Here is a 56,235-nt window from a genome sequence, read left to right on the forward strand (position 1 = left end):
CCTGTCGCGTTCCACCGGCTCGGGTCCGGCTGCGCGGTCGGGGCCCGGAACCCGGGCCCCCGGCATCACCCTGTGCGGGCTCACCAGTAGACGACGACCTTGTCGCCGACCTGCACGTCGTCGAACAGCTTCGACAGCTTGCCCTTGTCGCGCACGTTCACGCAGCCGTGCGAGGCGCCGTTGTAGCCGCGGGCGGCGAAGTCGGCCGAGTAGTGGACCGCCTGGCCGCCGCTGAAGAACATCGCGTACGGCATCGGCGTGTGGTAGATCGTCGACGTCCAGTCCTTGGCCTTCCAGCCCACGTTGAAGACGCCCTCGCGGGTCGGGGTGTTCTCCGAGCCGAAGCGGACGTCCATCGTCGAGACGACCTTGCCGTCGATCATCCAGGCGAGGGTGCGGCTCTCCTTGCTGATGCACATGACGCGGCCGGTCATGCAGCGCGGGTCGGGAGCCGCGACCTCGTTGGTGGTCGGCGGGCGCAGCTCGTCGGCCGTGGGCTTCTTGCTGGAGCTCTGGATCTTCTTCCAGGTCTTCTCGTCGACCCCGCCGGTCGCGTCCAGGCCGTTCTTCGACTGGAAGGACTTCACCGCCGCCGTCGTCTTCGAGCCGTAGAAACCGGTCGGCGCGACCGTCATCAGCTTGAGCTGCTTCAGGCGGGCCTGGAGCTCGCGCACCTGCTCGCTCTCGTCGCCGTTGGCCATGATCTGCTTCACCGAGGGCGAAGGCGAGGCCGACGCGGAGGCGGAGGCGGACGCCGAGGCCGACGGCGAGGGCTCGCCGGGCTTGTTGTCGGTGGACGGGGAGGCTTCGGGGGTGGCGCCCGCCGTGGGCGAGGACGGTGCCGCGGAGGAGGAGCCAGCGGACTCCGTCTTCTGCGGACCGCAGGCGGTCGCGGCGAGCGCGACGGCGGTGGCCACCCCGATCGTGCGGATTATGACTCTCTGGCGCTGCATTGCAGTCCCCCGGTTTCTACGTCGTGTATCTAGGTGATGCCTGGCGCGCGTGGAGAGTTGCACAGGGTTCCGGGATGTTGCGCCATTGTGACCAGCAACCGTCCGGGGCCTTGGGAAGCGACGCGCGGGCAAGGTTGTATCAGCCCCGGGCACGGTTGCTCTACGGAGGACTTCGTCACATGGCCAGCACGGAGAGCGGAATCCCGGTCGAACCGGTCTACGGACCGGGCGATCTGACGGAATGGGACCCCGAGGTCCAATTGGGTGCACCTGGTGACTTCCCCTACACCCGGGGGATTTATCCGACCATGTACACCGGCCGGCCCTGGACCATGCGGCAGTACGCCGGCTTCGGCACGGCCACCGAGTCCAACGCCCGCTACCGGCAGCTCATCGCGGGCGGCGGCACCGGGCTGTCCGTCGCCTTCGACCTGCCCACCCAGATGGGCCACGACTCCGACGCGCCCCTCTCCCACGGCGAGGTCGGCAAGGTCGGGGTGGCCGTCGACTCGCTCGACGACATGCGGACCCTGTTCGACGGCATCCCCCTCGACCGCGTCTCCACCTCGATGACGATCAACGCGCCCGCCGCGCTGCTCCTGCTGCTCTACCAGCTGGTCGCGGAGGAACAGGGCATCGCGGGCACGCAGCTGACGGGGACGATCCAGAACGACGTCCTGAAGGAGTACATCGCCCGGGGGACGTACATCTTCCCGCCCGAGCCGTCGCTGCGGCTGACCGCCGACACCTTCCGCTACTGCCGGGCCGAGATCCCCCGGTGGAACACCATCTCCATCTCCGGCTACCACATGGCCGAAGCCGGCGCCTCGCCCGCGCAGGAGGTGGCCTTCACCCTCGCCGACGGCATCGCCTACGTCCGTACCGCCCTCGCGGCCGGGATGGCCGTCGACGAGTTCGCGCCGCGGCTCTCCTTCTTCTTCGTCGCCCGCACCACCCTGCTGGAGGAGGTCGCGAAGTTCCGCGCGGCCCGGCGGATCTGGGCCCGCGTCATGCGGGAGGAGTTCGGGGCGCGGGACCCCAAGTCGATGATGCTGCGCTTCCACACCCAGACCGCCGGCGTCCAGCTCACCGCGCAGCAGCCCGAGCTGAACCTCGTACGCGTCGCCGTGCAGGCCCTGGCCGCGGTGCTGGGCGGCACCCAGTCGCTGCACACCAACTCCTTCGACGAGGCGATCGCCCTGCCCACGGAGAAGTCGGCCCGCCTCGCCCTGCGCACCCAGCAGGTCCTCGCGCACGAAACGGACGTCACCCACACCGTGGACCCCTTCGCCGGTTCGTACGCGATGGAGCGGATGACCGACGAGCTGGAGGCGGCCGCCCTCGACCTGATGCGCCGGGTCGAGGAGCAGGGCGGGGCGGTGGCCGCCATCGGGGCCGGCTTCCAGAAGGCGGAGATCGAGCGGAACGCCTACCGCATCGCACGGGAGACCGACAGCGGCGAACGGGTGGTGGTCGGGGTCAACCGCTTCGCGCTGGAGCGCGAGGAGCCGTACGAGCCGCTGCGCGTGGACCCCGCGATCGAGGAGCGGCAGTGCGCGGCGCTGGCGCGGCTGCGCGCGGAGCGCGACGGGGCGGCGGTGGCGGCGGCGCTCGGGGCGCTGCGGGAGGCGGCGGCGGGCACGGCGAACGTGCTGTACCCGATGAAGGAGGCGCTGCGCGCGCGGGCCACGGTGGGCGAGGTGTGCGGGGCGCTGCGGGAGGTGTGGGGGACGTACGAGCCCGCCGGTTCCACATGGTGAAACCGACTGGACTGTCAGGTGTGTCCTCATGGGACACTCCTGCACATGCTGGGTGTCATCGATCTGCCGACGTACCTCGCCGGCCTCGTCCTGATCATTCTCCTGCCGGGACCGAACTCGCTCTACGTGCTGTCCGTCGCCGCCCGCCGCGGTGTGCGCACGGGGTACAAGGCCGCCGCCGGGGTGTTCACCGGCGACGCCGTCCTGATGGCGCTGACCGCCGTGGGCGCCGGGGCGCTGCTCCAGGCGAGCCCGCCCGCCTTCACCGTGGTGAAGTTCCTCGGCGCCGGATACCTGGCCTGGCTGGCCGTCGGGATGATGCGGGGCGCCTGGGCGCTGTGGCGCACGCGCCGGGAGCGGGACGAGGCGGGCGCCGAGGCCCCCGCCGACCCGGCCGGGAACGAGCGGCCCTACCGGCGGGCTCTGCTGATCAGCCTCCTCAACCCGAAGGCCATCCTCTTCCTGATGTCCTTCTTCGTGCAGTTCGTGGACCCGTCCTACGCCTACCCGGCGCTGTCCTTCCTGCTCCTGGGCGGCCTGCTGCAGACCGGCAGCTTCCTCTACCTGACGCTGCTGATATTCGGCGGCACCCGCCTCTCGGAGGCCTTCCGCCGCCGCAAGCGGCTGTCGGCCGGGGCGACCTCGGCGGCGGGCGTGCTGTTCCTGGGCTTCGCGGCCAAGCTCGCCGTCGGCTGACGACCGCCGGGCGGGAGCCGCCCGCCGTCAGCCGAGGACGCGGCGCAGCGTCCGGGCCACGCGCCGCACGGTCCGGCTGCGCGGCAGGAACGACAGCTGGGCGGGGATGCCGCCGGGCAGCCCGAGCGCGGTCAGCCGGCGCCGCGTGAAGTACCGCCAGGTGTCCGGGGTCAGGTGCGCGGCCAGGTACGCCTCGGCCGCGGCCCGCCGCGCGGACAGGATCTGCGGCTGCATCGTGTACCCGACCGCGGTCAGCAGCCCGGCCCGCTGCGCTCCGGCCAGCCCCACCGACGCGGGCGTCCACGCCCGGACCCCCTCGGGGTCCGCCAGGTCCGGCAGCAGCGAGTCCACCAGCGCCAGCGGCACCCGGTTGCTGTTCTGGTACGGGGCCAGGCGGGCCAGCACGGCCCCGGTGCCGGTGCGCGCGACGGGCAGCCCGTACAGCGTGGCGGCGGTCAGCAGCCCCGTGGAGAAGCAGCCGGCCACCAGCGCGGGGCGCAGCCGCTGGTAGAGGGTCTCGGCCAGGACCGGGCTGCCCGCCACGGTGAGCCGGGCGCCGAGCCGTTCGGCCTCCGCCGCGGCCCGGCGGGCGTACTCGGCCGGGGCGCTGGGATGGGGCTTGAAGACCAGCTCCCGGTGGCCGAGCGCGAAGGCGCCCCGGACCATCGAGGCGTGCAGCTCCTCCTCCTCGTCCGGGCCCATCAGGTCGAGCGCCGACAGGTACTGGCCCAGCAGCAGGGCCGGGGAGTCCCCGACGCCCTCCAGGTCCGGGCCGTCCGCGGGGAGCTCGGCGAGCACCTTCAGGAAGGACTCCGCGGGCACCAGCTCCGGCCGGGCCCCGAACTCCGACAGCAGCAGCGGCTGCAGGCCGGGCACCAGGTCCAGGTGGAGCACCCGGCGCACCCGCATCCCGAGCTGCGGGTCGAGGCGGAAGCGGGTGGGGCCGTAGCTCATCAGCCCGTCGGCGTAGACGTCGACCGCGGCCCCCGGGAAGAGCCGGCACAGCGACTGGGCCGGCGGGACCTGGAGGGACTCCACGATGAGCTCGACCCGGTCCTCGCCGAGCCCCCACAGCGCGCGCAGGTGCCGCTCCCAGATCGGGACGTCCTCGGCGCGCGGGGCCCAGGTGCTCGGGTGCTGCGGCTCGATCACCGCGTTCCAGTCGAGCACCTCGTCGAAGCGGGTGCGCAGCGCGGCGAAACCCGGCATGCCGGCCACCCCCGGGGTCACCTCGGCGGTGACGGCGTGGTTGCTGGTCAGCAGGATGCGGCGGTCCGCGGGCGGGAAGGAGCCCGCGTCGACGCCCGCCGCGAGGGTGGCGGCACCGTAGAGGGTGGAGGCCAGGAAGATCTGCGTGAGCATCAGACGGTCGCCCCCGACCGGGTGCGGCGGCCGCCGCGCAGCCGGCGCAGCAGCGCGGAGCGCTCGGCGTCCATCGAGTCCAGGACCTGGTCCAGGACGTCCTGGGGCATGCGGCCGAGCGCCGCCGTGCTCATGAGGCGGAGTTTCCGGGCCACGGCCGGTTCGTACCTTTCGATGGATCCGAAATGGTGCGCGATAATTGCGCAGTACGTTCGTACGGCTTTTGGGAGGAGGAGCTCGGATTCCCGGTCCGCGGCGACGCCGGCGAGAACCTCGTCGAATGCCCGGATGAAATCGAGCTGCCGTTCGTCCTTGATCTGCGTCAACGACGTGGAAACACCGCGCCGGTAGAAGATTCCGGGCAGTGACACCGCGGCGAAGGATTCGGCCTCGCGGTGCAGCCGCCAGATCCACGGCCGGTCCTCGGCGGTGCGCAGCCCGTCGGTGAAGTGCAGCAGGCCGCGGTCCAGCAGCCGCCGGTGGTACATCCCGGCCCAGGCGTACGGGTAGTCCACCGAGGTCGCCCGGTCGGCGGGCAGGATCGCGCCCCGCGGATCGGCGACGACGGACTGCGGGCCGAAGGGGACCCGCTGCACGCTCCGCGTCCGGCCCGTGCACCGCACATGGTCGGTGCGGATGAAGTCGCAGTCCAGCGCCTCCATGGCGGCCAGCATCCGGGCCAGGTGGCCGGGCGCCAGCCAGTCGTCGCCGTCCAGGAAGGCGAGGTACTCGCCGCGGGCCGCGTCCAGCCCGGTGTTCCGTGCGGTCGCCAGGCCGCCGTTGCTTCCGTGTCTGAGGTGCACCGCCCCGGGCAGCGCGCCCGCGGCCCGTTCCAGGAGGTCGGGCGTCCTGTCCGTCGAGCAGTCGTCGACGAGCAGGAACTCGAAATCCTCCCGGGCGTTCAGTTCGAGACTCCTCAGGGCGTCCGGTGCGTACGTCTGCACGTTGTAGAACGGCACGACAACAGAGAGCTTGGGCACCCGCGAGACATTAGGGCGCCGCCCGACATTCACTGTGGCCCGGATGCGGATTTCATGTGAACGGCGCGGGGCGGACGGGTTAACCCGTGCGCTTTCGCATTCAGTAGACGTTTTGTTAACCCGCTGTTGTGCGCTCGTTGGGCCGATCACCGAAATCGCCGCATAGCTTCTGCGGCGTGCCAGAACGCAAACGCGTCGCCGTACTCGCCGATTCCGACACGAGATGGAAATGGGGCGTCACCACCGCCCGCCGCCTCGTCCCCGACCACCGGCTCGCCGGATACCTGCTGCGCGGCCGTGCCACGCCCACCGCGCGGCAGCTCGGCGAGGTGGGGGTGCGGACCGACCGGCCGGCCGAGGTGACCTGCGCCGAGTTCCTCGCCGAGATCGAACGCGAGCGCTACGACGTGGTCGTCCTCGCACTCGTCGGCGGAGCCGTCCAGGCCGTCCTGCACGGGGCCCGAGCCCTGTGGCCGGCCCCCGCCAGGCGGCCCGTACTCGTCACCGGATACGTCGGAGTCGTCTACGAGAAGCTCGCCGACGGGCTGCTGCTGCGGCACGGCGCCGATGTCGTCCTCGCCAACTCCCGGTACGACGCCGAGCGCTTCCGCGCCGTGTACGAAGGGGTCGGCGCGGACGCCGGCGCCGTCACCCAGACCGCGCTGCCCTTCCTCGGCGGAGCGCCGTACGAACCGGCCGGGAGCCGCGCCCACACCGTGGTCTTCGCCGTGCAGCCCTCCGTGCCCGACAGCCGCGCCGACCGCGCCTACCTGCTGGAACGGGCCGCCGGCCACGCCCGCAAGCACCCCGACCGGGAGGTGTTGATCAAGCTGCGCAGCAAGCCCGGGGAGCACACCACGCACCTGGAGGAACAGCCCTACCAGCGGCTCGCGCAGAAGATCCCCGGCGGACTGCCCGCCAACTGCCGCCTGGTGTACGGAAACATGGGCGAGGTGCTGGACGGCGCCGACCTGCTGGTCACCGTCTCCTCCACGGCCGCCCTGGAATCCCTGCACCGCGCCATCCCCACGGCGGTCCTCACCGACCTCGGCATCCGCGAGGCCCTCGGCAACCACCACTTCCTCGGCTCCGGCTGCCTGGCCTCCTGGGACCAGCTCGACGCGGGGCTCCTCCCGGAGGGCGACCCGGTCTGGCTGGCCGCCCAGGGCGTGCGCCCCGCCGGCGCCCCGGGGCCGGCGGACACGGGCCCGGCGGACGCGGGCAAGGCGGACACGGGCCCGGCGCATACGGGCCCGGCCGGCGGTCCCGCGCAGACCGGACCCCGCAGCGCCGAGGGCCAGGACGCCTACGCCGTCGCCCGGGCCAGGGTCGCCGGGCTGCTCGCCGCGGCCCGGCTGCCCTCGCCCGCGCCCTACTACACGCTCACCACCGCCCCCGGCTACCTGCCGGGCATCCTCGCCCGGCACCGCCTCGCACCCGACGGGACCCCGCTGCCCGGCGCCGCACGGCAGGAGGCGGGGGAGTCCCGGCTGCGCCGCCGGCTCCGCGCGCACCTGCGGGAGGCCGCCCGCGGGGCGTACCGGCACGGGGTGCAGCGCGTCGCCCCGGTGATCCGCAGGCTGGGGGAGCTGTGAGGGTCCTCGCCGTCATCCCCGCCCGCGGCGGCTCCAAAGGGGTCCCCGGAAAGAACCTCGCCGAGGTCGCCGGCACCCCGCTCGTCGCCCGCGCGGTGCTGGCCTGCCGGGCCGCGCCGACCGTCACCGACGTGGTGGTCTCCACCGACTCCGAGGCAGTGGCCCGGGCCGCCCGCGCCGCCGGCGCCGACGTGATCGCCCGCCCCGCCGCGATCTCCGGGGACACCGCGAGCAGCGAGGCCGCCCTCCTGCACGCCCTCTCCGCCTTCGAGGAACTGCACTCGCTCACCGTGGACGTGGTCCTCCTCGTCCAGTGCACCAGCCCCTTCCTCGCGACCTCCGACGTCGAGTCGGTCGCCGTGGCCGTCGCCTCCGGGGCGGCCGACTCGGCCCTGACCGTCGCCCCCTTCCACGGCTTCCTCTGGCGGGACGGCCCCGACGGCTCCGGGAGCGGGGTCAACCACGACCCCGCGTACCGGCCCCGCCGCCAGGACCGGCCGCAGGACCTGCTGGAGACCGGCGCCGCCTACGCCATGGACGCCGCCGGCTTCCGCACCGCCCGCCACCGCTTCTTCGGCCGCACCCTGCCCGTCCCCACCGACCCCGCCCGGGTCCTGGAGATCGACGACCCGCACGACCTGGCCCGAGCCCGACTGCTCGCCCCGCTGCTCGACCCGCGCCCCGGCGGCGCACACGCGGACCCGCAGGCCGACACGGAGCCGGCCCGGCAGCCCGAACCGCACCCCGGACCGCAGCCCACACCCCGAACGCCCCGAACTCCCCCGCACCGAAGGACGCCCCCTGCCATGACCTCCCTGCCCGACCCCCGCCTGCGTACCTTCGGCGCCCGCACCGCGGGCCCCGGCCGCCCCGTCTACGTCGTCGGCGAGATCGGCATCAACCACAACGGCGACCTCGGCAACGCCTTCGCCCTCATCGACGCCGCCGCCGAAGCCGGCTGCGACGCCGTGAAGTTCCAAAAGCGCACCCCGGAGATCTGCACCCCGCGCGACCAGTGGGACATCGAACGCGACACCCCCTGGGGCCGCATGACCTACATCGACTACCGCCACCGGGTGGAGTTCGGCGAGGACGAGTACCGCGCCATCGACGAGCACTGCGCCAAGCGCGGCATCGACTGGTTCGCCTCCCCGTGGGACACCGAGGCCGTCGCCTTCCTGGAGAAGTTCGACGTCCCCGCCCACAAGGTGGCCTCCGCCTCCCTCACGGACGACGAACTCCTGCGCACCCTGCGCGCCACCGGCCGCACCGTCGTCCTGTCCACCGGCATGTCCACCCCGCAGCAGATCCGCCACGCGGTCGAGGTGCTCGGCAGCGCCAACATCCTCCTCTGCCACGCCACGTCGACCTACCCGGCCAAGGCCGAGGAGCTCAACCTGCGGGTCATCGACACCCTGCGCGAGGAGTACCCCAACGTCCCGATCGGCTACTCCGGCCACGAGACGGGCCTGCAGACCACCCTCGCCGCCGTCGCCCTCGGCGCCACCTTCGTCGAGCGCCACATCACCCTCGACCGCGCGATGTGGGGCTCCGACCAGGCCGCCTCCGTCGAGCCCGGCGGCCTGGCCCGCCTGGTCCGCGACATCCGCACCATCGAGACCGCCCTCGGCGACGGAATCAAGCGGGTCTACGAATCCGAGCTGGGGCCCATGAAGAAGCTCCGCCGCGTCCGCGGCGAACTGGCTGCCGTCTAGTGCTGTGACCTGCAAGGTTCACAGCACCGGGCGGCCCCGGCGCACGACAGGTCCCGCCCCCCGAGAAGGAGTACGTGTGAGCACCTCCGCCTCCACCCTGGCGTTCGTCGAGAGCCCGGTCCAACTCCTCAACGTGCTGGAGTGGGCCCACGCGCGCGCCGCCGCGGCCGGCAGACCGCTGGACGGCGTCCCCAGCCAGCGCGGGCGCCGCGCCGCCGGACCCGGGGCGGAGCCCGGACCGAGCCCGGCGGACACGCCCGCACCGGTGCCGGTGCGGATCGTCGTCCTGCCGCCCACCGACCCCATGTCCCGCGGCCAGCTCCGCCGGATGGCGGAGCTGGCCCGGGACGAGGGGTGCGAGGTGCAGTGGCAGGAGGCGCGCGGCAGCCGGCTCGCGCCGCTGAAGGCGCTCGCCGCGCTGGCGCGCGACGTCCGCGCGGCGCGCACCGTCGTCGTCGGCGACCCCTTCTCGCGCTACGTCCAGCTCCTGCTCACCCTGGTGCGCGCCGAGGAACTCGTCGTGGTCGACGACGGCACCGCCACCATGGAGTTCGTCGCGCAGACCGCCCGCGGCGAACGCCTCGTCCGCTGGCACCGCGTCGGCGGCGGAACACTGCCCGGGCGCGTCCGCGAGCTGGCGTACGCGCCCGTGTCGTCGGCCGCCCGGCGCCGCTTCGCCCCCGACCGGGGCGCCGGCGCGGGGAAGGCCCGCCGCGTCGAGGTGTTCACCTCGATGCCGGTCGTCCCGCACGGCGGGATGACGCTGCGGACCAACGAGTTCGCCTGGACCCGCGCCCGCTTCGGCCCGCCCCGCCTGACCAAGGGCACCGACCTGGTCGGCACCTCGCTGGTGGAGACCGGCATCGTCGACCCCGACCGCTACCTCGACGCGGTCCGCTCCCTCACCCTGGAGCACGGCGCCACCCGCTACTTCGCGCACCGCCGCGAGTCCCCGGAGAAGCTGCGCGCGCTGAGCCGGGAGACCGGGCTGGAGATCGTACGGCCGGACCTGCCGCTGGAGCTGACCGCCCGTCGGGGTCCCGTCGGCCGGACGATCCTCAGCTTTCCGTCCACGGTCGTCCACACCCTGCCGTACGCCCTGACCGGTACCGGGGTCACCGTCGCCGTATGCGATGTGGACCCGGCCTGGCTCACCGGGTCCGCGTCCCCGCGTGCCAGGAGCTTCCTCGCGGGGGTCACCGACACCGCTCGTGATGTGCACAGACTGCCTGCCCAGGTGGCGCCCACGGCCGGATGAGCGCGCGAGTCTACCCCCGGGCTCACCCGGTCATGCGTCCAGAGGCTGGGTTTCTTTCCCCTAACGGCATGAACTTTTCGTGATCCCCGGTCAGTTGGGCCATCCGTGCGCCTACCCTTCAACGGGTGAACCAGTTGATGTCCCGCGAGTCCCAGACCCTCCAGCCCGTCGCGTCCGACCGGCCCGAGCTGCCCGGCAAACTTCCGGACCACCTGCGCACCGAACTGATCGCCTTCCGCCGGGACTTGCACATGCACCCGGAGCTCGGACACCAGGAATTCCGCACCACAGCGGCGATCAAGGCCAGGCTTGAGAAAGCCGGCCTGCGACCACGGGTCCTGAAGTCCGGCACGGGCCTGATCTGTGACGTAGGCACCTGGGACGGGGGCCGGCCGATGCTGGCCCTGCGCGCGGACATCGACGCCCTGCCCATTCCCGACGCCAAGACGCACGTCTCGTACCGCTCGACCTTCCCGGACCGCGCCCACGCCTGCGGCCACGACGTGCACACGGCCGTCGTCCTCGGAGCCGGCCTCGTCCTCGCCGAGCTCGACCGGCAGGGACTCCTGCCCCGTCCCGTGCGGCTGCTCTTCCAGCCGGCCGAGGAGGTACTCCCCGGCGGGGCCACCGACGCCATCGAGTCCGGGGTGCTGGACGGCGTGGGCCGGATCGTCGCCGTGCACTGCGACCCCCGGGTCGACGCCGGCCGGATCGGACTGCGGCCCGGCCCCATCACCTCCGCCTGCGACCGGCTGGAGGTCAGCCTCACCGGATCCGGCGGGCACACGGCACGGCCGCACCTGACCACCGACCTGGTGACCGCCGCCGCCCGGGTGGCCGTCGACGCCCCCGCCCTGCTCGCCCGCCGGATGGACGCCCGCTCGGGCATGTCGGTCACCTGGGGCCGGATCGAGGCCGGGCACGCCTGCAACGTGATCCCGATGCACGCCGAGCTGTCCGGCACCGTGCGGTGCCTGGACCTGGCCGCCTGGCACGAGGCGCCGGACATGATCCACGCGGCGATCGACGAGATCGCGACCATGCACGGGGCCAAGTTCGAGATCAACCACGTGCGCGGGGTGCCGCCGGTGGTCAACGACCCGGTGATCACCGAGCTGCTGCGCGAGGCGATGGCGGCCCGCTGCGGCGCCGAGTCGGTCGAGGACACCGAGCAGAGCCTGGGCGGGGAGGACTTCTCCTGGTACCTGGAGCACGTCCCGGGCGCCATGGCCCGCCTCGGGGTGCGCGCTCCCGGCGACACCGCCAAGCGGGATCTGCACCGCGGGGACTTCGACGTGGACGAGGACGCGATCGCCGTCGGCGTCGAGTTCTTCACCGCCGCGGCCTTGATCGACGGCCGCCGTACGCCGCCTTCCAGGTAGCGATCCGGCCACGCTCCTTACCGCACCGGCGAGCCTCCCGTCGGACGTGTCCGGCCCTTGGTACACAAGGGCCGGACGCGTTGGCAGTTACCGATCGGTCACTGTCCGGTTCGCGACGATCCGATAACGACTCATGAACGGGCCTTTAACTGACATCTACGCGCGTTACGATCGCCGCGAAACCAGCGCCGGTCGTGGCGCTTCGGTCAGGTTTTGAAGGAGCCTCCCCTTGCGCCGGATCACCAGGATCGCCACCGTGGGCATCGCGTCCGCGGCGCTGGCCCTCTCGGCCACCGCCTGTGGCGGTAAGAAGTCCTCTGACGCTGCCGCCTCCCCCTCGGAGTCGGGCGGCCAGAAGTCCGCAGCCATCGCGTACGACATCGGTGGCCGCGGCGACCAGTCGTTCAACGATGCCGCATACGCCGGTCTGAAGAAGGCCGAGACGGAGCTGAAGATCAAGGGCGCCGAGGCGGAGCCCACCGACGGCGAGGGCGAGGCCGACAAGGTCCAGCGCCTCACCGAGCTGGCCCGCAAGGGCAACAACCCGGTCATCGGCGTCGGCTTCGCCTACGCCCCGGCCATCAAGAAGGTCGCGCCGAAGTTCCCGAACACCACGTTCGGCATCATCGACGACACCTCGGTGACCGGCCCGAACGTCGCCAACATGGTCTTCAACGAGGAGCAGGGCTCCTACCTGGCCGGCGTCGCCGCCGCCAAGGCGTCCAAGACCGGCACGGTCGGCTTCATCGGCGGTGTCGAGGTCCCGCTGATCAAGAAGTTCGAGGCGGGCTTCACCCAGGGCGTCAAGGACACCAACCCCAACGCCAAGGTGCTCTCCACGTACCTGACCCAGCCGCCGAACTTCGACGGCTTCGCCAAGCCCGACCTGGGCAAGGCCGCCGCGCAGGGCCAGCTCGACGCCGGTGGCGCCGACGTGATCTACGCCGCCGCCGGTCTGGCCGGTTCCGGTGCCATCGAGGCCGCGTCCGCCAAGGGCAAGTGGGCCATCGGTGTCGACTCCGACCAGTACAACCAGGCCGGTCTGGCGAAGTACAAGGACTCCATCCTGACCTCGGTCACCAAGGACGTCTCGGACTCCGTCTTCAACCTGATCAAGTCGGTCGAGGACGGCAAGCCCACCACCGGTGAGATCCGCTACGGCCTGGACAAGGACGGCGTCGGCCTGGCCGACTCCAACCCGAAGTACAAGGAGATGACCGACCTCGTCGCCGCGGTGGAGAAGGCCAAGGCCGACATCATCGCCAAGAAGATCACCGTCAAGACCGCTCCGTAAGGTCGTCTTGGACGTGTAGTCCTGGCCTCCGGGGTCCGGGAAGCGGTCGACATCGCTCCCGGGCCCCGAGCCTCATTCTGTGATCACTAGTCTGTGACCAAGCAGCTTCGTGGCTGCGAGTTTTCACTTCCGACAGTGCTACGCGCGTAGAAGCATCGTGGACGCGATACTTTCACTCCCCGCCCTGTCCCCCCTGCCTTCCGCTCCTTTCGCGCCAAGGAGAGTGCGTCATCAACGCGTCCAGCCCGCCCCTCGCCGTAGAACTGCACGGCATCACAAAGCGCTTCCCCGGCGTCGTCGCCAACAAGGACATCGCGATCACCGTCCGCAAGGGCACGGTCCATGCCCTCATCGGTGAGAACGGCGCCGGCAAGTCGACTCTGATGAAGATCCTCTACGGCATGCAGAAGCCGGACGAGGGCACCATCGCCATCGACGGGGAGCAGGTCGCCTTCAACAGCCCGGGCGAAGCCATCGCCCGCGGCATCGGCATGGTGCACCAGCACTTCATGCTCGCCGACAACCTCACCGTCCTGGAGAACGTGGTTCTCGGCGGCGAGAAGCTCTACGGCATCGGCGCCAAGGCCCGTAAGAAGATCATGGAGATCTCGGACGCGTACGGCCTCGGCGTGCGTCCCGACGCCCTCGTCGAGGACCTCGGCGTCGCCGACCGCCAGCGCGTGGAGATCCTCAAGGTCCTCTACCGCGGTGCGAAGATCCTCATCCTCGACGAGCCGACCGCAGTGCTCGTGCCGCAGGAGGTGGACGCACTCTTCGACAACCTGCGCGAGCTCAAGTCCGAGGGCCTGACCGTCATCTTCATCTCGCACAAGCTGGGCGAGGTCCTGAAGGTCGCCGACGACATCACCGTCATCCGGCGCGGCACCACGGTCGGCACCGCCGACCCGAAGACCGCCACCCCCAAGCAGCTCGCCGAGCTGATGGTCGGTGCGGAGCTGCCCTCGCCGGAGACCCGCGAGTCGACCGTGACCACGACGCCGATGCTCCAGGTGACGGGCCTGACCATCGCCGCGGACGAGGCCGTCGTCGCCGAGCCGGAGGTCCTGGTCCCCGCGGGCGCCCCGGACTCCGCGACCCGGGAGAAGGCCGAGGCCGGCCGTCTGCTGCTGGACGACATCAACCTCACCATCCACAAGGGCGAGATCCTCGGCATCGCCGGTGTCGAGGGCAACGGCCAGACGGAGCTGATCGAGGCCCTCATGGGCATGATGGCCCCCGACGCGGGCGTCATCACCCTCGACGGCGCGGACATCACCAAGCTCCCGGTGCGCAAGCGCCGCGAGGGCGGCATCGGCTACATCCCCGAGGACCGCCACCGCCACGGCCTGCTGCTGGAGTCCCCGCTCTGGGAGAACCGCATCCTCGGCCACGTCACCGAGGCGCCCAACTCCAAGAAGGGCATCCTCGACCCGAAGGCGGCCCGCAAGGACACCGAGCGGATCGTGCGCGAGTACGACGTGCGCACCCCCGGCATCGACGTCACCGCGGCCTCGCTCTCCGGCGGCAACCAGCAGAAGCTGATCGTCGGCCGCGAGATGAGCCACAACCCGAAGTTCCTCATCGCCGCCCACCCCACCCGCGGTGTGGACGTCGGCGCGCAGGCGCAGATCTGGGACGCGATCCGCGAGGCCCGCCGCGAGGGACTGGCCGTGCTGCTGATCTCCGCCGACCTGGACGAGCTCATCGGCCTGTCCGACACCCTGCGCGTGATCTACCGCGGTCGTCTGGTGGCGGACGCCGACCCCGCGACCGTGACCCCCGAGGAGCTCGGCACCGCCATGACGGGCGCCGCTTCGGGACACCTGGAAGCAACCGACAACCACTCCGCCGCTGCCGACGGTGACACGACGGAGGACGAGGCCCGATGAAGACATTCGACAAGGACCGGCTGATGCTCGCCATCGCCGGGCCCCTGCTCGCGCTGGTCAGCGCCTTCGTACTGACCATGATCGTGCTGGCCGCGACGGGTATCAACCCGATCGAGCCGCTGCGCATCATGGTCGAGAACGGCGGCTACGAGGACATCCAGGTCCTCATCGTGAACCAGGCCGGCACGTACTACCTGGCAGCCCTGGCCGTCGCCATCGGCTTCCGGATGAACCTCTTCAACATCGGCGTCGACGGCCAGTACCGCCTCGCCGCGATGATCTCCGCCGTGGTCGGTGGCGCCATCGCGCTGCCCGGGCCGCTGCACATCCTGCTGATCGTCCTCGTCGCGATGCTGACCGGTGCCTTCTGGGCCGGTATCGCCGGTGTCCTGAAGGCCAAGCGCGGCGTGAGCGAGGTCGTCTCGACGATCATGCTGAACGCCATCGCGACCAGCCTGATCGCCTGGCTGATCCTGCCGAAGAACCTGGGTGTCCAGGTCGAGGGCTCCAACGACCTCACCACCGGTGAGATCGCGGAGTCCGGCTGGTTCCCGGCCCTCTCCCTGGGCGACTCGGGCGAGATCTACGGCTTCACCTTCATCGCCTTCGCGCTCGGCATCGTCTACTGGTTCGTGCTCAACCGCACCCGCTTCGGCTTCGACCTGCGCGCCAGCGGCGCGAGCGAGACCGCCGCCGCGGCCTCCGGTGTCGACTCCAAGAAGATGATCATCACCGCGATGCTCATCTCCGGTGCCGTCGCCGGCCTGTCCGGCATGCCGGTCCTGCTCGGCGAGAGCCACACCTACACCCTGGTCTTCCCCGTGGGTGTCGGCTTCACCGGCATCACCATCGCCCTGCTCGGCCGCAACAGCCCCGTCGGCATCTTCTTCGCCGCCCTCCTGATGGCCTTCATCGACAAGGCGTCCGCCGGCCTCGACACGGCCGGCTACGCCAAGGAGATCGGCACGATCATGAAGGGCCTGATCGTGATCGCGGTCGTCGTCTCCTACGAGCTGATCCGCCGCTACGGCATCCGCCGCCAGCAGCAGAAGGTCGGCGAGGAGCTGGCCGCGGGCCACGCCATGAAGACCGAGAAGGAGGTCGCGGCGTGAGCGCCAGCACCGTTTCCACGAAGAAGGCGGCACCCGCCCCGGGCGGCCGCAAGAAGCTCACCCTGCCCTGGATCCTGCTGATCGTCGCGGGCGGCCTCGCGCTCGTCTCGCTGGTCCGTGTGATCTCCGGGGCCGACGACCTGACGTCCATCGGCCAGGTCTCCGGCGCCCTCTCCCTCGCCGTGCCGATCGGCCTGGCCGGTCTCGGCGGTCTGTGGGCCGAGCGCGCGGGCGTCGTCAACATCGGCCTCGAAGGCATGATGATCCTCGGCACCTGGTTCGGTGCCTGGGCCGGCTACCAGTGGGGCCCCTGGACCGGTGTGCTCGTCGGCATCGCCGGCGGCGCCGTCGGCGGCCTCCTGCACGCGATCATCACGGTCACCTTCAACGTCAACCACATCGTCTCCGGTGTGGCCATCAACATCCTGGCGCTGGGCTTCACCCAATACCTGTCGAACTTCACGTTCGCCGAGGCGCCGGGCGGCTCCTCCAAGCAGTCCCCGCAGGTCGAGCCGATCACCAAGATCACCATTCCGGGGCTCTCGGACTGGATGGCCGACCTCCAGGGCAAGCACTGGTTCTTCGTCTCGGACCTCGCGGGCGTCATCGGCGGCCTGATCACCGAGATCTCGCTGCTGACCATCGTGGCCCTGCTGCTGATCCCCGCCACCTGGTGGGCGCTGTGGCGGACCTCCTTCGGTCTGCGCCTGCGCTCCTGCGGTGAGAACCCGATCGCCGCCGAGTCCCTCGGCGTCAACGTCTACAAGTACAAGTACATCGCCGTGATCGTCTCCGGCGCCCTCGCGGGCCTGGGCGGCGTGTACCTGTCCGAGGTCGCCAGCCCCATCTACCAGGAGGGCCAGACCGGCGGCCGCGGCTACATCGGCCTCGCCGCGATGATCTTCGGTAACTGGATGCCGGGCGGCATGGCGCTGGGTGCGGGCCTGTTCGGCTTCATCGACAGCCTCAAGCTGCGCGGTGGCGCCGAGAACGTCCACGCGATGCTGCTGCTGATCGCGATCCTGCTGGTCATCGTCTGCGTCTGGCAGCTCTACAAGAAGAAGTACATCCAGGCCGGCATCTCGGCGGCCTTCGCCGCGCTGCTGTTCGTCTGGTACGCGGTGACCGACGCCGTGCCGAGCCAGTTCGTCGACGCGGCCCCGTACCTGACCACCCTGCTCGTGCTCGCCCTGTCGGCGCAGCGCCTGCGGATGCCCAAGGCGGACGGCATGCCGTACCGCAAGGGCCAGGGCAAGTGACCGCGGAGCACGCGGTGGACTGGGAAGCACTGCGGACGCACGCCCGGGAGGCGATGACCCGGGCGTACGCCCCCTACTCGGGCTTCCCGGTCGGGGTCGCCGCCCTCGTGGACGACGGCCGCATCGTGACCGGCTGCAACGTCGAGAACGCGAGCTACGGGCTGGGCCTGTGCGCCGAGTGCGGCCTGGTCTCCTCCCTCCAGGCGACGGGCGGCGGCCGCCTCACGCACTTCACGTGCGTGGACGGCAAGGGCGAGATCCTCGTCCCGTGCGGACGCTGCCGACAGCTGCTGTACGAGTTCGGCGGCGACGAGCTGCTGGTGGAGACCCCCGACGGGGTCCTGCCGCTCGCGGCGATGCTGCCGCAGGCCTTCGGGCCCGGTCACCTGAGATAGCCGTGCCGACGGCCCTTCGCCCCTGCCGGGCGGAGGGCCGTCGCACTTGGCGTTTCCCGAACCCCTCTCTCCCCCTCTCTATGCGCGTAGAAGGAAGCACTTCATGGACGTCATCTCCGTCATCCGGACCAAGCGGGACCGCGGTGAGCTGAGCCCCGAGCAGATCGACTGGGTCATCGACGCCTACACCCGCGGCGTCGTGGCCGACGAGCAGATGTCCGCCCTGGCCATGGCCATCCTGCTCAACGGCATGAACCGGACCGAGATCGCCCGCTGGACCGCGGCGATGATCGCCTCCGGCGAGCGCATGAACTTCGACGCCCTGTCCCGCCCGACGGCCGACAAGCACTCCACGGGCGGCGTCGGCGACAAGATCACCCTGCCGCTGGCCCCGCTCGTCGCCGCGTGCGGTGCGGCCGTGCCGCAGCTGTCGGGCCGGGGCCTGGGCCACACCGGCGGCACCCTCGACAAGCTGGAGTCCATCCCCGGCTGGCGCGCGCTGCTCTCCAACGAGGAGATGATGCACGTCCTCGACACCACCGGCGCCGTCATCTGCGCGGCCGGCGACGGGCTGGCCCCGGCCGACAAGAAGCTCTACGCGCTGCGCGACGTCACCGGCACGGTCGAGGCGATCCCGCTGATCGCCTCCTCGATCATGTCGAAGAAGATCGCAGAGGGCACGGGCTCGCTCGTCCTGGACGTCAAGGTCGGCACCGGCGCCTTCATGAAGAACATCGAGGACGCGCGCGAGCTCGCCCGCACCATGGTCGGCCTCGGCACCGACTCGGGCGTCAAGACCGTCGCGCTCCTCACCGACATGTCCACCCCGCTCGGCCTGACCGCCGGCAACGCCCTCGAAGTCCGCGAGTCGGTCGAGGTCCTCGCGGGCGGCGGCCCCGCCGACGTCGTCGAGCTGACCATCGCGCTGGCCAAGGAGATGCTGGACGCGGCGGGCATCAAGGACGCCGACCCGGCGAAGGCCCTGGCCGACGGCTCCGCGATGGACCACTGGCGCCGGATGATCGCGGCCCAGGGCGGCGACCCGGACGCGGCCCTCCCGGTCGCCCGCGAGCAGCACGTCGTCACCGCCCCGGAGTCGGGCGTCCTGACCCGCCTGGACGCGTACGGCGTCGGTGTCGGCGCCTGGCGCCTCGGCGCGGGCCGCGCCCGCAAGGAGGACCCGGTGCAGGCGGGCGCCGGCATCGAGCTGCACGCGAAGCCGGGCGACACCGTCACGGCCGGCCAGCCGCTGATGACGCTGCACACGGACACCCCGGAGAAGTTCGAGTACGCCCTGGGCGCGCTGGAGGGCACCTACGACATCGCCCCGGCGGGCACGGCCTTCTCCGCCACGCCGATCGTCCTGGACCGCATCGCCTGACCTGCGGCTTCCCTTTCGGGTGAACGGGACCGGTGGACCCCCGCCGGTCCCGTTCGGCATGCTGGGATCGGTGACGAACCGATTGAGGAGCACACCATGAGCGCACTCGCGGTCGAGCACCCGCCCTTGAGCGGCGGTGACGACTGGGATTCGGCGGTCGGCCTCTGGAAGGGGACGGGCGCGCCGAAGGGCTGCAAGGTGGAGATCATCGAGGGGATCGTCACCGTGGCACCACCGCCCGTCAACGACCACAACCTGATCGCGGAGCTGGTGCAGCAACGGCTGTACTCAGTGATCCCGGACGGCTGGGGTGTCTTCCAGACCCTCAACGTCGCAATTCCGAGCCGCAGCGGCCTGTACATCCCGGATCTCGCGGTCGTCCCCAGGAAGGCAGTGCCTCGCGGGGAGAACTTCACTCCCGCGGATGCCGCCGAGCTCGTCGTGGAGATCACTTCCCGGTCGAACGCCGTCCACGACCGCGTCGCCAAGCTCAACGGCTACGCCGCAGCCGGCATCCCGCTCTACCTGCTCATCGACCCGCACGCGACCGGCAGTCCCACGATCCACCTCTACGGCGAGTCAAGCGACGGCAAGTACCGCGTCCTGTGGGCGGGCAAGTTCGGCGAAACCGTCCCCCTCCCGGCGCCGTTCGACCTGGCCCTCGATACCTTCGGCTTCCCCCGCCCCTGACCTCACCACCGCGGCGGGGCGCGCGCCGATGAGTTCCGGCGGGTCCGGGAGTCATCCCCTCGTGGAGATCACCCGACTCGTGCTGCCCGGACCCGCCCCGACCGTGCGTGATGCCGCAGCGCTGTGTGCGCGCCTGGCCCGCCTGTACGCGGACGGGGCCCGCGCGGTGGAGTGCGACGCGCGGGCCGTCACCGCGCCGGGCCTGGGCGCCGTGGAGGTGCTGGCCCGGTTGCGGCTGACCGCGCGGGGCCGGCCGCTGCGGGTGACCGGGGCCGCGCCCGCCCTACGCGCCCTGCTGGACCTCGTAGGACTCGTCGAGCTGCTCGGGGAGGCCGAACAGCGGGAACCAGCGGGCCGTGTCGAGGAAGGCGTTGAGGCCGACGATCCGGCCGTCTGAGACCTCCAGCACCTGCAGCGCCCACGGGGTGTGCCCGGGCCGGCCGTCCTCGCGCGGCCGGTACTGCCCGAAGGCCGGCATGCCGTTCGCGGTCGTCGGGATCAGGCGGGAGCCCTTGCAGCCGATGCCCTGGCCCAGGTGCCACGCCGCGATGTCGGCCTTGCCCTGCAACCACAGGTCGAACGGCGGCATGGACAGGACGGCGTCCTCGTGCAGCAGTGTCGTGAGGCGCGCGATGTCGTAGGACTCGAAGGCGGCGAGGTACTGCTCCAGCAGCTTCACCTGCTCCGCGTCCAGCGGGTCGGCGGACTCGCTCTCGCGCACCCGCTGCCCGGCCAGCGTGGCCCGGGCCCGCTGGAGTGCGCTGTTCACCGACGCCACCGTGGTGTCCAGCAACTGCGCGACCTCGTCCGCCTTCCAGGCCAGCACCTCGCGCAGGATGAGCACCGCGCGCTGCTTGGCCGGCAGGTGCTGTAGGGCGGCGACGAAGGCCAGCCGCACGGACTCCTTCGCGAGCGCCATCTCGGCCGGATCCGCGGTCTGCGGCAGCACCCGGCCGTCCGGCACGGGCTCCAGCCAGGTCACCTCGGGCCGCTGGTTGAGCACGGCGGAGGACTGGTGCTGCGGGGCGGTCAGGTCCATCGGACGCGCCCGCTTGTTCCCGGCGTTCAGCAGGTCCAGGCAGACGTTGGTGGCGATCCGGTAGAGCCACGACCGCAGCGAGGAGCGGCCCTCGAACTTCTCATGGCTGCGCCAGGCGCGGATGTAGGTGTCCTGCACCGCGTCCTCGGCGTCGAAGGCGGAACCGAGCATCCGGTAGCAGTAGCCCGTGAGCTCGACCCGGTACCGGTCCATCGCCGCATCGAGGTCGCTGCTGGTGGTGGCGAGGTCGCTCATGTCGGTCCGTCCCCCTGACGTTCGTGGCTTCTTCGGAACCTACCCGAGGGGTCCGACAACGGCAGCCGGAAGCGGGCAACCGCCCCGATATGTCGATGTCGAGTATCTTGACGTCAAGATTAATCTCCGGCAGGCTTCCCCTGTATCTCGATGTCGAGATACGTGGCTCGGCGGGCGGGGAGGCCTGGGATGCGGCGCGGCAGGGAGATGGGGAAGACGCGGACGGGGGAGCGGGAACCCGGCCTGTTGACGCAGCTACGGCGGCCCCCCGGCGGCCGCGACGCGCGGATCATGCTCCTCGCCCAGGCACTGGACCGCGCCGGCACCGGCGTCTGGTCCGCGGCCTGCGTCCTCTACTTCACCTTCGTCGTCGGTCTCGACGCCGGACAGCTCGGCCTCCTGCTGGGGGCGTCCGGGGTGGCGGGCATCGCCGGCTCGCCCCTGGCGGGCCATCTCGCCGACCGCTTCCCGGTGCGCTCCCTGCTGATCGGCACCCACCTGCTGCGCCTGGGCGCCCTCTGCCTGCTGCTCGTCGTCACCGACTTCGCACTGCTGCTGGCCGTGGTGGCCGTCACCCACCTCGGGGACCGCGCGGCCAAGACCCTGGAGATGCTCTTCGCCACCCGGGTCGCGGGCGATCGGCGCGCCACCTACCAGGCGCTGTCGCGCAGTTCGGCGAACGCCGGCTACGCGCTCGGCGCCGGCCTCGCCGCCATCGGCCTCGCCGTCGGCACCCGCGGTGCCTACCAGGTGCTCATCCTGGCCGACGCGCTGTCGTTCCTCGCGGCCGCCGCCCTGGTGTGGCGCACCCGGGAACCGCGCGGCCGCGGTCGCGTGACCGCATCCGCATCGGCATCCGCATCCGCATCCGACGAGGCTCCGAAAGCCCCCGGTACGGCCCCGGCCGGACCGAGTCCCTGGCGGGACCGCGGCTACCTCCGGTTCGTCCTGCTGGACATCCCGATGAACCTCGACGACTCGATCCTGGCCATCGGCATCCCGCTGTGGCTGGTGAACCACACCACCGCACCGCACGAACTGGTCCCGGCCTTCCTGGTCATCAACACCGTGCTCGTCGTCGTCCTCCAACTGCGCGTCTCGGCGAAGGTCCGTGGACCGCGCCAGGCCGCCGGAGCGGTCGCCCTGTACGGGCTGACCACGCTCCTGTGCTGCGCCCTCCTGGCCGCCGCGACCGGAGGTGGGGCCTGGGCCGCCTCGGCCGCCCTGCTCGCCGCGGCGGTGCTGGTCACCGCGGCCGAGCTGATGCGCTCGGTCAGCTCCTGGGAGCTCGCCGTCTGCCTCGCGCCGCGGGAGGCGCGCGCCTCGTACCTCGGCGTGGCCGGCATGGCGCAGTCCGTGCAGAAGTCCGCCGGTCCGCTGCTGCTGACGGGCGTGGTGATGGCCGCGGGCCCGGCCGGCTGGCTGGCCCTCGGCGCGGGGGTGGCGGGCCTGTCGCTCGTCCAGCGCCGCTGCAGCCTGCGGCGGCTGGACCGGCTGGCGGCGGCGGAATCCGCCGCCCCCGCGACCGCGGCCGCCTGAGGCCCTACGTCCCCGGCTTGCGGCCGTACACGTAGACGTCCTCGCCCTTCCCGAGCAGGTTCCAGTACGCCTTGGCGTCGGCGGACCGCATGTTCACGCAGCCCCCCGAACCGGGCGGGTTCCACATGCTCTTGGCGGTCGAGTGGAAGGCGATGCCGCCGTCGAAGAACTGGGCGTACGGCATGGACACGTTGTAGACCGTCGACCAGTGGTCGATGCTGCGGTGGTAGATCCTCTTCAGGCCGGTCCGGGTCTCGGTGCCGTCCTTGCCCGTGCGTACCGGCACGGGGCCGTACTTCAGGGCGGCGCCGTCCTGGATCCAGCTGAGCTGCCGCGTCAGGTCCACGCAGGCGATCCGCCCCCGGTTCACCGGGCAGGCACCCGCCCGGTTCGGGGTACTGCCCGCCGCCCGCTGGGCCAGCATCGTGCTCATCGCCCGCCAGGTCAGCGGCCCGGCGTAGCCCTGGGCCGGGCTGATCGCGTGGCTCCTCTGGAACGCCCGGACGGCCGCGCAGTCGGCAGCCGACTGCCTGCCGTCCACGGGCCGTCCCAGGAACTTCTCCACCTGGCGCTGGTACGGCCCGGTGGACAGGTTGCACGAGGCGGCCTCTGCCGTACCGCCCCACGCGACCACCGCCAACGGCAGTGCCAGCGCCGCCGCCCCGCCCCACACGGCCGCGCGCCCTCCCGCCCGCCGCGCCTTCCGCGCCGTCCCTGTCGTCCCCGTCCCCATCCGGTCCTCCCCTGCTCACCGCACTTCGTCCTCCGTGTTCAATGCCCGGAAAACGAGCAGGGGTTGCCTGCGATGGAAGCGAAGTCCCGTCAGCGCGCGCCCGCCGCGCAAGCCGGCATGCGCCGCTGCGCGCGGGCCGCGTGCGTCCCGTACAGGGTGATCGAGACGACCCCGAGCACCGCGAGCAGCGCGATGCCGACCGTGGCCGCCCAGCCGGCCTCGTGGTAGGCGAGGGCGCCGAGGGTGCCGCCCACGCTGGAACCGAGGTAGTACGCCGACTGGTAGAGCGCGGAGGCCTGCGCACGGCCCGTCTTCGCGGTCCGGCTCACCGCGGCCGAGGCCACCGCGTGCCCGGCGAAGAAGCCCGCCGTGATCAGGACCAGGCCGAGCACCACCGCCACCAGGGTGTCCGACAGCGACAGCAGCAGCCCCAGCGCCGTGGTGGTGACGGCCAGGTACAGCGCGCCGCGCCGCCCCGTACGGGCCACCAGCTTGCCGGCGGCGGCCGAGGAGACCGTACCGACCAGGTAGATCAGGAAGACCGACCCGACCACGCCCTGGCCGAGCGAGAACGGCTCGTCCACCAGGCGGTAGCCGATGACCGTGTAGACCGCGCCGAAGACCGTCATGAACAGCGCGCCGATCCCGTACAGCCGCAGCAGCAGCGGATCGCGCAGATGACCGGCGACGGTACGGCCCACCGCGCGCGGGTTCAGCGACGCCGGGCGGAAGAACCGCGCCCGGGGCAGCAGCACCAGGAAGACCACCGCGCAGGCCAGCGCCATCACGGCGACGGCGGCCAGACCCGCCCGCCAGCCTCCCAGCTGCGCCGCCCAGCCGGTGACGAGGCGGCCGCTCATGCCGCCGATGGAGTTGCCCGCCACGAACAGGCCGATCGCGGCCACCAGCGCCCGGGGCCCGACCTCCTCCGCCAGGTACGCCATCGCGGACGCCGGGATGCCGGCGATCGCCGCACCCTGGACGGCCCGCAGCACCACCAGCCACTCCAGGTTCGGGGCGAAGGGGACGAGGAGCGCGACGCCGACGGCGACCGCCATCGACCAGGTCATCATCCGGGTGCGGCCGAACCGCTCGGAGAGCGCGCTGAGCGGCAGGACGAACAGGGCGAGGGCGCCGGTGGCCGCGGACACCGTCCAGCTGGCCTGACCCGCCGTCACCCCGAGGTCCTCGGAGATCGCGGGCAGCAGCGCCTGGGTGGAGTAGAGGAGGGCGAAGGTCGCCAGTCCGGCGGCGAAGAGCGCGAGGCTCATCCGGCGGTAGCCGGGGCGGCCGGGGGTGTGGGGTTCCGGTACGGGGGACGACGCGGTGGAGGCACCCGCGATGGCGGGTGCCCCGGTATGAACGGGAGGCATGCTTCGAAGGTAGGCCGCCGTTTTTCATGCGTCCAATGCACAGAATCGCAATAATCGATCCACTGCTGCATCAGCAAAGGTCAGGAGCGTGCATGTCGACGAACCGTTACGTAGAAGACATGGCGGTGACAACCTCGCTGGCGCCCAGGCTGGCGTATTTCGTCGCGGTCGCCCGACACGAGCACGTCACCCGCGCCGCCCAGGAGCTGGGCGTGCCGCAGTCCACCCTGTCCCGGGCCATGGTCCGCCTCGAACAGGACCTGGGCGTCAGCCTGTTCGCCCGCAAGGGCCGCACCGTCGCCCTCACCACGGCGGGCCGCACCTTCCTCGCCTCCGCCGAACAGGCCCTCGACGGCATCGCCCACGCCGCCGAGTCCGTCCAGCAGGACGCCGACGCGGCCTACGGAAAGGTCGCCTTCGGCTTCCTGCACACCCTCGGACCCGAGACCGTGCCCGGCCTCATCCGCGCCTTCCGCGCCGACCACCCGCGCGTGCGCTTCTCCCTGGTCCAGAACTACGGCGAGGCCATGCTGGAGAAGCTGCGCGCCGGCGAACTCGACCTCTGCCTCACCTCACCGCTCCCGGACGCCCCCGACCTCGTCGCCCGCCGCCTCGACGAACAGCGGCTGCGCCTGGTCGTCCCCGACGACCACCGCCTCGCGGGCCGCAAGCGCATCCGCCTCGCCGAGGCCGCGGAGGAAACCTTCGTCACCCTCGAAGCCGGCTACGGCCTGCGCCGCATCACCGACGACCTGTGCGCGGAAGCCGGGTTCAGCCCCCGCGTCGCCTTCGAGGGCGAGGAGGCCGAGACCCTGCGCGGCCTGGTCGCCGCCGGCCTCGGCGTGGCCCTGCTGCCGCCGCCGGCCGTGGCCCGCCCCGGGGTGGTCGAGCTGAACGTCACCGCTCCGCGCGCCGTCCGCGAGATCGGCGTCGCCTGGCTCGACGGCCACCCCGACACCCCGCCGGTCGCCGAGTTCAAGCGCTTCCTCCTCTCCCGCCGCGGCCGCCTCATCCCGGAACTGGAACATCCCGCGGCGCAGGAGGGCCGGCAGGGCGAAAACTGATGGCCCTCGGCGGCCGCGGCGAGCAGAATCGGCAGGGTTGCCGAAGCCCGGGGGGATTGCTGTTTGGACGTGTTCGTGTGCGCCGGGTGCGGTACGGAGCTGACGGCCCCCGTCTCCCGGGTGGCCCTCCCCGTCCACGCCCACTACGGAGCGTGGGAGGAACTGCATCCTCCGCTGATGGACCCGGGGACGTACGCCCTCGACCCCCGGCCCACCGGACCGCCCTGGCGGCTGTGGGACGACGTGGGTGAGGACCTGGCGGCCGAACAGGGCGTGTACCTGCCGCGGTACTCCGTCTCCTTCGGGTCGCGGGACCGGGCCGTCATCGCGCCCGGCGACTCCCGGGCCATGACCCTGATCCTCGAGAAGTGCGAGGGCTACTGCCAGGGCATCGACGGCCGTGACGGGCCCAACCTGGCGTGCGAGGGCTGCGGACGCGCCGTGGCGACGCGCATGGACGACTGCGGGCTGTGGCAGGCGGTGTGGCTGGAGCCCGACGAGGTCCGGCGCATCCCCTCCGGCGCACCCGCCGTCCCCGTCCCCGGCTGGGACGAGCTGGACCTGGCGTCGTACGCCGTGCCGCCCGTCGAGCTCGACGGCTCCTGGAGCCGCCGCTGGGAGGCCGCCGTCCCGGTGGCCCTCGCACACCTGGTGGTGGCCTGCGAAGGCCGCCCGGTGGCGCTGCCCGGCCCCCTCGCCGACCTGGTCGGCGAGGCCGTCGCCGGCTACCTGCCCCCCGGACCCCCGGTCCGCACCGCGCGTCTCGCCGGGCCGGGCAGGCCGGTGCCCCGGTCCGGGGACGACATCCTCGTCGTCCCGCGCCATCCGGTGACGGGGGAGCCGTGGCCGCCCCCGCACGGCACCGCGCCCGTGGTACCCCTGGACATCGGCGTCTGGGCCCACCTCGTCCTCCCGGGCGAGACCTCGCCGCTGCCGGCGTCCGGCACCCTGCCCGAAGGGGTCCTGCGCGACGACTACATCCAGCCGCTGCGCACGTGGCGCGGCTTCTTCCCCCACTCCCGGGCCTTCGGCGACAGCCTGGCCCGCCTCCCCGGCATCCGCCGCCCCGAACTGCGCGCCTACTACGACCGGTACAGCGGACCAGGACCGCACTAGTCCGGCGGGGCGGGGGCCGGCGCGGGGTGCGGCGACAGCAAATAGCCGGCCTGGAAGCGGGACTTGGCGCCCACCGCCCGCATGATCTCGGCGATGTGGCGCTGGCACGTCCGCTCCGACATGCCGAGGCGGCGCGCGATCACCTTGTCCTCCAGCCCCTCCGACAGCAGCCGCACGATCGTCTGCCGCAGCTCGTCCGAGATCGACCGGGCCGCCTCGGGACCGACCGACGTCGGGAAGGGCTCCGCCCCCAGCCACGACCGCTCGAAGGCCGAGATCATGAAGTGCACGACACTGGGCTCCCGCACCACCAGCGCCGCCCCGCTGCGCTCCGGCACCGCCATCAGCCCCGTACGCCCGTCGAACACGAGCATCCGCATCAGCCCGTCGCCCAGCGTCCGCACCTGCGCGCCCAGCGCCGTCACCCGCTCCACGTACGCGGCCGTGGGCCGCGAGTACCGGGCCGTGTGCTGGTAGATCGTCCGCATCCGGACCCCGCGGGCCAGCAGCGACTCGTCCCGCCCGATCGACTCCTCCAGGGACTCCGGCGGACGGCCGCCCCCCGGCTGTGAAGTCAGCAGCTCCTGCTCGCACGCCGCGGCCAGCTCCGCGATCAGCCCCCGTACGGCGCCGAGGTCCGTGACCAGCTCCAGGTGCCCCGCCCCGCTCGTGTCCCGGTGCGCGGTCCCCGCCTCGTACGCGGGCACGAGCGCCTCCAGCCGCCCCCGCAGCCGGTCCATCTCGTCGTGGGTCTCCCGTACGAGCAGGGCCAGCGGCGCCAGGGCCCGGGCCGCCGCCGCCCGCGGCGCCACCGCGCTCCACCGCTGCGGCCCGCCGCCCGGCGCCCGCTGGAGCAGGTGCGCGGCGGCCAGCTCCGTGATCGCGGCGGCCGCGCGCACGCCGAGGGCCCGCGTGGCCTCCTCCGCGTCGAAGGCGTGCCGTTCGACGGCGTACGCGTACAGGCGTCGGGCGGCGGGGGTCAGCTCCCCGGACGCACCGGCCGCCCTGGCCGCCGCGCCGGACGCTCCGGTTCCCTCGGCTCGCATGTGCGTATTCGTCCCGGTCTGGACTTGTTTGTAAACCCCTCGTGTTCCCGCAAGGCGGCAAGACGACGCCTGAGAAGACCCATTCGGCATATGTCGAGGAGGCACAGTGGTCACACGGCGTGAAGGGGGAAACGCAGTCGCGCCGGTCCATCCGTGCCATCCGACCGAGAGGGGGCGGAACGGCGGGCACGGACGGACCGGCGCGGAACACCGGCCCTGACCGGGGCCGTCAGCCGGAGGGCTTGGCGTAGTCGGCGAAACCGGTCCAGTCCAGCGTCACGCAGGGCTCGTCACCCACCACCCAGGCGTTGTGCCCGGGGTGCACCCGCATGTAGTCGCCGGGGCCGAACTCGGCGCTCTCCCCGTTGTCCATCACGACCTTCATGCGGCCGCTCACCACGTACCCGGTGTGGTCGGCCCGGCAACTGTCCGTCCCGGCCAGCGGCTGGACGTGCTCCGACCACTTCCAGCCCGGCAGGAAGACGGCGCGCCCGACGGCCCCGTCCCCCGTGTCCACCAGGTCCAGCCGGCCCATGCCGCCGACGAACGGCCTGGTCTCGTCGGGTGCGTCGAAGTTCCTGCAGTCGATTGCGGCCATCGCCGATCGCCTCCGGGAGAGGAGCGGGCACCCCGAGTCCACTTCTCACGGTACGCCGGGCGCGGCCCGCTCGCGGTGCGCGTCCCGACCGGGCCCTCACCCCCGCAGCGACCTCCCGAAGCCGGAGGCCAGCGGCATCCGCAGGCCCAGCGGCGGCGGCGCGGCCAGGGCGTCGGTGACGGGACGGGAGTACCGGCCCGAGAAGACCGCGCCGAGGACGAAGTCCACGCCCAGCGCCACCACTTCCGCCTGGTGCTCGCGCAGCCCGTGCCCGTCGGAGTGCACCTCGAACCGGCACGTCGCGCGGTTCGCCTTCTTCGCCCGCTCCGCCAGTCTGAAGGAGGCCTCCGGGTCGCTGCGGGCGTCGTTGGTGCCGTGCACGATCAACACCTGCCGGCCCGACAGCTGTTTCACCGGTTCCGGGGAGTCGGCGGGCGCCCCCTCCCCCAGGCAGGGGGCCAGGGCCAGAACCGAGTTGACGGCCCCGTGCCCCGCCGCCCGCAGCGCGGCCAGGGCGCCGGCGTCGTAGCCGGCCAGGCACACCGGAACGTCCCCGTACCGCCGCACCGCCTCGTCCGCCGCCCACCGCGCCTGCTCCTCCCGGGCGGACTCCCCGCCGTGGATCACGGTGTGCGCGACCAGGCCGTCCCCACCGCCCGCCCGGGCCAGCGCCCGCGCGAGCGGACGCAGGGGACCGGGGGAGAGTCTGGACGCCCCGGGAAGCAGGAGCACCACCCCGTTGACCGGGCTTTCCGTCGGACCCGAGCCGGTTCTCGCGCCGGCCGCCCGCCCCAGGCGGGCCCCGCGCGCCGGCGGCGCATGCTGTGCCATGGCGGAACAGTCTCAGACCTCCGGGTGTACGCCATCCGTCCGCGCGGTCTCTGTTACATATCGACGCCCGTCGGGGACACGACGCTCTACGCGCGTAGGAGTAGAGTGCGCAGATGACGAGCGAGACCCCCAACCTGCCGACCCCGGACCAGATCCGTCGTTCCCCGAAGGTGCTCCTGCACGATCACCTCGACGGTGGACTGCGTCCCGGGACCATCATCGAGCTGGCCCGCGAGGTCGGCTACGAGAACCTCCCCGAGACCGACGCCGACAAGCTCGGCATCTGGTTCCGCGAGGCCGCCGACTCCGGCTCCCTGCCGCGATACCTGGAGACCTTCGCGCACACCTGCGCGGTCATGCAGACGAAGGCGGCCCTCTACCGCGTCGCCGCCGAGTGCGCCGAGGACCTGGCCGAGGACGGCGTCGTGTACGCCGAGATCCGCTACGCCCCCGAGCAGCACCTGGAAGCCGGCCTCACCCTCGAAGAGGTCGTCGAGGCCGTCAACGACGGCTTCCGCGAGGGCGAGCGCCGTGCCAAGGCCAACGGCCACCGCATCCGCGTCGGCGCCCTGCTGACCGCGATGCGCCACGCGGCCCGCGCGCTGGAGATCGCCGAGCTGGCCAACCGCTACCGCGACAACGGCGTGGTCGGCTTCGACATCGCCGGCGCCGAGGCGGGCTTCCCTCCCACCCGCCACCTCGACGCCTTCGAGTACCTCAAGCGCGAGAACAACCACTTCACGATCCACGCGGGCGAGGCCTTCGGCCTGCCGTCGATCTGGCAGGCCCTGCAGTGGTGCGGCGCCGACCGCCTCGGCCACGGTGTGAAGATCATCGACGACATCGAGGTCGCCGAGGACGGCTCGGTCAAGCTCGGCCGCCTGGCCAGCTACGTCCGGGACAAGCGCATCCCCCTGGAGATGTGCCCGACCTCGAACCTGCAGACGGCCGCGGCTGCCTCGTACGCCGAGCACCCGATCGGCCTGCTGCGCAAGCTGCACTTCAGGCTCACGGTCAACACCGACAACCGCCTGATGAGCGGCACCAGCATGAGCCGCGAGTTCGAGCACCTCGTGGACACCTTCGGCTACACCCTCGACGACATGCAGTGGTTCACCGTCAATGCGATGAAGTCCGCGTTCATTCCTTTCGATGAACGACTGGCCATGATCAATGAGGTCATCAAGCCGGGCTATGCGGAGCTGAAGTCGGAGTGGCTGTTCCGTCAGACCGCCTCCACCAGCGGTTCTGTCTCGGCCTAGGCCATGGCATGACGTACTGAAAGCGCCCGGGAGAGGCAATTTCCGGGCGCTTTCTCGTATTAACGGATGTTTGCGGGCGGGGGTTTGAAGTGACTAGTTTGCGGAGCCGCTCAATTCCCCGTCGCAAGGAATATCTTCCATGAAGCAGTCAGCTGCCAAGTTCCTCGGTGCCGCCGCCGTCGGTGCCGCCCTCGCCGCCGTCGCCGCCGGTACCGCCTCCGCCGCCGTTCCCGCCATCGGCATCACCGACGCGCTCGGCACCGCCACCGGCGCGCTCGAGGGCGTCACCAGCCAGCAGCAGATGAAGGGCGAAGAGGGGCAGCCGAGCGACCCCACCGCCGCGGTCACCGGCCTGCTGGGTCCGGTCACCGGCGCCCTCAACGGCTGACGCCCACGCGAGACGGACGAACGCACGCGCGGCGGTCGCACTCCCCTTCGACGAGGTGTGTGTGCCGCCGTGCGGTGTGCCACGATCACCACCAACTGCCCGCCGACGCACGGGGTATGAGGTTCTCGGTCATGCGCATGAAGGCACGAGCGACGCTGGTCGCGCTGGTCCCCGCCCTGCTCTTCGCCGCGGTCGGGTGCAGCAGTACGGACGCCCCCGCGACCGGCAGGTCCCCCGACCCCAAGGGGTCCGAGGTCGGCGCCGGCGGCGCGCCCGGCGCCTCCGCGGCGTCCCCGGACCCGACCGGATCGGCCCCGCCGAAGACCGGCGGCACCAAGCTGGAGCGGTCCGCGCTCGCCCAGGGCGACCTGGCCGGCTATCAGATCTCCGCCCAGGGCAAGAACCCGAACGCCCCGGACGGCCAGCCGCAGGCCGACAAGAAGGCCTGCCAGCCGCTGGCCGACATCATGGGCGACAAGCCCGACCCCGCCGCGCGCGAGACCGTCAACCGGGGCATCGGATCGCAGAAGCAGATGGGGCTCGCGGTCTCCGCCTCCGTCAGCTCCTACTCCGAGAGCGACGCGAAGGCGCTGGTCGCCCGGCTCAAGGCCGCCGTCGCCGCCTGCGGCACGGGCTTCTCCGCCACGGTCGACAAGCAGACCGGCAGCTACCGCGACGTCCGCACCGCCGACTACCGCACGAGCGGCGACGAGAGCGTCAGCTGGACCACGACCGCGACCGGCCAGGGCGTCTCGGCGCAGGTCCACCTGGTCGTCGTACGCGAGGGCGACACCGTCGTACGCCTGATGGCCCTCAACGTGGCGGGCGGCGGGCAGAAGGTCCTGGTGCCGCAGGAAGTGACCGACAAGCAGGTGGAGAAGGTCCGGAAGGCCGGCTGAGCGTCCGGCCCCCTACCAGGCGGTCGAGGCGGACTTCTCGTTCGGCAGCAGCACCCACAGTGCGATGTAGATCAGGAACTGCGGGCCGGGCAGCAGACACGAGACGGCGAAGATGGCGCGCATCGTGTTCGCGGACATTCCGAAACGCCGTGCGAGTCCGGCGCAGACTCCGCCGATCCAACGGCCGTCACGGGGGCGGACCAGGGCGCTCATGGGGTTCTCCTTCGTCGGGATCGCCTTCTTGCGATGCCTCAATACTCCCGCTGGACCGCCGACAGAACGTCGGTCCAGGGACCGAGCCCGACCCTGGAAATCTTCGGGGTGTCCCCCTGATAAACGGCATGTGAGCGGCGCAGCCGCGCCCGCAGCGCCGGTACGACGGCCGCATGCGCCAGCAGCACGCCGAGGGTGTTGAGCAGCACCGAGTCCACGTCGACGACCCGGCCCGGGACCCCGCTCTGGAGCATCTCGATGCTGAGCGAGACCAGCGCGCCCGCCGCGGCGGTCCGCACCAGGGACGACCACTCGGCCAGCCGCGACAGCCAGAGCCGACCGCTGACGAGCGGCACCAGCACCCCGAGCGGGGCCAGCAGCGCTACTCCCTCCCCGATCCGCCGGGCGGCCTCCAGCGGCCCGAGGGCGAGGTCCGCCCTGATCCCCTCCAGCGGGGTCAGATTGCCGGCGGCGGCCCAGGGAACGTCGAGGGGCCGCAGGGTCAGCCAGCCGACGACCAGGAGATGGGCGGCGAGAAGGACCCCGGCCAGGAGTCGGAGACGGAGGGGGATCGCGGGGGCGCCGGCGGGAGCGCCGTCGGCCTCAATACGCTGCACACCTGCGAGGACGCATCACCTGACAGCCCCGGTTCCGCCTCGGACGTGTGGCGGTCGGCACGCTCCGTGTCTGCCGGCTGTGCGTCGGTCTTCTGCCGCCGGCCCCGGTCAGCGGGTGGCGACCAGGACGATCAGCAGCAGCGCGCCGACCACGGCGGGCGCGATGATCTCGTACGACCAGTGCACCCGCACGCTGCCCTGGGCGCCGGGCCGCTCGGCCCCGCGCTCGGCCAGCCTCTGGAGCTCGTCGACGATCCGGTCCGCACTGGCCCGCATCGGCTCGGCCGGGACCTTCGCCTTCTCGCCCGGGGAGCGGCCCTCCCGGTCGCGGAGCCCTTCGTAGCGCAGGCGCTGCCGGTTGGCCTTCTTCCGCTCGCGCAGCGAGACGGGCACCGACCACAGCTGGTACTTCGACCCCTCGGCCAGCACCTCCGCCGAGTAGCCGGAGCGCACGGCGTCCACGGCGGCCCAGGGCAGCTCGATGATCCGGAAGGGGTTCCGTACGCGCATCCGGTCGTCGTTGGCGAAGACGGCCGGGCGGATCGTGAACGCCACGATCAGCGGCACCGCGCACAGCGCTGCCGCCAGCGCGATCCACGGGGTGTTCCCCGAGCCGCGCACCACGGCGTCCCCGCAGAGCCATGCCGTCAGCGCGAGCAGCAGCACCCCCGAGACGACGCCCATGGAGGAGCGGTAGACCCGGTCGTCGTAGACCGGTTCATCGGTCGGCTGCTGGCTGCTCATGGGGTCGATTCTGCCCCACCGCGCCGGCCGGCTGTATCGGCGCACGGGATCGGCGTACGGGATGAGGTGGTCGGGCCGGCCACGGTGCCGGTGGCCCGCCGGACGGAGGGAGCGGGATCAGCGCTGCGTGCGGCCGCGGCGGCGGGCGAGGAAGGCGGCGCCCAGGCCCGCGACGACGGCGGCGAGGCCGGCGCCCGCGGAGGCGGCCACCGGGGCGCCGGCGTCCTCGGCGGCCTCCTCCCCGGCTCCGGCGGCGACCCCGCCCTGGGGTGCGACGGCGGTCCGGCCGGCGGTCCGGGCCTTCGGGGCGGCCGGGGCGGCCGGGCCGGTGGAGGGCGAGGGCGCCGACTGCGCGGCCGGCGTTGCCTCCCGCTCGGGGGCGGGGGCCGCCTCCTCCTCGAAGGGGTAGGTGCGCGCGCAGCCCGCGGGCAGCTCCGGGAAGAGCGCCGTCCCGAGGGGGCTCTCCCCGCCGGGGGTCGCGTACGTGAAGGAGGGCCGGGCCCCGCTCGCGTTCACGATGCGGGCAGCGGTCCGGTCGTCCTTCGCCGGGGCGGGGGCGGTGCGGGTCAGCTTCTCGCGGGGCTCCTTGGTGATCCCGTCCACCAACTGCACCTGCGGCCCGTCGGGGGTCGTCGTCAGGTCGGCGACCAGCGTCCCGTGCAGGCCGAGCCGCTTCGTGGCGGAGACGCACCGGGCACCGTGGGTGCGGGCCGCCTCGGACAGCGGCAGCGGGAAGGACTCGGTGGCGCCGGCCTTCGTGACGGTGAGGACGGGGGCGGCCGAGTCCACCCCGGTGATCTCCAGGTCCAGGCCGTTCACGGTGTCGGCGGTGTTCGCCCGGTCCAGCACGGTCAGCACCCGGAACATGTAGTGGTCGCCGGGCTTCCAGTCCGGTCCGACGGCGCGGATCCAGGCCTCCGGGCCCTCCGCCTCGTGGCGCAGCACCGCGACGAGGCCCCCGCCGATGGAGGCCGGGGTGCCCGAGAACCGGTCCGCGGGGCTCTGCGAGGTGACCGCGGCAGCCTGCCGGACGGTCGTCGCGGCGTGCGCGGCGCCCGCGGCGGGGGCGAGGAGCGCGCCGGCGAGGGCGGCGGTGGCGAGGGAGGCACGCAGGGCGGTACGCATAACGACTCCTTGAAGCGTTGTCCGGGGTGGAGGAGAGCCGCATGCCGCGTCTTTCTCTGTCGGGTTTCGTCCGGTGAGCTCTGGCGGGCTGCTGGAAGGAAATCTATTGATCTTGTGCGCGTGGACGATCGCCTGCGTGTCATGGCCGGGTAACAGGAGGCGGAGGTGTCGATTCCGTAGCGGATCGCCCGGAATCGAGGGAGGGGGGTGACAGGTCGCTACGCGCGTAGATATGCTCATCTGGTGACCATGCCCACCACCCTCACCGCATTCGCTGACGTGACGACGTCCGACAGTGCGCTGCGCCGCTTCCTGCACGGGCTGCCCGGCGTCGACGCTGTCGGTCTGGAGGCCCGCGCGGCCTCCCTCGGCACCCGCTCGATCAAGACGACGGCCAAGGCGTACGCCATCGACCTGGCCATCTCGATGATCGACCTGACGACGCTGGAAGGCGCGGACACCCCGGGCAAGGTCCGGGCGCTCTCCGCCAAGGCCGTCCACCCCGATCCGACCGACCGCACCACCCCGATGACGGCCGCCGTCTGCGTCTACCCCGACATGGTGGCCACCGCCAAGGCCGCGCTGAACGGCGCCGACGTCAAGGTCGCCTCCGTCGCCACCGCCTTCCCGGCGGGCCGCGCCGCGCTGCCCGTCAAGCTCGCGGACACCCGTGACGCCGTCGCCGCCGGCGCCGACGAGATCGACATGGTCATCGACCGTGGCGCCTTCCTCGCCGGCCGCTACCTCGAGACGTACGAGCTGATCAAGGCCGTCAAGGAGGCCTGCGCCCGCCCCGACGGCAGCGCCGCCCGCCTGAAGGTCATCTTCGAGACCGGCGAGCTGTCGACCTACGACAACATCCGCCGCGCCTCCTGGATCGGCATGCTCGCGGGCGCCGACTTCATCAAGACGTCGACGGGCAAGGTGGGCGTCAACGCCACCCCCGCGAACACCCTGCTCATGCTCGAAGCCGTCCGCGACTTCAAGGCGCAGACTGGAATCCAGATCGGCGTGAAGCCGGCCGGCGGCATCCGCACCACCAAGGACGCCATCAAGTTCCTGGTCCTGGTCAACGAGACCGTGGGCGAGGACTGGCTGAGCAACACCTGGTTCCGCTTCGGCGCCTCCAGCCTGCTCAACGACCTGCTGATGCAGCGCCAGAAGCTGAGCACCGGCCGTTACTCCGGTCCCGACTACGTGACGGTGGACTGATCACCATGGCATCCCTCTTCGAGTACGCACCGGCTCCCGAGTCCCGCTCGGTCGTCGACATCGCCCCCTCCTACGGGCTCTTCATCGACGGCGAGTTCACCGACGCCGCCGACGGCAAGGTCTTCAAGACCGTCTCGCCCAGCAGCGAGGAGGTCCTCTCCGAGGTCGCCCAGGCCGGCGCCGCCGACGTGGACCGTGCCGTGAAGGCCGCCCGCAAGGCCTTCGAGAAGTGGTCCGCGCTGCCCGGCTCCGAGCGCGCCAAGTACCTCTTCCGCATCGCCCGGATCATCCAGGAGCGCAGCCGCGAGCTCGCCGTCCTGGAAACCCTGGACAACGGCAAGCCGATCAAGGAGACCCGCGACGCGGACCTCCCGCTGGTCGCCGCGCACTTCTTCTACTACGCGGGCTGGGCCGACAAGCTCGACCACGCGGGCTACGGCGCGAACCCGCGCCCGCTCGGCGTCGCCGGCCAGGTCATCCCGTGGAACTTCCCGCTGCTGATGCTCGCGTGGAAGATCGCCCCGGCGCTCGCCACCGGCAACACCGTCGTCCTGAAGCCCGCCGAGACCACCCCGCTCTCCGCGCTCTTCTTCGCGGACATCTGCCGCCAGGCCGGCCTGCCCAAGGGCGTCGTCAACATCCTCACCGGCTACGGCGACGCGGGCGCTGCCCTCGTCGAGCACCCGGACGTCAACAAGGTCGCCTTCACCGGCTCGACCGCCGTCGGCAAGGCCATCGCCCGCTCGATCGCCGGCACCGACAAGAAGGTCACCCTGGAACTGGGCGGCAAGGGCGCCAACATCGTCTTCGACGACGCCCCCATCGACCAGGCCGTCGAGGGCATCGTCAACGGCATCTTCTTCAACCAGGGCCAGGTCTGCTGCGCGGGCTCCCGCCTCCTGGTCCAGGAGTCCATCCACGACGAGCTGCTGGACTCCCTCAAGCGCCGCCTCTCCACCCTGCGCCTGGGCGACCCGCTCGACAAGAACACCGACATCGGCGCGATCAACTCCGCCGAGCAGCTCGCCCGGATCACCGCGCTCGCGGACACCGGCGAGGCCGAGGGCGCCGAGCGCTGGTCCCCGGCGTGCGAGCTGCCGTCCGCCGGCTACTGGTTCGCCCCGACGCTCTTCAGCAACGTCACCCAGGCGCACACCGTCGCCCGCGACGAGATCTTCGGCCCGGTGCTGTCCGTGCTGACCTTCCGCACGCCCGACGAGGCCGTCGCCAAGGCCAACAACAGCCAGTACGGCCTCTCCGCCGGCATCTGGACCGAGAAGGGCTCGCGCATCCTCGCGGTCGCCAACCAGCTCCGCGCCGGTGTGGTGTGGGCCAACACGTTCAACAAGTTCGACCCGACCTCGCCCTTCGGCGGCTACAAGGAATCGGGCTTCGGCCGCGAAGGCGGCCGCCACGGTCTGGAGGCCTACCTCGATGTCTGAGTCCTCTGTACGTCTGAACGTCTTCAAGACCTACAAGCTGTACGTCGGGGGCAAGTTCCCCCGCTCCGAGAGCGGCCGGGTGTACGAGGTGTCCGACTCCAAGGGCAAGTGGCTGGCCAACGCACCCCTGTCCTCCCGCAAGGACGCGCGTGACGCGGTCGTCGCCGCACGCAAGGCCTTCGGCGGCTGGGCGGCCGCCACCGCCTACAACCGCGGCCAGATCCTCTACCGCATCGCCGAGATGCTGGAGGGCCGCCGCGAACAGTTCGTCCGCGAGGTCGGCGACGCCGAGGGCCTGTCCAAGTCGAAGGCCGCCGCCGTCGTCGACGCGGCCATCGACCGCTGGGTCTGGTACGCCGGCTGGACCGACAAGATCGGCCAGATCGCGGGCGGAGCCAACCCGGTCGCGGGCCCGTTCTTCAACCTCTCCACCCCCGAGCCGACCGGTGTCGTCACCGTCGTCGCCCCGCAGGACTCGTCCTTCCTGGGCCTGGTATCCGTGATCGCCCCGGTGATCGCCACCGGCAACACGGTAGTCGTCATCGCCTCGGAGAAGGCGCCGCTCCCGGCCCTCTCCCTGGGCGAGGTCCTCGCCACCTCCGACCTGCCCGGCGGCGTCGTCAACATCCTGTCCGGCAAGGCCGCCGAAATGGGCCCGCACCTGGCCTCCCACCAGGACGTCAACGCCATCGACCTGGCCGGCGCCGACCCCGCCCTGGCCAAGGAGCTGGAGATCGCGGCCGCCGACAACCTCAAGCGCGTCCTGCGTCCACAGCCTGTGGACGACTGGAGCGCCGACCCGGGCACCTCCCGCATGACGGCGTTCCTGGAGACCAAGACCGTCTGGCACCCCACCGGGTCGCTGGGCGCGGGCGGCTCGTCCTACTAGAACCGCCCCAGCAAGACCGGCCCCGGCAGCGTCCCCCGCGCTGCCGGGGCCTCTCCCTGTCCCGGGCTCGGTTCGCCTCCGGCGGCGCTCCTGCCGGCTCCAGGCAGGCGTACGTCCTCGAAACCGCTCCCCCCTGTTCCGGGCTCGGTTCGCCTCCGGCGGCGCTCCTGCCGGCTCCAGGCAGGCGTACGTCCTCGAAACCGCTCGTTCCTCGCGGTTTCTCCGGGCGCTCGCCCGCCTTCGCCGGCGCGCCGCCTTCGGCTCACTCGCCGGGGAGCCGGGGAGCCGGGGAGCCGGGGGCAGGGGTTGGTCAGCGGGGGGCCAGGGGGCCCAGGAGGGACGAGACCGCCGCCGCGGGGAGTTCACCCACCGACGGGCCCTGGGTGAGGATTCCCGTGACCGCCGTCGTGCCCACCGCGGGGAAGTCCGCGACCTTGGTGGCGACCCCGTTGTCCAGCGGATCCACCCCCGTGTGGGCCAGCGGGTTCACCTTGAGGTTCGCGATCGGATCCGTCACCCCGGCCACGGCCGCCGGAACGTCCAGCTCACCGGCCTGCGCCCCGCCCGCGGCCATCGCCAGCGCGGCGCCGGCCATCGAGAGGGTCAGGCCCGCGCTGCGGAGCCGGTTCGGTGCCGAAGGGGCTGCGTGACGTGCCATGGGGATCCCGCCTGTGGTCGTAGTCGCGTGCGCACGCAGCGTAGTGGAGGTGTGTTCCTGGACACCAACCGGTCACCGGGAGGATCCCCTACCCGGGGGAATGGTTCAGACTGGTGTCCCGTGAGCTCTTCCTCTCCTTCGCCGACCCGAGTCGTCCTGCTGACCGGTCCGTCGGGCTCCGGAAAATCCTCGCTGGCCGCCCGCTCCGGGCTGCCCGTGCTGCGCCTCGACGACTTCTACAAGGAAGCCGACGACCCCTCCCTTCCGCTGGTGGAGGGCAGCTCCGACATCGACTGGGACTCCCCGCTCTCGTGGGACGCCGACACCGCCGTCGCCGCGATCGCCGAGCTGTGCGCGTCAGGACGGACGGACGTGCCGGTCTACGACATCGCCACCAGCTCCCGCACCGGCTGGGACACCCTCGACATAGCCCGCACCACGCTGTTCATCGCGGAGGGGATCTTCGCCGCGGACGTGGCCGCCCGCTGCCAGGACCTCGGCCTCCTCGCGGACGCCATCTGCCTGCGCGGCCGCCCCTCGACGACGTTCCGCCGCCGACTCGCCCGCGACCTGCGCGAGGGCCGCAAATCCGTACTGTTCCTGCTCCGGCGCGGCTGGCGCCTGATGCGCGCCGAGCGGGGCATCGTGGCCCGCCACGTGGAACTGGGCGCCCACGCCTGCGGCCCCGACGAGGCCCTCGGCCGTCTCGCGGCCGCCGCAGCCGGCCGCCACCGCTCCACGACCCCCGCCGCCGCGTAGTCGCCGGCGTCTGCCCGCCCGGAAAAGGGTGCGCGGGACCGGTCGGACCCCCGGCCGACCGATCCCGCGCTTTCTCCCCCGTTGGCCGCCGTCTCACCCCCGCAAGACGGTCCCCCGTGGCCGGGGTGGTTCATGTGGTGAGCTGTCGGCCGCCCTCAGGCGACCAGCTCCTCGAAGGACTCCGCCTCGTCGCGGCCGAAGCTCAGCGCCTCGTCCTCCCGCAGGCGCCGCAGCGAGCGCCAGATGCTCGACTTCACCGTGCCGACGCTGATGCCCAGGATCTCCGCGATCTCCGGGTCCGTACGGCCCTCGTAATAGCGCAGCACGAGCATGGTGCGCTGCGGCTCCGGGATGCGGGTCAGCGCCTGCCACAGCACCGCGCGCAGCTCCGTACCGCGCATCGCGTCCGTGTCGGAGGCCGTCTCCGGCAGCTCCTCCGTCGGGTACTCGTTCAGCTTGCGCCGACGCCACGCGCTGATGTGCAGGTTCGTCATCGTGCGACGCAGGTAGCCGCCGACGGCGGCCTTGTCGCTGATCCGGTCCCAGGCGCGGTACGTGGAGAACAGCGCGCTCTGCAGCAGGTCCTCGGCCTCGTAACGGTCACCGGTCAGGTGGAAGGCCGTCGCGTACAGCGCGGCGCGCCGCTCCTGGACGTACGCGGTGAACTCCGCCTCGGACGTCGAGGACGGGGTCTGCTGCTGAGCGGGAACCGCCTGGTACTGGTGTGCGTCAATGGCTACGACGTGGGCCGGCCGGGGCCGGGCGACCGCCACCGAACGGACACCCGCCCGGCGGTTCACATCGTGCAGCCGCGTGACAACCGCGCTGGTGCTGGTGCTGTGCAGCGTGTTCATCTCGCGCCCCCCGTCGTGGAGTGTCTCTGCTTCGGATCGCTGTGCGTTGACAAGAAGACTGCCCGGCCGACTTAACCGGGGTGTCCGTCGACTGTCACAGCACTGTCACAGCGGCCTTCGAAAAGGATCCCGGCCGACTCCCGCCGGATCTGGTCCCCCTGACGGTCGAACTCCCGACTGCCCATGAGACAGAATGAGCCCGTGCCTTTCCTGTTGCTGATCGAGGACGACGACGCCATCCGCACGGCCCTCGAACTCTCCCTGTCACGCCAGGGCCACCGTGTGGCCACCGCGGCGACGGGCGAGGACGGCCTGAAACTGCTGCGCGAGCAGCGGCCGGATCTGATCGTGCTGGACGTGATGCTGCCCGGGATCGACGGCTTCGAGGTGTGCCGGCGGATCCGCCGCACCGACCAGCTGCCGATCATCCTGCTCACCGCGCGCAGCGACGACATCGACGTCGTCGTCGGCCTGGAGTCCGGGGCCGACGACTACGTGGTCAAGCCCGTCCAGGGGCGCGTCCTCGACGCCCGCATCCGGGCCGTACTGCGCCGCGGCGAACGCGAGTCGAGCGACTCGGCGAGCTTCGGCTCCCTCGTCATCGACCGGGCCGCCATGACCGTGACGAAGAACGGCGAGGACCTCCAGCTCACGCCGACCGAGCTGCGACTCCTCCTCGAACTGAGCCGCCGGCCCGGACAGGCGCTCTCCCGCCAGCAGCTGCTGCGCCTGGTCTGGGAGCACGACTACCTCGGCGACTCGCGGCTCGTCGACGCCTGCGTCCAGCGGCTGCGCGCCAAGGTCGAGGACGTGCCCTCCTCGCCCACCCTGATCCGCACGGTCCGGGGCGTCGGCTACCGCCTGGACTCCCCGCAGTGATCCGGTCGTTGCTCGCGGGCCGGCGCTGGACCAGCCTGCGGCTGCGGCTCCTCGTCGTCTTCGCACTGGTCGCCCTGACGGCCGCCGTGTCCGCGTCCGGGATCGCCTACTGGCTCAACCGCGAGGCCGTGCTCACCCGCGTCCAGGAGGCCGCCCTCGGCGACTTCCGCCAGGAGATGCAGAACCGTGCCGCCGCACTGCCCGTCGACCCGACGCCCGAGGAGCTGCAGCGCACCGCCGAGCTGATGGCGGGCAGCAGCCCCGGCTACAGCGTCCTGCTCGTGCAGGAGGGCAAGGACGACCGCCAGATGTACGGGGCCGCCGGGCCCGACAACTTCCGGCTGACCGACGTGCCGAAGTCCCTGCAGAACGCGGTGAACGACCGGCAGAAGACGACCGCGGCGAACGACGCCGAATACCACGTGTACTGGCAGCGCACCAAGCCGCGCGGCAACCCGTACCTGGTCGGCGGGACGCGGATCGTCGGCGGCGGACCGACCGGATACATGTACAAGTCCCTCGCGCAGGAACGGGACGACCTCAACGCGCTCGCCTGGTCGCTGACCATCGCGACCATCCTCGCGCTGCTGGGCTCCGCGCTGCTCGCACAGGCCGCGGCCCGCACCGTGCTCAAGCCCGTCCAGCGGCTGGGAGACGCGGCGCGGCGGCTCGGCGAGGGCGAACTGGACCACCGCCTCGACGTGTCGGGCACCGACGAACTCGCCGACCTGTCGCGCACCTTCAACAAGACGGCCGAGGCGCTGGAGAAGAAGGTCGCCGACATGAGCGCGCGGGAGGAGTCGAGCAGGCGCTTCGTCGCGGACATGTCCCACGAACTGCGCACGCCGCTGACCGCGTTGACCGCGGTGGCCGAGGTGCTGGAGGAGGAGGTCGACGACCTCGATCCGATGATCGCACCGGCGGTGACCCTGGTCGTCAGCGAGACCCGGCGCCTGAACGACCTCGTGGAGAACCTGATGGAGGTCACCCGCTTCGACGCGGGTACGGCCAAGCTGGTGCTGGACGACGTCAACGTCGCCGACCAGGTCACGGCCTGCATCGACGCCCGGGCCTGGCTCGACGCGGTCGAACTCGACGCCGGCCGGGACATCGTGGTGCGGCTCGACCCGCGCCGCCTCGACGTCATCCTGGCCAACCTGATCGGCAACGCGCTCAAGCACGGCGGCTCGCCGGTGCGGGTGTCGGTGGCCGTGGAGGGGGACTGGCTGGTGATCGCGGTCCGGGACAACGGGCCGGGCATCCCCGAGGAAGTCCTGCCGCACGTCTTCGACCGCTTCTACAAGGCGAGCGCGTCGCGGCCGAAGTCGGACGGCAGCGGGCTCGGACTGTCGATCGCCGTGGAGAACGCGCACATCCACGGCGGCGACATCACCGCGGCCAACGCGGCGGGCGGCGGGGCGCTGTTCACCCTGCGGCTGCCCGTGGACGTGGGAAAGGCGATCACTGGTGACCCGGATGCGTAAGGTCCTGCCGGCGGTGCCGGCCGTACTGGCCCCGCTCGTCGGGATCGCACTGCTCGCGACCGCGGGCTGCGGGATCCGGGCGACGACCGTGCCCGTGGACGTGGGCGCGGCGCCGTCGCGCGTCTCGTGCGACACCCCGGCGCAGCCGGGCGGCCAGAGCGGGGAGCCGGGCTTCCCCGCCACGGTGGAACTGGTCTGCGGGTCGCAGCTGGTCGGCGTGGAGCGGATCGTTCCGATGCCGGAGAAGGGCACCGTACGGGATCCCGCCGTACAGGCCGCGCAGGCGCTGCTGGAGGCGCTGGAGCGGACGCCGAACGCGGAGGAGCGGGACGCCGGCTTCTCGACCGGGGTGCCGGCCGGGCTGACGGCGGGCGCGCCCAAGCCGGGCGACCCGGCGGGCACGGTACGGCTCAGCCGCAAGCCGGAGGACCTGCCGCCGGTGGCGCTGTCGCAGATCGTGTGCACGCTGGCGAGCAGCGAGACGGTGTCGGCCGGCCCCGGACCGGTGGTCCTCGGCGGACCGGACGCCGATCCGCCGCGGGCGTGGGAGTGCACGGACGCGGTCCGCTCCCGGCCGGAGTCGGTGCCGACGCTGGGTGAGATCGTCCGCCCGACCGCGACCGCGACCGCGACCGCGACCGCCACCGCGTCCCCCGCAAGCTGAGATTCGCGTCCGGGCGCGCCGCCGCTGCGGGGAGACGGGCCGCGCAGGCGCCCCGACCACGCCGACGGCCCCCGAGCCGGGGCTCGGGGGCCGAGGGGAAGCGGGCGGCCAGGCCCCCGCCGGACGGGGCGGGAACCTGGCCGGGCGGGGCCGAAGCCCCGGGCCCCCGGGGCGACGGACGGAGCCGGCGCAGCGGCGCGCAGCCGGGCAGGCCCGGCTGGGGGCCGAGGCGCGCGAGCCGCGCCCGAAGATCAGAGGCCCATCGCCGCCGCGAGGTCCTTCTTGATCGCGTCCAGGACTTCCTGGCCGGTCGCGCGGGCCGACGCCAGGTCGGAGGCCTCGGCCACCGGGACGACGACCTCCAGGTAGCACTTCAGCTTGGGCTCCGTGCCCGACGGGCGGCAGATGACCCGGGCCTTGTACGCGCCGTCCAGGTAGTAGCGCAGGCCGTCCGTGGGCGGCAGCGACTGCGTGCCCCTGCTCAGGTCCTCCGCGGAGACGACCCGCAGGCCCGCCAGCGAGGCCGGGGGCTCCGCGCGCAGCGCCGCCATCGCGGAGGCGATCACCGACAGGTCGCGGACGCGGACGGAGAGCTGGTCGGTGGCGTGCAGCCCGTGGGCCATCGCCAGGTCGTCCAGCAGGTCGGTCAGGGTGCGGCCCTGCTCCTTGAGCTCCGAGGCCAGCTCGGCCACCAGCAGGGCGGCGGTCACGCCGTCCTTGTCGCGGACGCCCTCGGGGTCCACGCAGTAGCCGAGCGCCTCCTCGTAGCCGTAGCGCAGGCCCTCGACGCGGGCGATCCACTTGAAGCCCGTCAGGGTCTCCTCGTGGCCGACGCCCGCCGCCTGCGCGATCCGGCCCAGCAGGCTGGAGGAGACGATCGACTCGGCGAAGACGCCGGTCGCGCCCTTGTGGACCAGGTGCGCCGCGAGCAGGGCGCCGACCTCGTCGCCGCGCAGCATCCGCCAGCCGTCCGCGGTGGGGACGGCCACCGCGCAGCGGTCGGCGTCGGGGTCGTTCGCGATGACGATGTCCGGCCGGACCTCGGCGGCCCTGGCGAACGCCAGGTCCATCGCGCCCGGCTCCTCCGGGTTGGGGAACGCCACCGTCGGGAAGGCAGGGTCCGGTTCGGCCTGCTCGGCCACCAGGACCGGCTCCGGGAAGCCGTGCCGGGCGAACGCCGCCAGCACGACGTCCTTGCCGACGCCGTGCATGGCCGTGTAGACGGTCCGCACGCCCCGCGGGCCGCCGGGCGTCAGGACGGCGTCCGTACGGGCCAGGTAGGCCTCCAGGACCTCCTCGCCGAGGTCCTCCCAGCCGGATTCCGGCCGGGGGACCGAGGCGAGCGTGTCGACGCGGGCGATCTCCGCCGCGATCTCCGCGTCGGCCGGGGAGACGATCTGCGAGCCGTCGCCGAGGTAGACCTTGTAGCCGTTGTCCCGGGGCGGGTTGTGGCTCGCGGTCACCTCGACGCCGGCCACGGCGCCCAGGTGCCTTATGGCGTACGCGAGGACGGGCGTGGGCAGCGGGCGGGGCAGGACGGCCGCGCGCAGCCCGGCGCCGGTCATGACGGCCGCGGTGTCGCGGGCGAAGTCCGCCGACTTGTAGCGGGCGTCGTAGCCGACGACGACCAGGCCGCCGGTGTGCCCCTGGGCCTTCAGGTAGGCCGCGAGGCCCGCCGCGGCCCGGATGACCACGCTGCGGTTCATCCGCATCGGGCCCGCGCCGATCTCACCGCGCAGTCCGGCGGTGCCGAACTGGAGGGTGCCGGAGAACCGGTCGGAGAGCTCCGCCGTGTCGCCCGCCTCGATCAGCGCGGCCAGCTCGGCCGCGGTCTCCGGGTCGGGGTCCTCCGCCAGCCAGGCCCGGGCCCGGGTGATCAGGTCGTCCTGTTCCTGCACTACTTCCGCCTTACCTCTCGTACGGTCCGGAGCCTCAGATGCGGGCGAGGACCTGGGTCAGCAGCTTGCCCATGCGCGCGGCCGAGTCGCGGCCGGCCTGGAGGACCTCTTCGTGGTTGAGCGGCTCGCCGGAGATGCCCGCCGCCAGGTTGGTGACCAGGGAGATGCCGAGCACCTCGGCGCCGGCCTCACGGGCGGCGATGGCCTCCAGCACGGTGGACATGCCCACGAGGTCGGCGCCCATCACGCGGATCATGTTGATCTCGGCCGGGGTCTCGTAGTGCGGGCCGGGGAACTGGACGTAGACGCCCTCCTCGAGGGAGGGGTCGATCTCCTTGCACAGCGCGCGCAGCGCGGGCGAGTACAGGTTCGTCAGGTCCACGAAGTTCGCGCCGATGATCGGCGAGGTGGCCGTCATGTTGATGTGGTCGCTGATCAGGACCGGCTGGCCGGGCTGCATGCCCTCGCGCAGACCGCCGCAGCCGTTGGTCAGCACGACGGTCTTGCAGCCGGCGGCGACGGCGGTGCGGACACCGTGGGCGACGGCGGCGACGCCGCGGCCCTCGTAGTAGTGGGTGCGGCCCAGGAAGACCAGCGCGCGCTTGTCGCCGATCTTGTACGAGCGGACCTTGCCGCCGTGCCCTTCGACGGCGGCCGGGGGGAACCCGGGCAGCTCGGTGACGAGGAACTCGGCCTCGGGGGCGCCCAGGGCCTCGGCGGCGGGGGCCCAGCCGGAGCCCATGACGAGGGCGACATCGTGGGTCTCGGCGCCGGTGAGCTCGCGCAGGCGGGCGGCTGCGGCGTCGGCGGCGGCGGTGGGATCGGTAACAGATGCGTTCACGCAGACGAGCGTAGCCGCTCATTGCCTACGCGCGTAGATGGCACAGCTCACCATGCTCGGATCGTTGTCTTGTCGTTTCCGACCAAATGTCCGCTGCCACCTCCGGTGACCTGCGATGACCTGCGGCGATCGGCCGGACAGCCCGTCCGGGAGGCCGCGCCGGGGAATTCAGCAGGGGCGCTTGCGCAGCTCCATCACGTAGTCGTGCGGGGCGCCCGCGGACTCGGCCGCGTCGGCGATCTCGCCCAGGTAGCGCGCCGAGGGCAGGCCGCCCTCGTAGCCGTTGAGCACGTAGCACCAGGCGGCCTCGTCGCCTTCCATGGTGTGCACCCGGATCCGCATGCGCCGGTAGATGTCGAGCCCGACGCCCTCCCAGCGGTCCATCGAGTCCTCGTCGAGCGGGGCGATGTCGTAGAGGGCGACGAACACCTGCTGGCGGGGGGCCTCGGCGATGGTGGCGAGGGAGCCCTCCCAGCCCATCTGCTCGCCGCCGAAGGTCAGCCGCCAGTCGTTGAGCCAGCCCGTGCCGCGCAGCGGCGAATGGGGAGCGCGGCGCGTCATCAGCCGCGGGTCGAGGTTGCCGGCGTACGCGGCGTAGAGCGACATGAGGTCGAGGGTACGGGAGGGGCGGCCGTGGAGGCGTGCCCGGCCGGGCGTACCCCCGGACGGAGTCCCGCGGCGGGACCGGGCGCGAAGCACCTTGAAGCGTGCGGGACAATGGAGCACGGAATGCATCCCCCGGGGAGACCCCCCGGAACACCGGCCGGGGCGGCAGCCGGCCGGGTAGACGTGAGGCGGACTTTTCGTGACCCGGATCGTGATCATCGGCGGCGGACCCGGCGGGTATGAGGCGGCCCTCGTGGGGGCCCAGCTCGGCGCGGAGGTGACCGTCGTGGACTGCGACGGCCTGGGCGGGGCCTCGGTCCTGACCGACTGCGTACCTTCCAAGACTCTGATCGCGACCGCCGAGGTGATGACCACCTTCGACTCCTCCTACGAGGAGCTGGGGATCATCGTCGCGGACGACACCCCGCACATCGAGCAGGCCGCGCGTGTCGTGGGCGTGGACCTCGGCAAGGTGAACCGGCGTGTCAAGCGCCTCGCGCTCGCCCAGTCGCACGACATCACCGCCTCCGTCACCCGCGCCGGCGCCAAGGTCATGCGAGGCCGCGGCAAGCTGGGCGGCCCGCAGGGCATCGACGGCACCCGGGACGTCATCGTCACCGCCGCGGACGGCACCGAGACGATCCTGACGGCGGACGCCGTCCTCATCGCCACCGGCGGCACCCCGCGCGAGATCCCCGACGCCCAGCCCGACGGCGAGCGCATCCTGAACTGGACCCAGGTCTACGACCTCGACGAGCTCCCCGAGGAGCTCATCGTGGTCGGCTCCGGTGTGACCGGCGCCGAGTTCGCCGGCGCGTACCAGGCGCTCGGCTCCCGGGTCACCCTGGTGTCCTCCCGCGACCGCGTGCTGCCGGGCGAGGACCCCGACGCGGCGGCCGTCCTGGAGGACGTCTTCCGCCGCCGCGGCATGAACGTCGTCGGGCGCTCGCGCGCCGAGTCCGCCAAGCGGGTCGGCGACCGGGTCGAGGTCACCCTGTCCGACGGGCGGGTGCTCACCGGTACGCACTGCCTGATGGCGGTCGGCGCGATCCCGAACACCGCGAACATGAACCTGGAGGAGTCCGGGGTCCGGCTCAAGGACTCCGGGCACATCTGGACCGACAAGGTCTCCCGCACCTCCGCGCCGGGCGTGTACGCCGCCGGTGACGTCACCGGCGTCTTCGCGCTCGCGTCCGTCGCCGCCATGCAGGGGCGCATCGCGATGTACCACTTCCTCGGCGACGCGGTGGCCCCGCTGAACCTCAAGACGGTCTCCTCGAACGTCTTCACCGACCCGGAGATCGCCACCGTCGGCTACACGCAGGCGGACGTGGACGCCGGCAAGATCGACGCCCGTGTGGTGAAGCTTCCCCTGCTGCGCAACCCGCGCGCCAAGATGCAGGGCATCCGCGACGGCTTCGTGAAGATGTTCTGCCGCCCGGGCACCGGCATCGTGGTGGGCGGCGTGGTCGTCTCCCCGCGCGCGAGCGAGCTCATCCACCCGATCTCGATCGCCGTCGACAACAATCTGACGGTCGAGCAGATCGCAAACGCGTTCACCGTGTACCCCTCCCTGTCGGGGTCGATCGCGGAGGTGGCCCGCCAGCTGCACACGCGGAAGGCCGGCGGGGAGGCCTGACCGCCCCCAACCGCCCCGCGCCCCAGGGGCGTTGGGGCGGTGCCCGGCCGCGTGGCCGGGTGTTCACCCGCACCTCGGGCTGCGTATACCACTAGTCGCCCCGCCATATGGACAACTTCGGTATTCCGGCGCAAAGAGCTGAAACCAGACGGTCGTTGGGGTTACTGTCAGTTTCGTGTTCGCTGCAGAACGTCGCCAATTGATCCTCGAAATGGTGCGGGCCAACGGAGCGGTTTCGCTCCGGGAGCTCGCCCGTGTCGTCCAGACCTCCGAAGTGACCGTACGGCGGGACGTGCGGGCGCTGGAGGCCGAAGGACTCCTCGACCGCCGACACGGCGGTGCGGTCTTGCCGGGCGGTTTCACGCGGGAGTCCGGCTTTCCGCAAAAGTCCCATCTCGCGACGGCGGAGAAGACCGCCATCGCCGATGTCGCGGCCGGCCTCGTCGAAGAGGGCGAGGCCGTCGTCGTCGGCGCGGGCACCACGACGCAGGAGCTGGCCCGCCGGCTCGCCCGCGTGCCCGGCCTGACCGTCGTCACCAACTCCCTCCTGGTCGCCCAGGCCCTGGCCCACGCCAACCGGGTCGAAGTCGTCATGACCGGCGGCACCCTGCGCGGGTCCAACTACGCCCTCGTCGGCAGCGGAGCCGAGCAGTCCCTCCAGGGGCTGCGGGTCTCCCGGGCCTTCCTGTCGGGCAGCGGTCTGACGGCGGAGCGCGGCCTGTCCACGTCCAACATGCTCAGCGCGAGCGTGGACCGGGCGCTGGTGCAGGCGGCGGCGGAGGTGGTGGTCCTGGCCGACCACACCAAGCTCGGCACGGACACGATGTTCCAGACGGTGCCGACGGACGTGATGACCCGCCTGGTCACGGACGAGCCCCCACCGCACGACGACCGGGCCGCCACCGAACTCCAGGCCCTGGCGGATCAGGGCGTGCAGATCACGGTGGCGGGCGGCCAGGCCGCGGCCTCCGCCGGCCTGGACGGCCTGGGCGGCCGCCGCCCCCGCCGCGACTCCCCCCTCCCGGTCCAACGCCGCGGCGGCCCGACGGCCCAACTCCGCAGCGCGTCCCCCCTACCGGACCCGGGTGACCGCGAACGGGAGCGGGCCCGCGTGGCGGACATGCGGCGGCGGTAGTCACGCCGAGTGGACTCAGCCCGGAGATCAAGCCGCAGTGGTAGTGCGTGCTGATCTTCGGGCTCCGTGACGTCCGAGGCTTGGCGGCGCCTCTGCGCATCATTGCCGAGTCCTGTGAGGGATCAGCCGGTGTCAGGAAGCGCAGACGATGCGGCTACCCCAGGTGCCGTAGGATTCCTGTGTGGAAGAACTGATAAATCCGCGGAGCGGTAGCATTCGACGATTTCTGCAACGATGGTATGGCGTGGTTGCGAGTCAGGTCGACGATGATGTTCCTGAATTCTCAGAAATTCCGGCGGAACTAGTCGACTGGCATCGAGCGATTGCGGAAGTCGGCGGGCGCCTAGTTTCTCAGAATCGTCCGATACCGCTGGCGGAGCTCGATAAGGCCAGTGACGGCATGATGATTTTCTGGGTCGAGAATCAAGGCGCCTACTACTGGGCAACCGATGTGCAGGCGACGGAACGAGTGGTGTCCTGCCGCGGTCACGAGTCAGAACCCTGGCGTCTTACAGGTGAGACTCTCGAGAACTTCCTTCTGCACTGCACTGTGAGCGAGGTGATCGGCGGATCGGATTCTTGCTTCACCGCGATAGTCCCGGATGCAGTCCTCCAAGGGTCTGTCTTGCGGGACTTTTCTGTACTTCCGTTCCCTGCTCTGGAGAACGAGGACCCGTCCACTAGGCTCTTGTGTGATTCTGGCGCGCTCGCATGCGCGGGTCCACCACCGGTTGGCTACGCGCTTCCGGGCGAGCCAGGGGTGATGATCAAGGTCGCCGTAGCGCCGGGTGGCGACGTGCAGAAATATCGATCGGGATTGGAAGGATACATCCTTCCTGCTGGGGTTCGAGATGAAGTCGAATACTCCGAGGATGACCTCCCATTCTGAGATTGGGGTTGAAGCATGCCCGGTGGAGGTTCATGAGTGAACCTCCACCGGGCGAACTGCCAAGTCAGCCTACAAGGCGTTTCCGATAAATTTTTCTGGCCTTCTTCCTGGTGCGAGAACCCACATCTCAGCTCCAAATGGCAGGGCGTCTTCAATGGCTACACTGGAAGTTCCTTTTCCTAAGGGCTGTCCCGTAATCCCCCGCGGGCGCACGACGACAGCTACGGCACCTCGCTGCGTTGTCGGAACGCCCGAATGCGCCCAGTATGAGGACGCCCCTCCGCCTTGCGATGCACCGCATCTGACGCCGTGCGCTGATCCACCGGGGATTACGGGACAGCCCTTAGGTATGCGTCGCAAGGGCCATCCACGTGGTCGATGTAGAGCACGCCTTGCTTGATTTTGTTCACGCGCATGTAGGCTGCGGCCTGCATCTCTACGTGATGGCGATTTGTCTTAGTCAGAGGCGAGATCGTCAATGAATCCGCCGATCTTCTCTCCGCTACTGAACGGAACCTCGTCAACCTGGATGTCCAAAATTCCGACGGTGCGACGATCGTAGTCCTTTTCCAGCGACGTGGTTGCGACCTTGCACTGCGTCGGGGTGGCGTTGTGCGTAAGGACCGGCACGGAGCCCGCGAGCACGTAGTACGTGTGCTTGTTGGAGACCGTCAGGTTGTGGACACGTTTGTGCTGCGTCCAGCGCTTGACCTCCGTGACCTGGCGCAAGGATGGCCGGGACCTCACCCTCACCTGGCCCAAGCCGCTCCCCGTCCCGACGCTGGACGGCAACAGCGCCACCTACCCCGAGGTGCTGAGGGGCGTCGACCTGCGCGTCGCCGCGGACGCGACGGGCTTCTCGCACCAACTCGTGGTCAAGACCCGCGAGGCCGCGTCCGATCCGGCGCTCGCCTCCATCGACTTCGGCCTCAAGGGCAACGGCGTCACGCTGCGCAAGGAACAGAACGGCGAACTGAAGGCCTTCGACCCCGCGGGCCAGCCCCTGTTCTCCTCCGCCAAACCGCAGATGTGGGACTCCGGAGCGGACCAGCCACTGCCCACCGCCCCGGCCAAGTCCTTCGCCGAGTCCGCGCTCAAGCAGTCCGCACCCGCCCAGGCTCCGTCGACGGCGGCGGCCACGCCCACGGCTCCGTCCGTCGACCGGGTACCCGCTGTCGACGGCATCTCCCTGCGCACCAAGGAGGCCGACCTCGGCGTCGAGCTCAAGGGCGACAGGCTCACCCTCACCACGGACCGCAAGCTGCTCACGGCGCCGGACACCAAGTTCCCGGTCGTCATCGACCCGATATGGCGTGACGACTGGAAGTCGGCCTGGGCGCTGGCCTACAAGCACAACGGGATCGCCGGGTCGGCGGGCAAGTCCTACTGGAACGGCGGCAACCTCAGCAGGGACGCCCGCGTCGGGTGCTCCAAGGACCCGGACTACAGCTACGCCCTGGTCTGTGCGAAGACCTTCTTCCAGATCGGCATGGGCCACCTGGCCCGCAAGCAGATCCTCGACTCCACCTTCCGGATCCAGCAGAAGCATTCCGGCTCCTGGAACTGCCAGTCGGGCGAAATCCAGATCTGGGACACCGACACCATCACGGGCAGCACGAGCTGGAACAACCAGCCTGCCTGGAAGCGCATGGTCGACTCCTCCAGCCAGTCCTACGGCGGCCGCAACTGCACGAGCGACGGCTCCTTCCTGGAACTGGACGTGACCTCCGCGGTCAGCGACGCCAACGGCGACGGCCGGTCCGACATGGCGACCGTGTACGACTTCGGCAACCACACCACCGCGCTCTACACCCTGCGCGCCAACGAGGGGGGCGGCTTCATGGAGCCCGTCCTCGCCTTCAACAGCGGCCTGCGCAACTTCAACGCTGCCAGCGCGCAGTGGGTCGCAGGCGACTTCAACACCGACGGCCGCGACGACCTGGTGGCGCTGTACGGCTACGACGACGGCGCCAACGCCCTGTTCACCTTCCTCGGCCAGGCGGACGGGACCTTCAAGTCCCTGCCCCGAAGCGCCTATGTCGCCCCGGGCAACTGGGACGCGTTCAAGGCGAAGCTGGTCGCGGGCGACTTCAACGGCGACGGCCGGGACGACATCCTCGCCCTGTACGGCTCCGGCGACGGAACCGTCGCGGCGTACACGCTGCTCGCCAGGCCGGACGGAGGTTTCGCGGACCCCGTGAAGTCGTGGACCCGCAAGCCGGGCGACTGGAACTACAACGCCAGCAGGCTCACCTCGGGCGACTACAACGGCGACGGTCGCGCCGACGCCGCCATCATGTTCGACTACGGCAACGGCCGCTCGGCCCTGTTCACGCTGACGGGCCGCCCCGACGGCGGGCTCAACGACGACTTCGTGAGCTGGACCCGTGAGAGCGGCTGGTGGGGGAGTTCCCTCGGGAACCTGGTGTCCGGTGACACGGACAAGGACGGCCGTGCCGACGTCTCGGTCATGTACAACACCGCCAAGGGGGCGACCTCGGCCTACACGTTCAAGGCCCGGCCCGACGGCGGCTTCAACGAGCACCTGAGGAGCTGGGAGGCGGCTGCGGGTACCTGGTAGGGGCGGGAGAAGGATCCGCATATGGCGCCGGCCCCCAGGACCCGTTCGGGTCCTGGGGGCCGGTTGCGTTGCACGGGCGGACGTCAGTCCTTGATCTCGCAGATCGTGGCGCCCGAGGTGACCGACGCGCCGACCTCGGCGGTGAGGCCGACGACGGTGCCGGAGCGGTGCGCGTTGAGCGGCTGCTCCATCTTCATCGCTTCCAGTACGACGATCAGCTCGCCCTCGGTGACCTGCTGGCCCTCCTCGACCGCGACCTTGACGATCGTGCCCTGCATCGGGGAGGCGAGCGTGTCGCCGGAGGCGGCCGGACCGGACTTCTTGGCCGCGCGGCGCTTCGGCTTGGCGCCGCCCGCGGCGGCCGTGCGGGCCAGGGTCATGCCGAGGGAGGACGGCAGCGAGACCTCCAGGCGCTTGCCGCCGACCTCGACGACGACCGTCTCGCGGCCCGGCTCGTCCTCGGCCTCGTCGGTGGCGGGAGCCGTGAACGCCGGGATCTCGTTGACGAACTCGGTCTCGATCCAGCGCGTGTAGACGGTGAAGGGGCTGCCGTCGGTGGGGGCGAACGCCGGGTCGGCGACGACCGCGCGGTGGAACGGGATGGCCGTGGCCATGCCCTCGACCTCGAACTCGGCGAGCGCGCGGGCGGCGCGCTGCAGGGCCTGCTCGCGGGTGGCACCGGTGACGATCAGCTTGGCCAGCAGGGAGTCCCAGGCCGGGCCGATGACGGAGCCGGACTCGACGCCCGCGTCGAGGCGGACGCCCGGGCCGGTCGGCGCGACGAACTTCGTCACCGTGCCGGGCGCCGGGAGGAAGCCGCGGCCCGGGTCCTCGCCGTTGATGCGGAACTCGATGGAGTGGCCGCGCAGGACCGGGTCGCCGTAGCCGAGCTCCTCGCCGTCGGCGATGCGGAACATCTCGCGGACCAGGTCGATGCCGGCGACCTCCTCGGTGACCGGGTGCTCGACCTGGAGGCGGGTGTTGACCTCCAGGAAGGAGATCAGGCCGTCGGCGGAGACCAGGAACTCCACGGTGCCGGCGCCGACGTAGCCGGCCTCCTTCAGGATGGCCTTGGACGCGGCGTACAGCTCCGCGTTCTGAGCCTCGGTCAGGAACGGTGCGGGGGCCTCCTCCACCAGCTTCTGGTGGCGGCGCTGGAGGGAGCAGTCACGGGTGGAGACGACGACGACGTTGCCGTGGCTGTCGGCCAGGCACTGGGTCTCGACGTGACGCGGCTTGTCGAGGTAGCGCTCGACGAAGCACTCGCCGCGGCCGAAGGCGGCGACGGCCTCGCGGACGGCGGAGTCGTAGAGCTCCGGCACCTCCTCCAGGGTGCGGGCGACCTTCAGGCCGCGGCCGCCGCCGCCGAAGGCCGCCTTGATGGCGATCGGCAGGCCGTGCTCCTTGGCGAAGGCGACGACCTCGTCGGCCCCGGAGACCGGGTCCGGCGTGCCGGCGACCAGCGGCGCGCCGGCGCGCTGGGCGATGTGGCGGGCGGCCACCTTGTCGCCGAGGTCGCGGATGGCCTGCGGCGGCGGGCCGATCCAGGTCAGGCCGGCGTCGATCACGGCCTGGGCGAAGTCGGCGTTCTCGGACAGGAAGCCGTATCCGGGGTGGATGGCGTCCGCACCCGAGTCGGCGGCGGCCTGGAGGACCTTGGAGATGTCCAGGTAGCTGGCGGCCGGGGTGTCACCGCCCAACGCGAAAGCTTCGTCGGCCGCGCGGACGTGCAGAGCGTCCCGGTCCGGATCGGCGTAGACGGCTACGCTCGCGATCCCGGCGTCCCGGCAGGCCCGAGCAACGCGGACAGCGATTTCGCCACGGTTGGCGATGAGCACCTTGCGCACGATGGCTCCCTCCTTGAAACAAGCTGAGTTTAGGGACAGCCCACACGGCCTTTCGACCCTTCCCCGGTGGTGACCTTGCCCACACAGAGTGTGATGCGAGGCCCGCTCCGCCGGGAAACCCTTGTGGCGCCCCAGGTCAGGGGGATCCCCGACTGCACAGTAACCCCGTCATGTATCCAAGGTCTCTGTCTCCCCGGTCAGCGGCCCCGGGTGATTCTTTGTCGAGTCCCTACGAACGGCCCACATTTTCTTTGCTGGCGAGCGAGGAGTTGTCCCCTTGTTTACTGATTGGTAGCTCCGTCGTCCCGCGGGGCGAACCGGGACAACACCGTACCCACAGCGAGGCGGCCGACCGCGGTCCCCGCGGGCCGCACCGCGCCGGGCGTGTACTCCGGACGGGCGATGCGGGCGCATCTATTGCCCACGGGGCTACCCGTTAGTAGCCTCCAGGGCGTCGAACGGGCGTATGGCGCTTGGGGGGTGGGTGCACATGGTGCGAAGACTCGTGGCCGGACTGGCCGCGATCGTGCTGGTCGCGGAAGCCGCCGTGCTGGTGCTCGTCCACATCGTGCTGGGCCGGACCACGGCCAACCAGTCGATGTCCATCGCCGGCAGCGACCCGGACGTCATGTCCAAGGCCACCTACGCCATGGGGGCGGGCATGGGCGCCTTCCTCGTGCTGTGCGCCGTCCTCGCCGTCCTCGCCGCGCTGCGCGACCGGCCGCCGGGCCGCTTCGGCCGCGTCGTGCTCATCAGCGCCGCCGTCACCCACGCGGTGCTCGGCATGCTCGCCGTCGGCCTGGTCGGCTGGGCGGCCTTCGCGGCGCTGATGCTGATCCTGTGTCTGCTCGTACTGATCCTGACGCTCTACCCCGCCGCCCGGCACGGCGAGGGGGGCGGCCCCGTCGAGGACACCCCGCCTCCGCCGCCGTTCGGGGAGCTCGGGGAGCTCAGGCCCACAAGTCCGTGATGGACACGTCCAGTTCGCCCAGCAGGGAGCGCAGCAGCGGCATCGAGAGCCCGATCACGTTGCCGTGATCCCCGTCGATGCCGTCGATGAACGGCGCCGACAGCCCGTCCAGGGTGAACGCCCCCGCCACGTGCAGCGGCTCGCCGCTCGCCACGTACGCCGCCACCTCCGCGTCCGTCGGCTCGCCGAAGCGGACCGTCGTGGACGCCGTGGCCGAGACCTGCCGCCCGGTCGCCGTGTCGATGACGCAGTGCCCCGTGCGCAGCACGCCCGCACGGCCGCGCATCGCCTTCCAGCGCGCGGTGGCCTCCTCGGCGTCCGCGGGCTTGCCGAGCGCCTCGCCGTCCAGCTCCAGCACCGAGTCGCAGCCGATCACCAGGGCGCCCGACGCCTCGTCCAGGGCCGCCACCACGGCCGCCTTCGCC

Annotated in this window: 54 protein-coding genes and 1 pseudogene (1 of these 55 only partly in view); 33 read left to right on the top strand and 22 right to left on the bottom strand. The window is 71.7% G+C overall.

Features of this window, described 5'->3' with window-relative positions; translation table 11 throughout:
• Positions 1-80 precede the first annotated feature (80 nt).
• Positions 81-953 carry a L,D-transpeptidase family protein gene (locus AVW11_RS10245; protein ID WP_076043826.1) on the bottom strand — a complete coding sequence of 291 codons (873 nt, stop codon included), beginning with the start codon at positions 951-953 and terminating at the stop codon, positions 81-83.
• Positions 954-1,132: 179 nt separating this feature from the next.
• On the opposite strand from AVW11_RS10245, the gene AVW11_RS10250 reads away from it, so the two are divergent.
• Both AVW11_RS10250 and leuE read left to right on the top strand, forming a co-directional pair.
• A complete protein-coding gene (locus AVW11_RS10250; RefSeq protein ID WP_030851293.1) occupies positions 1,133-2,713 on the top strand; it encodes an acyl-CoA mutase large subunit family protein in 1,581 nt (526 codons plus the stop codon).
• 45 nt (positions 2,714-2,758) lie between these two features.
• Positions 2,759-3,409 carry a leucine efflux protein LeuE gene (gene leuE, locus AVW11_RS10255; protein ID WP_076043827.1) on the top strand — a complete coding sequence of 217 codons (651 nt, stop codon included), beginning with the start codon at positions 2,759-2,761 and terminating at the stop codon, positions 3,407-3,409.
• A 27-nt stretch (positions 3,410-3,436) separates the two neighbouring features.
• Here the strand turns inward: leuE and AVW11_RS10260 are convergent, their stop codons facing one another.
• A complete protein-coding gene (locus AVW11_RS10260; protein WP_076043828.1) occupies positions 3,437-4,771 on the bottom strand; it encodes a polysialyltransferase family glycosyltransferase in 1,335 nt (444 codons plus the stop codon).
• On the bottom strand, positions 4,771-5,751 hold the full coding sequence (locus AVW11_RS10265) for a glycosyltransferase family 2 protein (protein WP_030851284.1): 981 nt from the start codon (positions 5,749-5,751) through the stop codon (positions 4,771-4,773). Before AVW11_RS10265 ends, AVW11_RS10260 begins: the two co-directional genes overlap by 1 nt.
• Positions 5,752-5,927: 176 nt before the next feature.
• Between AVW11_RS10265 and AVW11_RS10270 the strand changes: the two genes are divergently transcribed.
• From AVW11_RS10270 to AVW11_RS10330, 13 genes and pseudogenes are all read left to right on the top strand, one after another.
• Positions 5,928-7,346: a DUF6716 putative glycosyltransferase gene (locus AVW11_RS10270; protein WP_076043829.1), complete on the top strand. Its 1,419-nt coding sequence runs from the start codon at positions 5,928-5,930 to the stop codon at positions 7,344-7,346.
• Positions 7,343-7,708, top strand: a pseudogene (locus tag AVW11_RS38265) (acylneuraminate cytidylyltransferase family protein); the annotation flags it as partial. The gene AVW11_RS10270 and the pseudogene AVW11_RS38265, both read left to right, overlap by 4 nt.
• A 453-nt stretch (positions 7,709-8,161) precedes the next feature.
• Positions 8,162-9,061 carry an N-acetylneuraminate synthase family protein gene (locus tag AVW11_RS38270; protein ID WP_225885137.1) on the top strand — a complete coding sequence of 300 codons (900 nt, stop codon included), beginning with the start codon at positions 8,162-8,164 and terminating at the stop codon, positions 9,059-9,061.
• Positions 9,062-9,137: 76 nt separating this feature from the next.
• Positions 9,138-10,319: a hypothetical protein gene (locus AVW11_RS10285; protein WP_076043830.1), complete on the top strand. Its 1,182-nt coding sequence runs from the start codon at positions 9,138-9,140 to the stop codon at positions 10,317-10,319.
• A gap of 137 nt (positions 10,320-10,456) precedes the next feature.
• On the top strand, positions 10,457-11,701 hold the full coding sequence (locus AVW11_RS10290) for an amidohydrolase (protein ID WP_030851269.1): 1,245 nt from the start codon (positions 10,457-10,459) through the stop codon (positions 11,699-11,701).
• A 229-nt stretch (positions 11,702-11,930) separates the two neighbouring features.
• Positions 11,931-12,995, top strand: a complete 1,065-nt coding sequence (locus tag AVW11_RS10295; protein ID WP_076043831.1) for a BMP family lipoprotein — start codon at positions 11,931-11,933, stop codon at positions 12,993-12,995.
• Positions 12,996-13,225: 230 nt separating this feature from the next.
• Entirely contained in the window at positions 13,226-14,884 is a 1,659-nt protein-coding gene (locus AVW11_RS10300) for an ABC transporter ATP-binding protein (RefSeq protein WP_240528157.1), read from the top strand.
• Positions 14,881-15,996, top strand: a complete 1,116-nt coding sequence (locus tag AVW11_RS10305) for an ABC transporter permease (protein ID WP_030851261.1) — start codon at positions 14,881-14,883, stop codon at positions 15,994-15,996. The genes AVW11_RS10300 and AVW11_RS10305 overlap by 4 nt, the downstream gene beginning before the upstream one ends.
• Positions 15,993-17,255, top strand: a complete 1,263-nt coding sequence (locus AVW11_RS10310; RefSeq protein ID WP_060178827.1) for an ABC transporter permease — start codon at positions 15,993-15,995, stop codon at positions 17,253-17,255. Before AVW11_RS10305 ends, AVW11_RS10310 begins: the two co-directional genes overlap by 4 nt.
• Positions 17,252-17,650: a cytidine deaminase gene (locus AVW11_RS10315; protein ID WP_030851254.1), complete on the top strand. Its 399-nt coding sequence runs from the start codon at positions 17,252-17,254 to the stop codon at positions 17,648-17,650. Before AVW11_RS10310 ends, AVW11_RS10315 begins: the two co-directional genes overlap by 4 nt.
• Positions 17,651-17,753: 103 nt before the next feature.
• Positions 17,754-19,031, top strand: a complete 1,278-nt coding sequence (locus tag AVW11_RS10320; RefSeq protein WP_030851251.1) for a thymidine phosphorylase — start codon at positions 17,754-17,756, stop codon at positions 19,029-19,031.
• A gap of 96 nt (positions 19,032-19,127) precedes the next feature.
• Positions 19,128-19,721: a Uma2 family endonuclease gene (locus AVW11_RS10325; RefSeq protein WP_030851248.1), complete on the top strand. Its 594-nt coding sequence runs from the start codon at positions 19,128-19,130 to the stop codon at positions 19,719-19,721.
• Between the two features lie 61 nt (positions 19,722-19,782).
• Entirely contained in the window at positions 19,783-20,118 is a 336-nt protein-coding gene (locus AVW11_RS10330; protein ID WP_225884913.1) for an STAS domain-containing protein, read from the top strand.
• Here AVW11_RS10330 and AVW11_RS10335 read toward each other — a convergent pair.
• On the bottom strand, positions 20,005-21,015 hold the full coding sequence (locus AVW11_RS10335; protein ID WP_030851245.1) for a sigma-70 family RNA polymerase sigma factor: 1,011 nt from the start codon (positions 21,013-21,015) through the stop codon (positions 20,005-20,007). The two genes, AVW11_RS10330 and AVW11_RS10335, sit on opposite strands and share 114 nt — an antisense overlap.
• A gap of 189 nt (positions 21,016-21,204) precedes the next feature.
• Here AVW11_RS10335 and AVW11_RS10340 point away from each other — a divergent pair, with 189 nt between their 5' ends.
• Entirely contained in the window at positions 21,205-22,554 is a 1,350-nt protein-coding gene (locus tag AVW11_RS10340) for an MFS transporter (protein WP_240528155.1), read from the top strand.
• A 4-nt stretch (positions 22,555-22,558) separates the two neighbouring features.
• Here AVW11_RS10340 and AVW11_RS10345 read toward each other — a convergent pair whose 3' ends face one another.
• Both AVW11_RS10345 and AVW11_RS10350 read right to left on the bottom strand, forming a co-directional pair.
• Positions 22,559-23,287, bottom strand: a complete 729-nt coding sequence (locus AVW11_RS10345; protein ID WP_076043834.1) for a L,D-transpeptidase family protein — start codon at positions 23,285-23,287, stop codon at positions 22,559-22,561.
• Positions 23,288-23,376: 89 nt separating this feature from the next.
• Positions 23,377-24,660 carry an MFS transporter gene (locus AVW11_RS10350; RefSeq protein ID WP_076043835.1) on the bottom strand — a complete coding sequence of 428 codons (1,284 nt, stop codon included), beginning with the start codon at positions 24,658-24,660 and terminating at the stop codon, positions 23,377-23,379.
• Positions 24,661-24,722: 62 nt separating this feature from the next.
• Here AVW11_RS10350 and AVW11_RS10355 point away from each other — a divergent pair, with 62 nt between their 5' ends.
• Positions 24,723-25,724 (top strand): LysR family transcriptional regulator, encoded by a 1,002-nt coding sequence (locus AVW11_RS10355; RefSeq protein WP_206281896.1) that lies wholly within the window; start codon positions 24,723-24,725, stop codon positions 25,722-25,724.
• Between the two features lie 69 nt (positions 25,725-25,793).
• Entirely contained in the window at positions 25,794-26,840 is a 1,047-nt protein-coding gene (locus tag AVW11_RS10360; protein WP_338058856.1) for a hypothetical protein, read from the top strand.
• Here the strand turns inward: AVW11_RS10360 and AVW11_RS10365 are convergent.
• The 3 genes from AVW11_RS10365 to AVW11_RS10375 all read right to left on the bottom strand — a co-directional run bounded on the left by AVW11_RS10365 (position 26,837) and on the right by AVW11_RS10375 (position 29,315).
• Positions 26,837-27,886, bottom strand: coding sequence for a helix-turn-helix transcriptional regulator (locus AVW11_RS10365; RefSeq protein ID WP_240528156.1), 1,050 nt, complete (start codon positions 27,884-27,886; stop codon positions 26,837-26,839). The genes AVW11_RS10360 and AVW11_RS10365 overlap by 4 nt on opposite strands.
• 229 nt (positions 27,887-28,115) lie before the next feature.
• Complete coding sequence (locus AVW11_RS10370; RefSeq protein ID WP_030851227.1) at positions 28,116-28,484, bottom strand: cupin domain-containing protein; 369 nt, start codon at positions 28,482-28,484, stop codon at positions 28,116-28,118.
• A 96-nt stretch (positions 28,485-28,580) separates the two neighbouring features.
• Positions 28,581-29,315, bottom strand: a complete 735-nt coding sequence (locus tag AVW11_RS10375; RefSeq protein WP_076043837.1) for an alpha/beta hydrolase — start codon at positions 29,313-29,315, stop codon at positions 28,581-28,583.
• 113 nt (positions 29,316-29,428) lie between these two features.
• Here AVW11_RS10375 and AVW11_RS10380 point away from each other — a divergent pair, with 113 nt between their 5' ends.
• The 3 genes from AVW11_RS10380 (at position 29,429) to AVW11_RS10390 (ending at position 31,864) form a co-directional block, all read left to right on the top strand.
• Positions 29,429-30,577 carry an adenosine deaminase gene (locus tag AVW11_RS10380; protein ID WP_030851223.1) on the top strand — a complete coding sequence of 383 codons (1,149 nt, stop codon included), beginning with the start codon at positions 29,429-29,431 and terminating at the stop codon, positions 30,575-30,577.
• Positions 30,578-30,716: 139 nt separating this feature from the next.
• The gene (locus tag AVW11_RS10385; RefSeq protein ID WP_030851221.1) at positions 30,717-30,965 is read left to right on the top strand and encodes a hypothetical protein; all 249 of its coding nucleotides are present in this window, start codon (positions 30,717-30,719) and stop codon (positions 30,963-30,965) included.
• A gap of 131 nt (positions 30,966-31,096) precedes the next feature.
• Entirely contained in the window at positions 31,097-31,864 is a 768-nt protein-coding gene (locus tag AVW11_RS10390) for a hypothetical protein (RefSeq protein WP_079250582.1), read from the top strand.
• A 12-nt stretch (positions 31,865-31,876) separates the two neighbouring features.
• Here AVW11_RS10390 and AVW11_RS10395 read toward each other — a convergent pair whose 3' ends face one another.
• The 4 genes from AVW11_RS10395 to AVW11_RS37360 form a co-directional block, all read right to left on the bottom strand.
• Positions 31,877-32,077: a PspC domain-containing protein gene (locus AVW11_RS10395; protein ID WP_030851215.1), complete on the bottom strand. Its 201-nt coding sequence runs from the start codon at positions 32,075-32,077 to the stop codon at positions 31,877-31,879.
• Positions 32,078-32,115: 38 nt separating this feature from the next.
• The gene (locus tag AVW11_RS10400) at positions 32,116-32,685 is read right to left on the bottom strand and encodes a VanZ family protein (RefSeq protein WP_076043862.1); all 570 of its coding nucleotides are present in this window, start codon (positions 32,683-32,685) and stop codon (positions 32,116-32,118) included.
• A gap of 117 nt (positions 32,686-32,802) precedes the next feature.
• Positions 32,803-33,438: a PH domain-containing protein gene (locus tag AVW11_RS10405; RefSeq protein ID WP_030851208.1), complete on the bottom strand. Its 636-nt coding sequence runs from the start codon at positions 33,436-33,438 to the stop codon at positions 32,803-32,805.
• A 117-nt stretch (positions 33,439-33,555) separates the two neighbouring features.
• Entirely contained in the window at positions 33,556-34,563 is a 1,008-nt protein-coding gene (locus AVW11_RS37360) for a hypothetical protein (RefSeq protein WP_076043839.1), read from the bottom strand.
• 249 nt (positions 34,564-34,812) lie between these two features.
• Between AVW11_RS37360 and deoC the strand changes: the two genes are divergently transcribed.
• The 3 genes from deoC to AVW11_RS10425 are packed head-to-tail and all read left to right on the top strand — an operon-like array spanning position 34,813 to position 38,106.
• Entirely contained in the window at positions 34,813-35,775 is a 963-nt protein-coding gene (gene deoC / locus AVW11_RS10415; protein WP_030964387.1) for a deoxyribose-phosphate aldolase, read from the top strand.
• A gap of 5 nt (positions 35,776-35,780) precedes the next feature.
• A complete protein-coding gene (locus AVW11_RS10420; protein ID WP_030661561.1) occupies positions 35,781-37,217 on the top strand; it encodes an aldehyde dehydrogenase family protein in 1,437 nt (478 codons plus the stop codon).
• Positions 37,210-38,106 (top strand): aldehyde dehydrogenase family protein, encoded by an 897-nt coding sequence (locus tag AVW11_RS10425; protein WP_060178816.1) that lies wholly within the window; start codon positions 37,210-37,212, stop codon positions 38,104-38,106. The genes AVW11_RS10420 and AVW11_RS10425 overlap by 8 nt, the downstream gene beginning before the upstream one ends.
• A gap of 310 nt (positions 38,107-38,416) precedes the next feature.
• Here AVW11_RS10425 and AVW11_RS10430 read toward each other — a convergent pair whose 3' ends face one another.
• Positions 38,417-38,764 (bottom strand): hypothetical protein, encoded by a 348-nt coding sequence (locus AVW11_RS10430; protein ID WP_030851191.1) that lies wholly within the window; start codon positions 38,762-38,764, stop codon positions 38,417-38,419.
• 51 nt (positions 38,765-38,815) lie between these two features.
• Here AVW11_RS10430 and AVW11_RS10435 point away from each other — a divergent pair, with 51 nt between their 5' ends.
• Complete coding sequence (locus AVW11_RS10435) at positions 38,816-39,523, top strand: uridine kinase family protein (protein ID WP_076043841.1); 708 nt, start codon at positions 38,816-38,818, stop codon at positions 39,521-39,523.
• Positions 39,524-39,678: 155 nt separating this feature from the next.
• Here the strand turns inward: AVW11_RS10435 and AVW11_RS10440 are convergent, their stop codons facing one another.
• Positions 39,679-40,377, bottom strand: coding sequence for a SigE family RNA polymerase sigma factor (locus AVW11_RS10440; RefSeq protein WP_030851184.1), 699 nt, complete (start codon positions 40,375-40,377; stop codon positions 39,679-39,681).
• A 201-nt stretch (positions 40,378-40,578) separates the two neighbouring features.
• Between AVW11_RS10440 and afsQ1 the strand changes: the two genes are divergently transcribed.
• From afsQ1 to AVW11_RS10455, 3 genes are read left to right on the top strand one after another with little or no spacing between them, the layout of a single operon-like run.
• Positions 40,579-41,256 (top strand): two-component system response regulator AfsQ1, encoded by a 678-nt coding sequence (gene afsQ1 / locus AVW11_RS10445; RefSeq protein WP_063754818.1) that lies wholly within the window; start codon positions 40,579-40,581, stop codon positions 41,254-41,256.
• A complete protein-coding gene (locus tag AVW11_RS10450) occupies positions 41,154-42,740 on the top strand; it encodes an ATP-binding protein (protein ID WP_413081799.1) in 1,587 nt (528 codons plus the stop codon). Before afsQ1 ends, AVW11_RS10450 begins: the two co-directional genes overlap by 103 nt.
• Positions 42,733-43,404: a hypothetical protein gene (locus tag AVW11_RS10455; protein ID WP_076043863.1), complete on the top strand. Its 672-nt coding sequence runs from the start codon at positions 42,733-42,735 to the stop codon at positions 43,402-43,404. Before AVW11_RS10450 ends, AVW11_RS10455 begins: the two co-directional genes overlap by 8 nt.
• A 251-nt stretch (positions 43,405-43,655) precedes the next feature.
• Here AVW11_RS10455 and AVW11_RS10460 read toward each other — a convergent pair whose 3' ends face one another.
• From AVW11_RS10460 to AVW11_RS10470, 3 genes are all read right to left on the bottom strand, one after another.
• Positions 43,656-45,302 carry a phospho-sugar mutase gene (locus tag AVW11_RS10460; protein ID WP_060178815.1) on the bottom strand — a complete coding sequence of 549 codons (1,647 nt, stop codon included), beginning with the start codon at positions 45,300-45,302 and terminating at the stop codon, positions 43,656-43,658.
• Between the two features lie 34 nt (positions 45,303-45,336).
• Positions 45,337-46,143 carry a purine-nucleoside phosphorylase gene (locus AVW11_RS10465; RefSeq protein ID WP_030851168.1) on the bottom strand — a complete coding sequence of 269 codons (807 nt, stop codon included), beginning with the start codon at positions 46,141-46,143 and terminating at the stop codon, positions 45,337-45,339.
• 168 nt (positions 46,144-46,311) lie between these two features.
• Positions 46,312-46,749: a gamma-glutamylcyclotransferase family protein gene (locus AVW11_RS10470; protein WP_030851165.1), complete on the bottom strand. Its 438-nt coding sequence runs from the start codon at positions 46,747-46,749 to the stop codon at positions 46,312-46,314.
• 199 nt (positions 46,750-46,948) lie between these two features.
• Between AVW11_RS10470 and AVW11_RS10475 the strand changes: the two genes are divergently transcribed.
• From AVW11_RS10475 to AVW11_RS37105, 3 genes are all read left to right on the top strand, one after another.
• Positions 46,949-48,388 carry an NAD(P)H-quinone dehydrogenase gene (locus tag AVW11_RS10475; protein WP_076043842.1) on the top strand — a complete coding sequence of 480 codons (1,440 nt, stop codon included), beginning with the start codon at positions 46,949-46,951 and terminating at the stop codon, positions 48,386-48,388.
• Between the two features lie 175 nt (positions 48,389-48,563).
• Complete coding sequence (locus AVW11_RS10480; RefSeq protein WP_076043843.1) at positions 48,564-49,523, top strand: DeoR/GlpR family DNA-binding transcription regulator; 960 nt, start codon at positions 48,564-48,566, stop codon at positions 49,521-49,523.
• A 181-nt stretch (positions 49,524-49,704) separates the two neighbouring features.
• The gene (locus AVW11_RS37105) at positions 49,705-50,412 is read left to right on the top strand and encodes a hypothetical protein (protein ID WP_143568829.1); all 708 of its coding nucleotides are present in this window, start codon (positions 49,705-49,707) and stop codon (positions 50,410-50,412) included.
• A 329-nt stretch (positions 50,413-50,741) separates the two neighbouring features.
• On the opposite strand, the gene AVW11_RS39235 is transcribed toward AVW11_RS37105, so the two are convergent.
• Together AVW11_RS39235 and AVW11_RS10490 are read right to left on the bottom strand one after the other, a co-directional pair.
• Complete coding sequence (locus AVW11_RS39235) at positions 50,742-50,846, bottom strand: hypothetical protein (RefSeq protein WP_107423260.1); 105 nt, start codon at positions 50,844-50,846, stop codon at positions 50,742-50,744.
• A 22-nt stretch (positions 50,847-50,868) separates the two neighbouring features.
• Complete coding sequence (locus tag AVW11_RS10490; protein ID WP_076043844.1) at positions 50,869-51,141, bottom strand: hypothetical protein; 273 nt, start codon at positions 51,139-51,141, stop codon at positions 50,869-50,871.
• Here AVW11_RS10490 and AVW11_RS10495 point away from each other — a divergent pair.
• The gene (locus tag AVW11_RS10495; RefSeq protein WP_076043845.1) at positions 51,128-52,993 is read left to right on the top strand and encodes an FG-GAP repeat domain-containing protein; all 1,866 of its coding nucleotides are present in this window, start codon (positions 51,128-51,130) and stop codon (positions 52,991-52,993) included. The two genes, AVW11_RS10490 and AVW11_RS10495, sit on opposite strands and share 14 nt — an antisense overlap.
• A gap of 83 nt (positions 52,994-53,076) precedes the next feature.
• Here AVW11_RS10495 and AVW11_RS10500 read toward each other — a convergent pair whose 3' ends face one another.
• Positions 53,077-54,840 (bottom strand): acetyl/propionyl/methylcrotonyl-CoA carboxylase subunit alpha, encoded by a 1,764-nt coding sequence (locus AVW11_RS10500; protein ID WP_030851152.1) that lies wholly within the window; start codon positions 54,838-54,840, stop codon positions 53,077-53,079.
• A gap of 490 nt (positions 54,841-55,330) precedes the next feature.
• Between AVW11_RS10500 and AVW11_RS10505 the strand changes: the two genes are divergently transcribed.
• On the top strand, positions 55,331-55,810 hold the full coding sequence (locus AVW11_RS10505) for a hypothetical protein (RefSeq protein ID WP_076043846.1): 480 nt from the start codon (positions 55,331-55,333) through the stop codon (positions 55,808-55,810).
• On the opposite strand, the gene AVW11_RS10510 is transcribed toward AVW11_RS10505, so the two are convergent.
• Positions 55,791-56,235, bottom strand: partial view of a Maf family protein gene (locus tag AVW11_RS10510; protein WP_030851146.1) — the 3' portion only. It continues 185 nt past the right edge of the window; 445 of the gene's 630 nt are visible here — the last part of the coding sequence; the start codon falls outside the window, past its right edge — the gene reads right to left on this strand; the stop codon is at positions 55,791-55,793. The genes AVW11_RS10505 and AVW11_RS10510 overlap by 20 nt on opposite strands.

Origin of the sequence: Streptomyces amritsarensis (assembly GCF_001953875.1) — a bacterium.
GTDB classification, from domain to species: domain Bacteria; phylum Actinomycetota; class Actinomycetes; order Streptomycetales; family Streptomycetaceae; genus Streptomyces; species Streptomyces amritsarensis.

What these genes read in the sequence shown, in the direction of transcription:
- AVW11_RS10245 (WP_076043826.1), bottom strand. Translation starts at nt 953, where the DNA reads ATGCAGCGCCAGAGAGTCATAATCCGCACGATCGGGGTGGCCACCGCC.
- AVW11_RS10250 (WP_030851293.1), top strand. Translation starts at nt 1,133, where the DNA reads ATGGCCAGCACGGAGAGCGGAATCCCGGTCGAACCGGTCTACGGACCG.
- leuE (WP_076043827.1), top strand. Translation starts at nt 2,759, where the DNA reads ATGCTGGGTGTCATCGATCTGCCGACGTACCTCGCCGGCCTCGTCCTG.
- AVW11_RS10260 (WP_076043828.1), bottom strand. Translation starts at nt 4,771, where the DNA reads ATGCTCACGCAGATCTTCCTGGCCTCCACCCTCTACGGTGCCGCCACC.
- AVW11_RS10290 (WP_030851269.1), top strand. Translation starts at nt 10,457, where the DNA reads ATGTCCCGCGAGTCCCAGACCCTCCAGCCCGTCGCGTCCGACCGGCCC.
- AVW11_RS10305 (WP_030851261.1), top strand. Translation starts at nt 14,881, where the DNA reads ATGAAGACATTCGACAAGGACCGGCTGATGCTCGCCATCGCCGGGCCC.
- AVW11_RS10320 (WP_030851251.1), top strand. Translation starts at nt 17,754, where the DNA reads ATGGACGTCATCTCCGTCATCCGGACCAAGCGGGACCGCGGTGAGCTG.
- AVW11_RS10325 (WP_030851248.1), top strand. Translation starts at nt 19,128, where the DNA reads ATGAGCGCACTCGCGGTCGAGCACCCGCCCTTGAGCGGCGGTGACGAC.
- AVW11_RS10335 (WP_030851245.1), bottom strand. Translation starts at nt 21,015, where the DNA reads ATGAGCGACCTCGCCACCACCAGCAGCGACCTCGATGCGGCGATGGAC.
- AVW11_RS10340 (WP_240528155.1), top strand. Translation starts at nt 21,205, where the DNA reads ATGCGGCGCGGCAGGGAGATGGGGAAGACGCGGACGGGGGAGCGGGAA.
- AVW11_RS10345 (WP_076043834.1), bottom strand. Translation starts at nt 23,287, where the DNA reads ATGGGGACGGGGACGACAGGGACGGCGCGGAAGGCGCGGCGGGCGGGA.
- AVW11_RS10350 (WP_076043835.1), bottom strand. Translation starts at nt 24,660, where the DNA reads ATGCCTCCCGTTCATACCGGGGCACCCGCCATCGCGGGTGCCTCCACC.
- AVW11_RS10365 (WP_240528156.1), bottom strand. Translation starts at nt 27,886, where the DNA reads ATGCGAGCCGAGGGAACCGGAGCGTCCGGCGCGGCGGCCAGGGCGGCC.
- AVW11_RS10370 (WP_030851227.1), bottom strand. Translation starts at nt 28,484, where the DNA reads ATGGCCGCAATCGACTGCAGGAACTTCGACGCACCCGACGAGACCAGG.
- AVW11_RS10375 (WP_076043837.1), bottom strand. Translation starts at nt 29,315, where the DNA reads ATGGCACAGCATGCGCCGCCGGCGCGCGGGGCCCGCCTGGGGCGGGCG.
- AVW11_RS10380 (WP_030851223.1), top strand. Translation starts at nt 29,429, where the DNA reads ATGACGAGCGAGACCCCCAACCTGCCGACCCCGGACCAGATCCGTCGT.
- AVW11_RS10385 (WP_030851221.1), top strand. Translation starts at nt 30,717, where the DNA reads ATGAAGCAGTCAGCTGCCAAGTTCCTCGGTGCCGCCGCCGTCGGTGCC.
- AVW11_RS10390 (WP_079250582.1), top strand. Translation starts at nt 31,097, where the DNA reads ATGCGCATGAAGGCACGAGCGACGCTGGTCGCGCTGGTCCCCGCCCTG.
- AVW11_RS10395 (WP_030851215.1), bottom strand. Translation starts at nt 32,077, where the DNA reads ATGAGCGCCCTGGTCCGCCCCCGTGACGGCCGTTGGATCGGCGGAGTC.
- AVW11_RS10405 (WP_030851208.1), bottom strand. Translation starts at nt 33,438, where the DNA reads ATGAGCAGCCAGCAGCCGACCGATGAACCGGTCTACGACGACCGGGTC.
- AVW11_RS37360 (WP_076043839.1), bottom strand. Translation starts at nt 34,563, where the DNA reads ATGCGTACCGCCCTGCGTGCCTCCCTCGCCACCGCCGCCCTCGCCGGC.
- deoC (WP_030964387.1), top strand. Translation starts at nt 34,813, where the DNA reads ATGCCCACCACCCTCACCGCATTCGCTGACGTGACGACGTCCGACAGT.
- AVW11_RS10420 (WP_030661561.1), top strand. Translation starts at nt 35,781, where the DNA reads ATGGCATCCCTCTTCGAGTACGCACCGGCTCCCGAGTCCCGCTCGGTC.
- AVW11_RS10425 (WP_060178816.1), top strand. Translation starts at nt 37,210, where the DNA reads ATGTCTGAGTCCTCTGTACGTCTGAACGTCTTCAAGACCTACAAGCTG.
- AVW11_RS10430 (WP_030851191.1), bottom strand. Translation starts at nt 38,764, where the DNA reads ATGGCACGTCACGCAGCCCCTTCGGCACCGAACCGGCTCCGCAGCGCG.
- AVW11_RS10440 (WP_030851184.1), bottom strand. Translation starts at nt 40,377, where the DNA reads ATGAACACGCTGCACAGCACCAGCACCAGCGCGGTTGTCACGCGGCTG.
- AVW11_RS10455 (WP_076043863.1), top strand. Translation starts at nt 42,733, where the DNA reads ATGCGTAAGGTCCTGCCGGCGGTGCCGGCCGTACTGGCCCCGCTCGTC.
- AVW11_RS10470 (WP_030851165.1), bottom strand. Translation starts at nt 46,749, where the DNA reads ATGTCGCTCTACGCCGCGTACGCCGGCAACCTCGACCCGCGGCTGATG.
- AVW11_RS39235 (WP_107423260.1), bottom strand. Translation starts at nt 50,846, where the DNA reads ATGCAGGCCGCAGCCTACATGCGCGTGAACAAAATCAAGCAAGGCGTG.
- AVW11_RS10505 (WP_076043846.1), top strand. Translation starts at nt 55,331, where the DNA reads ATGGTGCGAAGACTCGTGGCCGGACTGGCCGCGATCGTGCTGGTCGCG.